Annotated in this window: 50 protein-coding genes (1 of these 50 running past the window's edge); 36 read left to right on the top strand and 14 right to left on the bottom strand. The window is 49.6% G+C overall.

Translation table 11 applies throughout. The features are described from left to right. The first annotated feature begins 415 nt into the window (after positions 1 to 415). A complete protein-coding gene (locus AR688_RS20050) occupies positions 416 to 2,515 on the top strand; it encodes an eCIS core domain-containing protein (protein ID WP_156420355.1) in 2,100 nt (699 codons plus the stop codon). A 118-nt stretch (positions 2,516 to 2,633) separates the two neighbouring features. Here the strand turns inward: AR688_RS20050 and asnS are convergent, their stop codons facing one another. Then, entirely contained in the window at positions 2,634 to 4,034 is a 1,401-nt protein-coding gene (asnS, locus tag AR688_RS18755; RefSeq protein WP_068237803.1) for an asparagine--tRNA ligase, read from the bottom strand. 101 nt (positions 4,035 to 4,135) lie between these two features. Between asnS and AR688_RS18760 the strand changes: the two genes are divergently transcribed. Further along, a complete protein-coding gene (locus AR688_RS18760; protein ID WP_068237806.1) occupies positions 4,136 to 4,510 on the top strand; it encodes a hypothetical protein in 375 nt (124 codons plus the stop codon). 82 nt (positions 4,511 to 4,592) lie between these two features. Here the strand turns inward: AR688_RS18760 and bioA are convergent, their stop codons facing one another. Beyond that, positions 4,593 to 5,864, bottom strand: a complete 1,272-nt coding sequence (bioA, locus tag AR688_RS18765; RefSeq protein WP_068237809.1) for an adenosylmethionine--8-amino-7-oxononanoate transaminase — start codon at positions 5,862 to 5,864, stop codon at positions 4,593 to 4,595. A 106-nt stretch (positions 5,865 to 5,970) separates the two neighbouring features. On the opposite strand from bioA, the gene bioB reads away from it, so the two are divergent. Genes bioB through bioD form a run of 4 tightly spaced genes read left to right on the top strand, consistent with a single transcriptional unit; the run spans position 5,971 to position 9,659 of the window. Continuing rightward, on the top strand, positions 5,971 to 7,011 hold the full coding sequence (gene bioB / locus AR688_RS18770) for a biotin synthase BioB (RefSeq protein WP_068237811.1): 1,041 nt from the start codon (positions 5,971 to 5,973) through the stop codon (positions 7,009 to 7,011). Positions 7,012 to 7,013: 2 nt separating this feature from the next. Next, positions 7,014 to 8,165: an aminotransferase class I/II-fold pyridoxal phosphate-dependent enzyme gene (locus AR688_RS18775; protein ID WP_068237814.1), complete on the top strand. Its 1,152-nt coding sequence runs from the start codon at positions 7,014 to 7,016 to the stop codon at positions 8,163 to 8,165. After that, positions 8,162 to 8,983, top strand: a complete 822-nt coding sequence (locus tag AR688_RS18780) for a methyltransferase domain-containing protein (protein ID WP_068237817.1) — start codon at positions 8,162 to 8,164, stop codon at positions 8,981 to 8,983. Before AR688_RS18775 ends, AR688_RS18780 begins: the two co-directional genes overlap by 4 nt. Continuing rightward, the gene (gene bioD / locus AR688_RS18785; RefSeq protein ID WP_068237820.1) at positions 8,973 to 9,659 is read left to right on the top strand and encodes a dethiobiotin synthase; all 687 of its coding nucleotides are present in this window, start codon (positions 8,973 to 8,975) and stop codon (positions 9,657 to 9,659) included. Before AR688_RS18780 ends, bioD begins: the two co-directional genes overlap by 11 nt. A 257-nt stretch (positions 9,660 to 9,916) precedes the next feature. Here the strand turns inward: bioD and pepE are convergent, their stop codons facing one another. Then, positions 9,917 to 10,618 carry a dipeptidase PepE gene (gene pepE / locus AR688_RS18790; RefSeq protein ID WP_068237823.1) on the bottom strand — a complete coding sequence of 234 codons (702 nt, stop codon included), beginning with the start codon at positions 10,616 to 10,618 and terminating at the stop codon, positions 9,917 to 9,919. A gap of 143 nt (positions 10,619 to 10,761) precedes the next feature. On the opposite strand from pepE, the gene htpX reads away from it, so the two are divergent. Further along, entirely contained in the window at positions 10,762 to 11,625 is an 864-nt protein-coding gene (htpX, locus tag AR688_RS18795; RefSeq protein ID WP_068237826.1) for a protease HtpX, read from the top strand. Positions 11,626 to 11,691: 66 nt separating this feature from the next. On the opposite strand, the gene AR688_RS18800 is transcribed toward htpX, so the two are convergent. Next, on the bottom strand, positions 11,692 to 12,033 hold the full coding sequence (locus AR688_RS18800; protein ID WP_068237829.1) for a zinc ribbon domain-containing protein YjdM: 342 nt from the start codon (positions 12,031 to 12,033) through the stop codon (positions 11,692 to 11,694). 176 nt (positions 12,034 to 12,209) lie between these two features. Between AR688_RS18800 and AR688_RS18805 the strand changes: the two genes are divergently transcribed. From AR688_RS18805 to AR688_RS18815, 3 genes are all read left to right on the top strand, one after another. Next, positions 12,210 to 13,340: a pyridoxal-phosphate-dependent aminotransferase family protein gene (locus AR688_RS18805; RefSeq protein WP_068238087.1), complete on the top strand. Its 1,131-nt coding sequence runs from the start codon at positions 12,210 to 12,212 to the stop codon at positions 13,338 to 13,340. 118 nt (positions 13,341 to 13,458) lie between these two features. Then, the gene (locus AR688_RS18810; RefSeq protein WP_068238089.1) at positions 13,459 to 16,737 is read left to right on the top strand and encodes a S41 family peptidase; all 3,279 of its coding nucleotides are present in this window, start codon (positions 13,459 to 13,461) and stop codon (positions 16,735 to 16,737) included. Between the two features lie 138 nt (positions 16,738 to 16,875). After that, positions 16,876 to 17,124 (top strand): TIGR02647 family protein, encoded by a 249-nt coding sequence (locus AR688_RS18815; RefSeq protein ID WP_068237832.1) that lies wholly within the window; start codon positions 16,876 to 16,878, stop codon positions 17,122 to 17,124. On the opposite strand, the gene AR688_RS18820 is transcribed toward AR688_RS18815, so the two are convergent. From AR688_RS18820 to AR688_RS18835, 4 genes are all read right to left on the bottom strand, one after another. Beyond that, a complete protein-coding gene (locus tag AR688_RS18820) occupies positions 17,089 to 19,044 on the bottom strand; it encodes a transglutaminase family protein (protein WP_068237835.1) in 1,956 nt (651 codons plus the stop codon). The genes AR688_RS18815 and AR688_RS18820 overlap by 36 nt on opposite strands. Continuing rightward, positions 19,038 to 20,018, bottom strand: a complete 981-nt coding sequence (locus tag AR688_RS18825) for a DUF58 domain-containing protein (RefSeq protein WP_068237838.1) — start codon at positions 20,016 to 20,018, stop codon at positions 19,038 to 19,040. Before AR688_RS18825 ends, AR688_RS18820 begins: the two co-directional genes overlap by 7 nt. After that, positions 20,006 to 20,914 (bottom strand): AAA family ATPase, encoded by a 909-nt coding sequence (locus tag AR688_RS18830; protein ID WP_068237841.1) that lies wholly within the window; start codon positions 20,912 to 20,914, stop codon positions 20,006 to 20,008. Before AR688_RS18830 ends, AR688_RS18825 begins: the two co-directional genes overlap by 13 nt. A 124-nt stretch (positions 20,915 to 21,038) precedes the next feature. Then, positions 21,039 to 23,528: a S8 family serine peptidase gene (locus AR688_RS18835; protein ID WP_068237844.1), complete on the bottom strand. Its 2,490-nt coding sequence runs from the start codon at positions 23,526 to 23,528 to the stop codon at positions 21,039 to 21,041. 287 nt (positions 23,529 to 23,815) lie between these two features. Between AR688_RS18835 and AR688_RS18840 the strand changes: the two genes are divergently transcribed. The 5 genes from AR688_RS18840 to AR688_RS18860 all read left to right on the top strand — a co-directional run bounded on the left by AR688_RS18840 (position 23,816) and on the right by AR688_RS18860 (position 27,385). Beyond that, positions 23,816 to 24,217 (top strand): curlin subunit CsgB, encoded by a 402-nt coding sequence (locus AR688_RS18840; protein WP_068238093.1) that lies wholly within the window; start codon positions 23,816 to 23,818, stop codon positions 24,215 to 24,217. 85 nt (positions 24,218 to 24,302) lie between these two features. Next, complete coding sequence (locus AR688_RS18845; protein ID WP_068237846.1) at positions 24,303 to 25,781, top strand: hypothetical protein; 1,479 nt, start codon at positions 24,303 to 24,305, stop codon at positions 25,779 to 25,781. Positions 25,782 to 25,832: 51 nt separating this feature from the next. After that, complete coding sequence (locus AR688_RS18850) at positions 25,833 to 26,213, top strand: curli production assembly/transport protein CsgE (RefSeq protein WP_068237849.1); 381 nt, start codon at positions 25,833 to 25,835, stop codon at positions 26,211 to 26,213. Between the two features lie 11 nt (positions 26,214 to 26,224). Further along, on the top strand, positions 26,225 to 26,608 hold the full coding sequence (locus AR688_RS18855) for a curli assembly protein CsgF (protein WP_068237853.1): 384 nt from the start codon (positions 26,225 to 26,227) through the stop codon (positions 26,606 to 26,608). Next, positions 26,609 to 27,385, top strand: a complete 777-nt coding sequence (locus AR688_RS18860; protein ID WP_068237856.1) for a CsgG/HfaB family protein — start codon at positions 26,609 to 26,611, stop codon at positions 27,383 to 27,385. Here AR688_RS18860 and AR688_RS18865 read toward each other — a convergent pair. Beyond that, on the bottom strand, positions 27,358 to 28,035 hold the full coding sequence (locus tag AR688_RS18865) for a response regulator transcription factor (protein WP_068237859.1): 678 nt from the start codon (positions 28,033 to 28,035) through the stop codon (positions 27,358 to 27,360). The genes AR688_RS18860 and AR688_RS18865 overlap by 28 nt on opposite strands. Before the next feature lie 135 nt (positions 28,036 to 28,170). Here AR688_RS18865 and AR688_RS18870 point away from each other — a divergent pair, with 135 nt between their 5' ends. From AR688_RS18870 to AR688_RS18880, 3 genes are all read left to right on the top strand, one after another. Further along, the gene (locus AR688_RS18870) at positions 28,171 to 28,635 is read left to right on the top strand and encodes a low molecular weight protein-tyrosine-phosphatase (protein ID WP_068237862.1); all 465 of its coding nucleotides are present in this window, start codon (positions 28,171 to 28,173) and stop codon (positions 28,633 to 28,635) included. Positions 28,636 to 28,793: 158 nt separating this feature from the next. Continuing rightward, positions 28,794 to 30,143, top strand: coding sequence for a class II 3-deoxy-7-phosphoheptulonate synthase (locus AR688_RS18875; RefSeq protein ID WP_068237865.1), 1,350 nt, complete (start codon positions 28,794 to 28,796; stop codon positions 30,141 to 30,143). Positions 30,144 to 30,165: 22 nt separating this feature from the next. After that, on the top strand, positions 30,166 to 31,245 hold the full coding sequence (locus tag AR688_RS18880) for a 2-dehydropantoate 2-reductase (protein ID WP_068237868.1): 1,080 nt from the start codon (positions 30,166 to 30,168) through the stop codon (positions 31,243 to 31,245). On the opposite strand, the gene ppsR is transcribed toward AR688_RS18880, so the two are convergent. Next, on the bottom strand, positions 31,242 to 32,051 hold the full coding sequence (ppsR, locus tag AR688_RS18885; protein WP_068237871.1) for a posphoenolpyruvate synthetase regulatory kinase/phosphorylase PpsR: 810 nt from the start codon (positions 32,049 to 32,051) through the stop codon (positions 31,242 to 31,244). The genes AR688_RS18880 and ppsR overlap by 4 nt on opposite strands. Before the next feature lie 137 nt (positions 32,052 to 32,188). Here ppsR and ppsA point away from each other — a divergent pair, with 137 nt between their 5' ends. The 8 genes from ppsA (at position 32,189) to AR688_RS18920 (ending at position 40,213) form a co-directional block, all read left to right on the top strand. Then, entirely contained in the window at positions 32,189 to 34,579 is a 2,391-nt protein-coding gene (ppsA, locus tag AR688_RS18890; protein WP_068237874.1) for a phosphoenolpyruvate synthase, read from the top strand. Positions 34,580 to 34,732: 153 nt separating this feature from the next. Beyond that, on the top strand, positions 34,733 to 35,419 hold the full coding sequence (locus tag AR688_RS18895) for a glutathione S-transferase (protein WP_068237877.1): 687 nt from the start codon (positions 34,733 to 34,735) through the stop codon (positions 35,417 to 35,419). A gap of 82 nt (positions 35,420 to 35,501) precedes the next feature. Then, entirely contained in the window at positions 35,502 to 37,022 is a 1,521-nt protein-coding gene (locus tag AR688_RS18900; RefSeq protein ID WP_068237880.1) for an alanine/glycine:cation symporter family protein, read from the top strand. A gap of 170 nt (positions 37,023 to 37,192) precedes the next feature. Then, complete coding sequence (locus AR688_RS18905) at positions 37,193 to 37,540, top strand: BON domain-containing protein (protein ID WP_068237883.1); 348 nt, start codon at positions 37,193 to 37,195, stop codon at positions 37,538 to 37,540. A 137-nt stretch (positions 37,541 to 37,677) separates the two neighbouring features. Next, the gene (locus tag AR688_RS20560) at positions 37,678 to 38,055 is read left to right on the top strand and encodes a response regulator transcription factor (RefSeq protein WP_231732182.1); all 378 of its coding nucleotides are present in this window, start codon (positions 37,678 to 37,680) and stop codon (positions 38,053 to 38,055) included. A 9-nt stretch (positions 38,056 to 38,064) separates the two neighbouring features. Next, positions 38,065 to 38,379: a winged helix-turn-helix domain-containing protein gene (locus tag AR688_RS20565; RefSeq protein WP_231732184.1), complete on the top strand. Its 315-nt coding sequence runs from the start codon at positions 38,065 to 38,067 to the stop codon at positions 38,377 to 38,379. Continuing rightward, positions 38,376 to 39,419: a sensor histidine kinase gene (locus AR688_RS18915; RefSeq protein WP_068237886.1), complete on the top strand. Its 1,044-nt coding sequence runs from the start codon at positions 38,376 to 38,378 to the stop codon at positions 39,417 to 39,419. The genes AR688_RS20565 and AR688_RS18915 overlap by 4 nt, the downstream gene beginning before the upstream one ends. Before the next feature lie 65 nt (positions 39,420 to 39,484). Next, positions 39,485 to 40,213 carry a carbonic anhydrase gene (locus AR688_RS18920; RefSeq protein ID WP_068237889.1) on the top strand — a complete coding sequence of 243 codons (729 nt, stop codon included), beginning with the start codon at positions 39,485 to 39,487 and terminating at the stop codon, positions 40,211 to 40,213. 102 nt (positions 40,214 to 40,315) lie between these two features. On the opposite strand, the gene AR688_RS18925 is transcribed toward AR688_RS18920, so the two are convergent. Next, entirely contained in the window at positions 40,316 to 42,163 is a 1,848-nt protein-coding gene (locus AR688_RS18925; RefSeq protein WP_068237893.1) for an ABC transporter ATP-binding protein, read from the bottom strand. A 296-nt stretch (positions 42,164 to 42,459) separates the two neighbouring features. On the opposite strand from AR688_RS18925, the gene ribA reads away from it, so the two are divergent. The 3 genes from ribA (at position 42,460) to ydiJ (ending at position 46,721) form a co-directional block, all read left to right on the top strand. Beyond that, positions 42,460 to 43,041: a GTP cyclohydrolase II gene (gene ribA, locus AR688_RS18930; RefSeq protein WP_068237896.1), complete on the top strand. Its 582-nt coding sequence runs from the start codon at positions 42,460 to 42,462 to the stop codon at positions 43,039 to 43,041. Positions 43,042 to 43,134: 93 nt separating this feature from the next. After that, entirely contained in the window at positions 43,135 to 43,602 is a 468-nt protein-coding gene (locus AR688_RS18935; RefSeq protein ID WP_068237899.1) for a DUF1456 family protein, read from the top strand. An 80-nt stretch (positions 43,603 to 43,682) separates the two neighbouring features. Further along, the gene (gene ydiJ, locus AR688_RS18940; RefSeq protein WP_068237902.1) at positions 43,683 to 46,721 is read left to right on the top strand and encodes a D-2-hydroxyglutarate dehydrogenase YdiJ; all 3,039 of its coding nucleotides are present in this window, start codon (positions 43,683 to 43,685) and stop codon (positions 46,719 to 46,721) included. A gap of 77 nt (positions 46,722 to 46,798) precedes the next feature. Here ydiJ and AR688_RS18945 read toward each other — a convergent pair whose 3' ends face one another. Further along, positions 46,799 to 49,360, bottom strand: a complete 2,562-nt coding sequence (locus AR688_RS18945; protein WP_068237904.1) for a TonB-dependent receptor plug domain-containing protein — start codon at positions 49,358 to 49,360, stop codon at positions 46,799 to 46,801. A 219-nt stretch (positions 49,361 to 49,579) separates the two neighbouring features. On the opposite strand from AR688_RS18945, the gene AR688_RS18950 reads away from it, so the two are divergent. Continuing rightward, complete coding sequence (locus AR688_RS18950; RefSeq protein WP_068238095.1) at positions 49,580 to 50,146, top strand: GNAT family N-acetyltransferase; 567 nt, start codon at positions 49,580 to 49,582, stop codon at positions 50,144 to 50,146. A 14-nt stretch (positions 50,147 to 50,160) separates the two neighbouring features. Beyond that, positions 50,161 to 51,495: an NAD(P)/FAD-dependent oxidoreductase gene (locus tag AR688_RS18955; protein ID WP_068237907.1), complete on the top strand. Its 1,335-nt coding sequence runs from the start codon at positions 50,161 to 50,163 to the stop codon at positions 51,493 to 51,495. Positions 51,496 to 51,527: 32 nt separating this feature from the next. Here the strand turns inward: AR688_RS18955 and AR688_RS18960 are convergent, their stop codons facing one another. After that, a complete protein-coding gene (locus AR688_RS18960; protein ID WP_068237911.1) occupies positions 51,528 to 53,903 on the bottom strand; it encodes a TonB-dependent receptor in 2,376 nt (791 codons plus the stop codon). Positions 53,904 to 54,122: 219 nt separating this feature from the next. Between AR688_RS18960 and AR688_RS18965 the strand changes: the two genes are divergently transcribed. From AR688_RS18965 to AR688_RS18985, 5 genes are all read left to right on the top strand, one after another. Next, positions 54,123 to 54,719 (top strand): LysE family translocator, encoded by a 597-nt coding sequence (locus AR688_RS18965; protein WP_068238098.1) that lies wholly within the window; start codon positions 54,123 to 54,125, stop codon positions 54,717 to 54,719. Between the two features lie 45 nt (positions 54,720 to 54,764). Continuing rightward, entirely contained in the window at positions 54,765 to 55,295 is a 531-nt protein-coding gene (locus tag AR688_RS18970) for a YaeQ family protein (RefSeq protein WP_068237914.1), read from the top strand. 93 nt (positions 55,296 to 55,388) lie between these two features. Next, positions 55,389 to 56,303 (top strand): oxygen-dependent tRNA uridine(34) hydroxylase TrhO, encoded by a 915-nt coding sequence (gene trhO, locus AR688_RS18975; RefSeq protein WP_068237917.1) that lies wholly within the window; start codon positions 55,389 to 55,391, stop codon positions 56,301 to 56,303. A 166-nt stretch (positions 56,304 to 56,469) separates the two neighbouring features. Beyond that, entirely contained in the window at positions 56,470 to 57,018 is a 549-nt protein-coding gene (locus AR688_RS18980) for a cytochrome b (protein WP_068237920.1), read from the top strand. A 14-nt stretch (positions 57,019 to 57,032) separates the two neighbouring features. Continuing rightward, the gene (locus AR688_RS18985) at positions 57,033 to 57,602 is read left to right on the top strand and encodes a YceI family protein (RefSeq protein ID WP_068237923.1); all 570 of its coding nucleotides are present in this window, start codon (positions 57,033 to 57,035) and stop codon (positions 57,600 to 57,602) included. A 20-nt stretch (positions 57,603 to 57,622) separates the two neighbouring features. Here the strand turns inward: AR688_RS18985 and AR688_RS18990 are convergent, their stop codons facing one another. Further along, on the bottom strand, positions 57,623 to 57,671 hold the final stretch of the coding sequence (locus tag AR688_RS18990) for a tetratricopeptide repeat protein (RefSeq protein ID WP_068237926.1). Its footprint extends 1,016 nt past the window's final position; the window shows 49 of its 1,065 coding nt (coding positions 1,017-1,065); the start codon falls outside the window, past its right edge — the gene reads right to left on this strand; it ends in the stop codon at positions 57,623 to 57,625.

A 57,671-nucleotide genomic window follows, 5' to 3' on the forward strand; every position in this document is an offset into this window, starting at 1 on the left:
CACCGGTAACGTATGACACTAAACGCTCAAAGCCTAAACCAAAGCCGGCGTGTGGTACTGTGTGGACTTCCCCTAAACTCATGCTCAAGAGTGCCTGCTGCCCTTGCTGGCAGCATGGGCAGCAGGCATTCATCGGTTAACTTGTTGCTACGGGCTACCCAATCTTTATTTGAGCGTCAGCCATGATGATCCAGTTATAAGCACTATAAGACGGCTAAGGCTGACCTGTGGAGCCTCAGGACTGTCACCAATGTAAGCCATTTCAAAGAAGTCCATTGTGCGTATCTGACCTTTTAAAAGTTATGCTATTGTTAATCATGCTGACCTTCCGGAAGTCAGCACCTCGTGGGGGAGTCATTATGTCTATGCGCGCACTCACACTCGATTTTCAAGCGATGGACAAAGAATTTCGAAAATGAATACTCATGCTGTCATAACTCAACAAAATAAGACCCAATCTGCTGCAAATGTAGCTTTTCAAAAGCAAAGCAGTGGTGAGTTTACTTGTCAGTTTGTGGACAATCGACCTGAAGCCTTTGCACAACGAAAACTGCAAGAGATAGCAAATGACAATCCACAAGCTAAGCAAACGGCTCACTTACAGGCGATGGCGAACAATCATTCTGTTCAACCACAGCAGCACATGCAAAAACAAGAAACCAACACGGGTTTGCCTGATAATCTAAGAACAGGCATGGAAAACCTATCTGGAATGTCTTTGGATGATGTAAAAGTCCATCATAACTCACCCAAACCTGCTCAACTGCAAGCGCACGCTTATGCACAGGGATTGGATATTCATTTAGGGCTTGGGCAGGAAAAACACCTCCCTCATGAAGCTTGGCATGTGGTGCAACAGAAGCAGGGACGGGTGAAGTCCACAGGAGCGAGTGCAGCCCACGGTGCAAACCAAGGGGTGTCGATTAATGACGACCCCGCTTTAGAGCGTGAAGCCGACTTAATGGGCGAGAAAGCAGCCCCCAAAAAGAGCCCTAACAGATTTCCTGTCCTCCAGGGGAAATCTGTCGCAAATGAAGGCGGATTAAACTCGCTATCATTACGCACTCAGGACAGCGTTCTTCAGGGCAAATTCGTAAAGAAACAGGGTGAGTATTACACCGTTGATGAATTAATGGGTAGTGCTACGATCACCAATATTCCAAATAAGATCTTCGTTCAATACATTTACGATCTTGCCTCAGATGAAAATGAATACGAAGCCCCTAAAGCTAAATATTTCAATTTAGATCGAATTGTGAAGTTCGCCAAAGAGAAATTTAGCAACGACTTTCATTTTGGAAAAACCGGATATGATTTAGCTGGATATGCCGAGTTTCTAAATAAAACGGAAAAGCATAACATGAACTGGTCCATGTTCATCGATGGGCAAATCGAGAAAGCAAGAGCCCGGATAGACCTACTAAAAAACCAAGTCAGGATGGATCCGGTCCATCTGGAAAAATTCAACTACGTCGCTACAACCGCGCGGCACAAAACCTTGCTGCCGGCCTACGAATTGGACAATTCCGCGGAATTCGCTGATCGGATGCATGGCGAGAAGGTCAATCCGAAGGAAAGCGTACTGCAGCAGCCGAAAGTCATTCAAGACCTAGTGCATTCGGTTTGGGCAGAGGTGGTATGGCTCGAAAAGAAATATCTCGGCAGGGACACGGCCTCGATGACGCCGATTCCGTTAATACCCGTCTGGGGGGGCACTACATCGAATGGTGCGGGTACGTTCGTATCGGGCGCCTATCAGCCCAACACAACATACCAGAAAGGGTCGACGCCCGAGGGGATCAGCACACCCTACGAACAGATCCACACCGACCGCGGCGTGGATTGGTCTGGCAACACAAAGTTCTACATTAAGGGACATCTTCTGAATGACCATATAGGCGGACCTGGTCAGCTTTATAATCTGGTACCGATCGGAGGACACAATACCGAAGAACCGGCCACACATTCCAACTGGTTGCATCTGTTTACGGTCGAGGCTGCGGCCAAGTCGAATATAGAAAAGATGCAAAAGGAGAGGTACCGCGATCCGTTCATCGGCCAAATCGTCAAGGTCGAGTATTACGTGGCAGCACTTCCGCCGTCAAGCCGGGAGGGAACCCAAAACTTGCGCTTCGTCGGTGACAATTGGCCGAGCTGGATCAGTTCTTACAAATCCGAAGTCACTAATAAGGAACCAACGGTTTTAGACCTGCTGACGTTCCTTCACACCAAATCAGATAATTTCAACATCATTCTGGATGCCGTCCGCGCCGTGGAACTGGAGACGGACTTGAATTATAGAAACACCAATGCAGGGGACATCTCACAAAAACTGCTGCGGAATGCCTATTTATGGTCGCTTGAGGACGCCCTGATCCCGACTGGCCTGAAATGGCATTTGGTCATAAGGAGCAGAGCGGACGTTGATGACACAAAATTGTTGACGGATTCCAATACCGGCACGGTTCCATCCAACAAACCTTCCCGGCTCAATATCCGATATTTAGGGGATTGAGCTCGTTAGTGCATCGAATAGCGTATGCAAGTCAAAATGTGTGAGCTAAAATAGACCACGTGACAATAAAAAAGGCGCTGTTTAAAGCGCCTTTTTTTGCATGTTGTGCATTGAGTTATTAAAACTCAGCGTTGCCCGGTGTACGCGGGAAGGCGATAACGTCGCGCACGTTACCTACACCGGTAACGTATGACACTAAACGCTCAAAGCCTAAACCAAAGCCGGCGTGTGGCACTGTGCCGTAACGGCGCAGGTCGCGGTACCAGCTGTAGTCTTCTTTATCCAGACCCATTTCAGCCAAACGCTTATCAAACTCCTCCAGGCGCTCTTCACGCTGGCTGCCACCGATAATTTCACCGATACCGGGCGCCAATACGTCCATTGCCGCTACTGTTTTGCCGTCGGCATTTAAGCGCATATAAAAGGCTTTAATGTCTTTCGGGTAGTTTTGCATAATGATCGGTGCGCCGATGTGCTCTTCAGCCAGATAGCGCTCGTGCTCAGATTGCAAATCGACACCCCATTCCACAGGGTATTCGAATTTCTTACCGCAGGTTTTTAAGATTTCGATAGCGTCGGTGTAATCCATCCGCACAAACGACGAATCAACTAACTGTTGTAAACGGGTTACGGCGGTTGGGTCGATACGCTCGGCAAAAAATGCCATATCATCGGCGCGCTCGGTAAGCACGGCTTTACACACGTACTTCAGCATATCTTCTGCCAGCTGGGCGATGTCTTTTAATTCAGCAAAGGCTACTTCTGGTTCAATCATCCAAAACTCCGCTAAATGGCGGCTGGTGTTGGAGTTCTCGGCACGGAAAGTAGGGCCAAAGGTGTAAATTTTTGACATGGCACAGGCATAGGTTTCGCCGTTTAACTGGCCGGATACGGTTAAGAAGGTTTCTTTACCGAAGAAATCTTTGCTGTAATCAATATTGCCTTTGTCAGTACGTGGCAGGTTTTCCAGATCCAGCGTACTGATGCGGAACATCTCACCGGCGCCTTCAGCGTCTGAGCCGGTAATAATAGGCGTGCTGATCCAGTAATAGCCTTGCTCATGGAAAAAGCGGTGTACCGCCTGGGCTAAACAATGCCGCACACGGGTAACGGCACCCATAATATTGGTACGGGCGCGCAGGTGGGCGTGTTCACGCAGGTATTCCATGCTGTGGCGTTTCGGTGCCATTGGATAAGTGTCCGGGTTTTCTACCCAGCCTAATACTTCAACCGCAGTGGCTTGCAGTTCAAATGCCTGGCCCTGGCCTTCAGAACGTGCCACAGTGCCGGTAACGGCTACAGAGCATGACGTTGTCAGGCGTTTTACTTCAGCTTCATAATTGGCTAAGTCTGCAGGGGCTACGGCCTGTACCGCATCAAAACAGCTGCCATCATGAATAGCTAAAAAGGAAATACCTGCTTTTGAATCGCGGCGGGTGCGGATCCAGCCTTTAACGGTGATAGACTCACCAACGGCATAGCGACCAGCTAAAACATCTTTAATAACGGCGTGCTTCATGCAACAAACTCCAGAGGGTGTAAACTTAGCAAACTGCGTAAAGCCTGTAATGATACTGAGCCAAACGCACAACACAAGTAAAAGTTATCAGGACTTTAAAATTGATTACAGAGCAGGAAAAGCCAGAAAAATATGAGCGGCGCCAGGGGCCGGATATACTGTGCCGGGCTTTTGGCTGGCTGGCAATAATAGGTTGGCTATTGTTTATTGCCGGTTTGGTGGTAGCACATTATGCCAGCCCGGAGCTGGATACCGGGCTGGTGCGCTATTGGGGCATTGAGATCCGTAGCGACTGGCACCCCAGGTTAACTGTTTATCTGCAGTATCTGCTGTGGGCGGTGGCTTTTTTCAGCGGTTTGAGTTTAATCCTTAACCGGCTGCGTTTGCGCCGCCGTGGCGATCACCTGCATTTTAATATCATTATATTGCTGCTTAGCAGCATTGGCTTGCTGCTGTACCTCTATTGGCAGGTCTAAGCTTTGAGTTGTGAGTTTTAAGTTGTGAGTTTTAAGGTATTAGTTTTGAGGTATAAGTTTTAAGGTATAAGTATTGGCTGCTTTATACTCCGGTTACCTTGCGCATGGCTGAGGTAAGTTTGCCCAGCTGCTTGCTGCTGATAATAAACGGCGGCATTACGTAAATCAGGTTATTAAACGGCCGGATCCATACGCCTAACTCAACAAACTGCTGCTGCAGTGCACCCACATCGACCTTGTTATGCATTTCCAACACACCTATAGCCCCCAGCACGCGCACATCTTTTACTAACGGCGATTGGCGGCAAGCGGCCAGTTCCTGCTGTAATTGTGCTTCAATCGCAGCTACCTGCTGTTGCCAGTCGCCTTGTGCAATCAGCGCTAAGCTGGCATTGGCGACAGCACAGGCCAGCGGGTTGGCCATAAAAGTAGGGCCGTGCATTAAACCACCAGCCTGGCTTAAGCTGATACCGCGCGCCACTTCATCAGTGCACAGTGTGGCCGCCAGCGTGATATAACCACCGCTGAGTGCCTTACCCACACACATAATATCTGGCTGAATATCAGCATGTTCACAGGCAAACAACTTGCCGCTGCGGCCAAAGCCGGTGGCAATTTCATCGGCAATTAACAGCACTTTATATTTGTCACATAAGGCTCTGGCGTGGCGCAAAAACTCCGGATGATAAAAGCGCATACCGCCATAACCCTGCACTATAGGTTCTAAAATCAGCGCGGCAATTTCGCTGTGGTTTTCTGCCAGCAGTTGCTGCAGCGGGGTAATATCGCTTTGTAAAAAGTCGCCATCAAACCGGCTTTGCGGTGCCGGTAAAAAATAATGCTGTGGTAGCAAGGCAGCGAACATATCGTGCATACCATCGACCGGATCGCATACCGCCATGGCGGCAAAAGTATCGCCATGATAACCCTTACGCAGGCTGATTAACTTTTGTTTTTGCGGTGTCTCACTGGCCAGCCAGTACTGCAATGCCATTTTAATCGCCACTTCTACCGCGATAGAGCCGCTGTCGGCCAAAAATACCTTGGTTAAATTTTGCGGCACCATACTCAACAGTTGCTTACATAGCTCAACTGCCGGCTGGTGGGTAATACCGCCAAACATTACATGCGCCATTTTGCCCAATTGCGCGGTAACCGCAGCGTTAAGGGCGGGGTGGTTATAACCATGCACCGCCGACCACCAGGATGCTGTGCCATCAATTAAGCGTTGACCATTTTCCAGCACCAGCTCACAGCCTTGTGCAGCCACCACCGGATACACCGGTAACGGGTTTTGCATGGAGGTGTAGGGGTGCCAGATATGCGTGCGATCAAAAGCTAAATCGATGCTCATTATTTAACCTGCAGTAAAGTTTTAATTCTGGTCAGCGTTGACAACGCCAAGGTGGCGGTTAGACTAGCCGAAAACACCTTTAACCTCAATTTAAACAGGGATTTTTATGCAGGCTGTTGTCCGCCACGACTGGACCCTCGCGCAGGTCAATGCACTTTATGCGCTGCCGTTTAACGACTTATTGTTTCAGGCGCAAACCGTGCACCGCCAGCACTTTAAACCGAATGAAGTGCAGGTAAGTACCTTGTTGTCGATTAAAACCGGGGCCTGTGCGGAAGATTGCAAATATTGCCCGCAAAGTGGCCACTACAATACCGGGCTGGAGCGCGAGCGCCTGCTGGAAGTAGAAAAGGTATTAACCCAGGCCAAAGCTGCCAAAGACAAAGGCGCCAGCCGCTTTTGTATGGGGGCCGCCTGGACCAACCCGAAACAGCGCGATATGCCGTATATTATTGAAATGGTGCAGGGTGTTAAAGCCATGGGGCTGGAAACCTGTATGACACTGGGCATGTTAACCGGTGAACAGGCGCAAACCCTGGCCGGGGCCGGGCTGGATTACTACAACCACAACCTGGATACCTCGCCGGAATTTTACGGCGAAATTATTACCACCCGCACTTATCAGGACCGTTTAGACACGCTAAGCCATGTGCGTGATGCCGGTATGAAAGTATGCTGCGGCGGTATTTTGGGCATGGGCGAGAGCGCCAACGACCGCTCAGCACTGTTAATGCAACTGGCTAATTTGCCGGAGCACCCACAAAGCGTGCCGATCAATATGTTGGTAAAGGTAGCCGGTACGCCACTGGAAAACGTTGACGATTTAGATGCTTTTGAGTTTATCCGCACCATAGCAGTAGCTCGCATTATGTTGCCGCAAAGCCATGTACGGTTATCGGCCGGCCGCTCACGCATGAACGAGCAAATGCAGGCGTTGTGTTTCTTCGCCGGGGCTAACTCTATTTTTTACGGCGATAAACTGCTGACTACCGACAACCCGGAAGCCGATGCCGACATGCTGTTGTTTGCCAAGCTGGGTATTCAGCCGGAGCAGCGCCATGATGTGTCTGACGAAGCGCATGAGCTGGCACTGGCCGATGCGATAAAAGAGCAGGTTAACCCTCCGCTGTTTCACGCGGCGCAGTAAAGATGCCACAGGCTAAGCTGGCGCAGTTAAGCCAGGCGCTTGAACTGCGCAGAGCACAACAACTGCTGCGCGCACCGGTAACACTTGAACGCTACGACGGCCGCTTGCTGGTTATTGCCGGCAAAAGTTACCTTAATTTTTCCGGCAATGACTATCTGGGTCTGGCAACCGCACCGCCGGTGTTGCAGGCGTATGCCGATGGCGCGGCACAGTTTGGCGCAGGCAGCAGCGGCTCGCCACTGGTTACCGGCCAGCATGCGGTGCATCAGCAGCTGAGCGACAGCTTAGCTGATTGGCTGGGCGTAGAGCGGGTATTGCTGTTCTCCTCCGGTTTTGCCGCCAACCAGGCCATGCTGCTGACACTCAGCAGTAAAGCCGACACCCTGGTACTGGATAAACTTAGCCACGCTTCATTAATTGATGCCGCACTGCACAGTGATGCCAGCTTAAAGCGCTTTGCCCACAACGATGTTGCTGCCTTGCAAAACCTGCTTAGCCAGGTAAGCCAGCCGATGGTGGTAACAGAGGGCGTATTCAGTATGGATGGCGACAGCCCCGACTTAACTGCCATGTTGGCGCTGTGCCGCAATTATGACGCACCGCTGCTGCTGGATGATGCCCACGGTTTGGGGGTGTTGGGGCCACAGGGCAGAGGCACTGCTGCGGCGCAGGGCATTAAGCAAAGTGAGCTGTTTTGTGCTATGGCCAACTTTGGTAAGGCATTGGGTACCAGCGGCGCTTTTATTGGCGGCAGTAAAATCGTGATCGATTATATCGAGCAGTTTGGCCGGCATTATATTTACAGCACGGCTTTGCCGCCGCCACTGTGTGCTGCCGTACTAAAAAGCATTGAGCTGTGCCGTGCCGATAACTGGCGGCGCGACAAACTACACAGCAACATCGCCTTGTTTCGCACTTTGGCAGAGGATCTGCCACTGCTTAATTCGCACAGCGCCATTCAGGGAGTGGTGCTGGGTAGCAGCGAGCGTGCTTTGGCTGTCAGTGAGCAATTAAAACAACAGGGTATATGGCTTAGTGCCATCCGCCCGCCAACCGTACCGCAGGGCAGTGCCCGTTTACGTATTACGCTAAGTGCGTCGCATACGGCAGAAGATATTACACTGTTGCTGCAAAAATTAAGGCAGGTGCTATGACAGCAGTTAGCGCTGCAACCGCAGAGAGTTTTATCCGCCAGGTGGCACAGAGTTTTGGTAAGGCCTGTGACAGTTATTTACCGGCAGCGCGGCTGCAGCAACAGGTGGCACTGGATGCGCTGTCTCTGTTGCCGGCCGATAAGCAAGGCCATTTGCTCGATTTGGGCTGTGGCCCGGGCTGGATCCACCCGCGCTTTGCCAGCTATTGCAGTCATTTTACCGCAGCCGATTTAAGCGCCGGTATGCTGGCTAAAGCCGCAAGCCAACGGTTGCCCGCGCATTTAGCTACACCCTTAGCTACAAACTATGTGCAAGCCGATGCGCAGCAGTTGCCACTGGCAGCGCGCAGCGTTGATAAGCTGTTTTCCAGCTTAATGCTGCAGTGGTGCGCCAAACCGGCGGCGGTATTTGCTGAAATAGACCGCGTACTCGCGCCCGGTGGCCGGGTGGTATTGACGACGTTGGTTGATGGCACTCTGGCAGAGCTGAAGCAGGCATTTGCCAGCCTGGATCAACAGCAGCATGTAAACCGCTTTTTGCCTGCTGCCGAGGTAATCGCTGCCGCAGAACCGGTTAGCAGCATTCGCTGGCAGTTTGAACAACGTTGTTACCCGCTGTTTTATCCGGACGTTATCAGCCTGGCGCGCGAGCTAAAAGCGCTGGGTGCCAATCAGGTTGCCGGCCGACAAAGCCGCGGTTTAACCGGTAAGGGCTATTGGCAACAGCTGGCTGCTGCTTATGATCTTAACCGCACCGCCCTGGGTTTACCGGCCAGTTATCAGGTATTGATTATTACCGGCTATAAAAATGCCAATTAATAGCTGCTTTATTACCGCTACTGATACCGACGCCGGCAAGACCTATGTCAGCAGCCTGCTGTTGCAGGGCTTTAAAGCGTTGGGTACAGCCGCGCTTGGCGTAAAGCCAATAGCGGCGGGGGCTGACGGCCAAGGTCGCAATGGTGACGCGTTACTGTTGCAGCAACATTCTGGTATCGCGTTACCTTATAAGGTGATCAATCCAATCTGTTATCAGGCGCCGGTGGCACCGCATCTGGCTGCCGCTAACGAGCAACGGCCGGTTGACGAAGTTCAGTTAGATACTGCCTTGGCACAATGGCAGCAATTACCGGTACAGCAATTATTAATTGAAGGCGCTGGCGGTTGGTTATTGCCGATAAGCAATCAGCGTTATCTGGCCGACTGGGTAGCCGATAAGCAGTTACCGGTGATCTTGATAGTAGGGATGAAACTGGGTTGTTTAAACCATGCCATGCTAACGGTGCGTGAAATTGAGCGCAGTGGCTGCAAGCTATTGGGCTGGGTAGCGAATTGTATTGACCCGGATATGGCGCTACTGGAGCAAAATATTGCTGATTTACGCCAGCGTATCACTGTGCCTTGTTTGGGGGTTGTACCTTTTGCGCCGGACCAGGCGCAGTATCAGCAGTTGGCGCAAGAGCTGGCTGGCAAGGTGTTAAAAATTCAAGGTTAAAACATGGCTGCCGAGCCTCAGAGGTTAGAATACCCGATCAGTCGACACAGAGTGTCTGAGCGGACGCGCAAGCGGTAGCGAGTTGCTGTGGCGAGCTTATCGGGTGTTGTAACCGGCGCCGGTGACAGTTAACTCAGGACATTAGGTTTGCCCTAAACCAACCGTTGAAGGCATGGATGCCTGAATCGAGCCTACAAGGACGTATTTACGGCGTGTTGGTGTGGGCAAACCGGTTGTCCGTGTCCAATACCGCTGCGTTATCCCAACATATCAGCTAAATCGCTGTTTTCTGCCAGTGGCGTTTTATTACCGCCGACAAACAGATAACCGCCGCCTGTACCGAGCAAGGTCAGGCTGTTGCCACTGCGTTTTAGTGCCGTACCTTCGGGCAGGGCAATAATCGGTGTAGCCGGATGCAGCTGCATAAACTCTGCTAAGCGCATATCGCGGGTTTCACCGTGAAAACCTTCCGGTTTATAGTCGGTGTAATGCGGGTTTAATTGCAGTGGTAACAGGTTTAGCGCATTAAACGAAGCCGGTTCAATAATCGGCATATCGTTAGTGGTGCGAATAGTTTCGCCAGCGATATTTGAGCCGGCACTCCAGCCGATATAGGGTACATCCTCGGTTACGCGTTCCCGGATTAATTGCACTATATCCTGTTGATATAGCTGATAAAGCAGATGAAAGGTGTTGCCGCCGCCAACAGCAATAGCCTGGGCTTGCGTCACAGCCTGGCGGGCGTCGGCAAACTGATGAATACTGCGCACCTTAATGCCCAAAGGGGCCAGTGCCTGCTGCACTGTGGCCTGGTAGTCGTCATAGTTAATGCTGACGCCGGCGTAAGGAATAAACAGCAGTTCATCCACACCCTGTAAATGCGACGTGAGCCACGCCATATAAGGCGCCAGATAAGCGCTGTTATGCGCGCGTGAACTGCTCAGTAGTAATAATTGCATGGCTAACTCCTTCATGTTGCTGCCATTGTAGTCAAAAGCACTACGGCAGACACCTTTTCTTACAAATAATCCGCTGAGATTAAATTGAAAACGGCCTCTAAGCCCATATAGTACAGTGCAGTAAACCAATTGAGGAATGCAGTATGAAGCGTATCGTTTTATTTTTAGCCACTAACCTGGCGGTTATTTTGGTGCTGAGCGTAGTGCTCAATATCGTATTCAGTTTCCTTGGTGTTGATCGCAGCAGCATTGGCGGCTTATTAGTATTCGCCGCTGTATTTGGTTTTGGCGGCTCTTTTATCTCTCTGGCCATTTCAAAATGGATGGCAAAACGTTCTACCGGCGCAGTGGTAATTGAGCAGCCACGCAATGCCACTGAACAATGGTTAATGACCACCGTAGCACGCCAGGCCAAAGCCGCCGGTATTGGTATGCCGGAAGTGGCCGTGTACGACTCGCCGGAAATGAATGCCTTTGCTACCGGCATGAACCGTAACAACGCCTTAGTTGCATTAAGCACCGGTTTGCTGCGCAATATGCGCGAAGATGAAGTGGAAGCGGTGCTGGCGCACGAAGTGTCGCACATTGCTAACGGCGATATGGTGACGCTAACGCTTATTCAGGGCGTGGTAAACACCTTTGTTATTTTCCTTGCCCGTTTGGTTGCCGGTATGCTGAACAATAACGGCAATAATAATCAGGGTGGTGGTTTAGCTTATTTTGCCACTGTTATCGTGCTGGAAATGGTATTTGGTGTACTGGCCAGTATTATCGTGATGTGGTTCTCGCGTCAACGCGAATACCGTGCCGATGCCGGTGCGGCCAAGCTGGAAGGCGGACCGAATAAAATGATCGCTGCACTAGAGCGGTTAAAGCATAACCATGAAAGCCGGCTGGAAGGCAGTATGATGGCCTTTGGTATTGCCGGTGGTGCGGCGAAATCTGAGCTATTTTTAAGCCACCCGCCGCTGGAGAAACGTATTGCGGCACTGCGCGGACGTTTTTAATCTGTAGCAGGTAAAAACAAAACGGGGCTCAATGCCCCGTTTTTGTTATGCTGGTCTTGCACTTTTTTAGTCTTGTACCTTACGCACAAATTCTGACTTTAAGCTCATGGCGCCAAAGCCATCAATTTTGCAGTCGATATCATGATCGCCATCCACCAAACGGATGTTTTTCACCTTGGTGCCAATTTTTACCACTGACGATGAACCTTTTACTTTTAAATCTTTAATCACCGTTACGCTATCGCCATCTTGCAGCACATTGCCGGCGCTATCGCGAATTTGTTTGCTGTCTGTGATGTCGACCGCATTGGCCGACCATTCATGGCCGCACTGCGGACAAATTAACAGGGCGCCATCTTCATAGGTGTAAGCAGACTGGCATGTAGGGCAGGCGGGTAAGGTACTCATAGCAGGGTTCCTGAAACGGCGCTTAAGCGCAAAAACGCGCATTATACCTCAGGCCGGCGCGGCGGTGGCACTATTAATCCTTTGAATAGCGGCAATAGCCGAACCACGCTGGCATTGGACAGTGGTTTTGCTATGGTAAGCAAAAATAACTGTACGGAGTTACTATGCAACAGGCTATGTTAGCGGCACCGAAAATAGACGCTTTTTTACCCCCACGCCGAATTTTAATGGGGCCGGGGCCATCTGATGTGCACCCTCAGGTGTTGGCAGCCCAGGCCCGGCCAACAGTTGGCCATTTAGACCCGCTGTTTATCGGCATGATGGATGAGTTAAAACAGCTGCTGCAGTATGCCTTTCAAACCAAAAACGACATGACACTGGCAGTATCAGCGCCCGGCAGTGCCGGTATGGAAACCTGCTTTGTTAATCTGTTAGAGCCCGGTGATACGGTAATCGTGTGCCGAAACGGCGTATTTGGCGAGCGCATGCGCCAGAATGTCGAACGCTGCGGTGCTACCGCTATTACGGTAGACAATGCCTGGGGCGAGCCGGTAGATCCGGCGGCAGTGGAAGCGGCATTAAAAGCTAACCCGCAGGCGAAGTATCTGGCCTTTGTGCATGCTGAAACCTCAACCGGCGCCTTGTCGGATGCGAAAACCCTGTGTGCGCTGGCACAGCAATACGACTGTTTATCTATTGTTGATGCGGTGACTTCATTAGGCGGCGTTGAGCTGCGGGTAGATGACTGGGGCATAGATGCCATTTATTCCGGCAGTCAGAAGTGTTTATCCTGTGTGCCCGGTTTATCGCCGGTGTCATTTTCCGCCAAAGCAGTGGCTCGGATTAAAGCGCGCACGCGGCCGGTTCAAAGCTGGTTTTTAGATCAAAGCCTGGTAATGAGCTACTGGAGCGGCGGTGCCAAGCGCAGCTATCACCACACGGCCCCGGTTAACGCCCTGTATGCCTTGCATGAATCGCTGCGCTTGCTGGCCGCTGAAGGGCTTGAGCAAAGCTGGCAGCGTCACAAACAAATGCATGAGCTGTTAAAACAAGGTTTAACCAATTTGGGGCTGAAGTTTGTGGTAGCCGAGCCATACCGCTTACCGCAGCTGAACAGTGTGTATATTCCGCAGGGCGTGGATGATGCTGCTGTGCGCAAACAGTTACTGGCGCAATACAACCTGGAAATAGGCGCCGGCCTGGGCGATTTGGCGGGGAAAGCCTGGCGCATTGGCCTGATGGGTTATGCCGCCAGACGTGAGAATATCGCGCTGTGTATCAAAGCGTTAGAGGATGTTCTGCGGTAGTTTATTGGCTAATCATGCCTTGTGGGTGTTTGGTCGTTTTTGTTTGGCGCGTTTTGCCGCTTCTGCTAAGTTGAAGCACAACAGCAACATAACTACACCAAATAGCTACGGGGCCACAATGAAACTACGTTACACCTTATTAAGCCTGGCTTTGCCAGGTTTATTGTCTTTGCCTGCATTGGCAGTACAGGGTTATTACCGCTCACCGGTTTTGCAGCAGGAGCAACTGGTGTTTACCGCTGAAGGCGACTTATGGCAGGGCTCGCTAAACAGCGAACAAGCCCGACGTATTACCAGCCATGCTGCAGAAGAAAGCCAGCCGCTGTTATCGCCAGATGGTAGCCAGTTGGCCTTTGTTGCCGATTATGACGGCGCGACAGAGATTTACCTGATGCCGTTAGCCGGTGGCGTAGCCAAACGTATCAGCTATGAAAACAGCCGGGTGCGTATTCAGCAATGGCTAGCCGATGGCCGTATTTTATATGCCACCGACAGCGCGGCCGGCCCGGCCAATTACTGGCTGCTGAAAACGGTTGATCCGCTAAGTTTAGTCACTGAAACCTTACCGCTGGCTGATGCCTCCGGCGGCACGATCGATGAACAGGGCGGTACCGTGTTTTTTACCCGCTTTGGTTTGCAGCTTACCGGCGACAATAGCAAGGTATACCGCGGTGGTGCCATGGGTGAGCTATGGCGCTGGACCTTGGGCAGTAAAGATGAAGCCGTACTGCTAAGCAAAGGCCACAACGGTAGTATCAGCCAGCCGCTGTTTTATCAGGGCCGGGTGTACTTTGTCAGTGATGCCGACGGTAACAGTAATATCTGGTCGGTTGCCGCTTCAGGCGGTGATTTTAAGCAGCACAGTTTTCATCAGGACTGGCGCATTGGCCGGATCAGTGTGTCAGACGGGCGCATTGTGTATCAGCTGGGTGCCGATTTACAGCTGCTACAACTGACCGATGGTCAAAGCCGTACTTTAGCGCTTGAGATACAGTCTGATTTAGTGCAACAGCGCGAACGCATTATCAGCAAACCATTGCAGTATTTTAATTCGGCTATTTATCAGGCGCAGCACGATAACAGCGATAAAGTGGTGGTAACTGCCCGCAGCCAGATAGCGGTTGCTATGCCTGGTAAACAACGGCTGGTGCAAATCAGTACACCGGCCGGCAGCCGTTCACGCGCGGCGGTGCTGTCTAAAGATGGTAAATGGGTCTATGCCATTAACGATCATAGTGGTGAAAATGAAATTTGGCGCTTCGCTGCCGACGGTTCAGCTAACGCGCAGCAATTAACCAAAGATGGCAGCGGCCATCGCTGGCAGTTGACGTTATCGCCCGATGGCGACTATCTGGCGCACGATGATAAAAACGGCGATCTGTGGCTGTTGCAGCTAAGCAGTGGCCGTAACAGCAAGGTATACAGCGGCGGTGTAGGCCTGGCCGGTTATGACGATATTAATTGGTCGGCAGACAGCAAGTTGCTGGCTTTTACGCTTAATTCCTCCAGACAAAGCCGCCCGCAGGTTGTGTTGTACAGCCTGGCTGAACAAAAAAGTGCGGTGCTGACCTCCGATAAATATACTTCATTTTCACCGGCATTCAGCCCCGATGGTCTCTGGCTGTATTTTGTCTCGGATCGGCAATTTACTGCTACTCCGGGTCACCCCTGGGGTGATCGCAACCTGGGGCCGATGTTTGACCGGCGCAGCCAGCTGTTTGCTGTTAGCTTGAAGCAGCAAGCCTGCTTTGCGTTTCGGCCGGTGCAAGAGCTGGAAAACTGTGACGACAACGCGGCTAAAGCCAGCCTGAGCGGTAAAAGAGCCTCTTTGGTGGACTGGGACGGTCTGAATACCCGCTTGTGGCAGGTACCGGTAGCGGCCGGTAATTATCAGCAACTGGCCGTCGCGGACAAACGGCTGTACCTGCTGGATCGCAACAGTGGCCAGGATAGCAAACCGGTATTAAAGCAGATTAAGTTCAGTCAAACAGAAGCTAAAGCTGAGGTGTTTGCCAGCGATATTGCTGATTATCAGTTAGCGGCTAATGGCAAAAAGCTGTTTATGCGTAAGCACAGCAGCGAGGGCGCCGGCACTATGTATGTGGTAGACGCCGGCGATAAAGCGCCTGCTGATCTGGCCAAAACCCGGCTTAATATTGACAGTTGGCAGCTGAGTATTAACCCGGCAGATGAATGGCAGCAAATGTTTGCCGACGGCTGGCGCATGCATCGTGACTTTTTATTTGATAAAGGCATGCGCGGTCTGGATTGGAACGCCAGTAAAGCGAAATACCAGCCGCTGCTGGCCAGAGTTACAGACCGGCATGAACTGGATGATATTTTTGCCCAGATGATGGGCGAGCTTAATGCGTTGCACTCGCAGGTGCGCGGTGGTGAATATCGTGCTGATGAAACAGCAGCGAAAGCCGCCAGCCTGGGGGCAGAATTTAACGCTGCTAAAGAGGGCCTGGTGATTAGCCATATCTACCGCAGCGATAGCGAATTACCGGCGCACGCCGCGCCACTGGCTAAACCCGGTGTTAATGCCAGGGTAGGTGATACCCTAATGGCTATTAACGGCCTGGCGGTAACAGATTTACCGGGCCTGACGCAGGCACTGCGTAATCAGGCCGGTAAGCAGGTGTTGTTAACTTTGCAGCGGGGCAAACAGCAATGGCAAACAGTGGTAGAGCCGGTTAGCAGTAGCCATGACAGCATGTTGCGGTATCAGGATTGGGTAACGGCTAATCAGCAGCAGGTTGCTGGCGCGACCGATAACCAACTGGGTTATTTACATTTGTATGCGATGGGCGCTAATGATATTGCCAACTTTGCCCGCGAGTTTTATGCCCACTATGATAAACCCGGTTTAATTATTGATGTAAGGCGCAACCGTGGCGGTAATATTGATAGCTGGATCATTGAAAAACTGCTGCGCCGGGCCTGGGCATTCTGGCAGCCGACCCAGGGCGATGCCTACACCAATATGCAGCAGGCGTTTCGTGGCCACCTGGTGGTGTTAACTGACCAACTGACCTACTCAGATGGTGAAACCTTCTCCGCCGGGGTTAAAGCGCTGGGGTTGGGGCCATTAATTGGTAAGCGTACTGCTGGTGCCGGTGTCTGGTTATCCGGTCGTAACCGGCTGGCGGATAACGGCATGGCGCGGGTGGCAGAAACCGCTCAGTTCGCCATGGATGGACGCTGGATTATTGAAGGCTATGGCGTAACACCGGATCAGGAAGTGGATAACTTACCTTATGCCCGCTTTAACGGCCGGGACGCGCAATTAGAGCAGGCTATAGCCTATCTGCAGCAAAGACTGCAGAGCCAACCTGTGGTACCACTGAAAGCGCAACCTATGGCAACGCCGCTGGCGGCTGATATATTGCCTTAGGGCGTTTCGCTTGCATTCAGCTTTGTATAAGCCCGGTGAGATTACCGGGCTTTTTTTACTGCGGTATTTCACATCAGCGCTTTGCTTTTAGGCCAAGGGCAGCTATGGTGAGTAAAACAACAGAGCAGGAACGCACCTATGCCAATATCACCACAACTTAATGCTGAAATTCGCGTGTTAACCTTGTTTAATCTGGACAGTGCCATGGAGGGAATTAAAGTTCACAAATCGGCCGATACCGATACGCTGGCGGCAATAAAACGGCTGTACGACAAAGGGCTGGTCACGCAGGAAGATGGCGGTTATCTGACCGATCTTGGCATTCATTGTGCCGAACATCTGCAAACGGCTTTACGCATTCTTAATGGCGCGCCGCAACCGGCCTAACTCTGCTTTATGGCACTTAAGTAGTTGTTTCAGCTGATTAAGTGCCTCAGTGTCCTCTTTATATAATGCTTGCTCGTACAATTCAGTTAACTGTTTAAGGTAGATATCGTGTGCCGGGTAGCGCTTAGCGCATTGCAGTAAAAATGCCGAAACAGGTAGCGATGGCGGTTTCGCTGCCAGCATTTTACCCAGATAGCGATACAGCTGTTTTGTTGCCTCTGGCGTGTTGTCAGTGCGGTTTTGCCTTACACGGAAATACAGAAGTAGTAACATAACAAGGACAAACAATGCTGCTACTGAATAACCAATAACAGGCAGGTGGCGGTATAGGTTGCGCCACAGCTGGCGCTGGCTGGTATCGTCAAACCCCAGTACCCATACCGACCAGTAATAGTCGAGGTGCATCAGTTGTTGCCGCACATTTTGCAGCAAAGCCAGCTGGCGCCAGCCCGGATCCAGTAATGCCCGCTGATCTTCCGGTAAGGCTGAATCCAGGCTATTTAAAATACGCTCTGGTGCTACCGCAGCGGTTGGATCGAATGGCTGCCAGACGCCGTTATGCAGATATTCTACCCAGGCGTGTGCTTCACGCTGCCGTACCGCCAGATAACCTTGCTGCGGGTGCCAGTTACCGCCCTGATAGCCACCAACCACCCGCGCAGCAATACCGGCGTGGCGTAAAATAACGGCGCTGGCCGACGCATAATGGCTGCAAAAGCCGATACGGCTGTCAAACAAAAAGGCGTCAATACTGTTTCTGCCAAGCGGCGGCGGGGTAAGGCTGTAATAAAACGCCTGCTGGCGAAAATGCTCAGCCAAAGCCTGCACCAGCTCATGGCTTTGTGGATACTGCTGTTTTAGCTGATAGGCAAATTGCTGTGTCTGCGGGTTACCTGGCGCGGTGCGCAAATTAAGCTGTTGTTCCTGCTCAGATACCAAGACGACGGGCGTAAGGCTGCTGCTTACCTGATAACTTAAGCGCTGGCTCACTGGCTTATTACTGCTTAACAGCCCACTTGGGCTGATAAAAACGTTACTGCTGCTGGTAACCGGTGTAGCTAAAGCAAATAAGCCGGTTTGCTGGCTGGCCTCAGCAATAATGCGGTAACTCAGGCTGCTATCTGCAGTAGTGTCTGCCGCGCGCTGACGGCTGGCATTTTTCCGCAGTGCATTTACCTGCCAGCGCCTGCCATCAAAATCTTCGTATAGCCTGGCGCGCCAGTACAGCTGCTGCCGTGGTGGTAGGGCACCGTCAAATTCTACCCGAAATGCCAGGCTGTCATCCTGTACCAGTTGCTCTATGCTGCCCGGATCCAGAGTGTCGCTAAGGCCGGTACTGGCAATATTAGCATTAGGGATCTGCCAGAATGGCGGCAGGCGCGGGAACAGTAAAAACATTGCCAGCCATAATGGCAGAATAATCAGTATGCTGCGGCCAGTCTGCAACCAGTTTACCTGGCTGACAGAGGGCGAAAATAGCCGGTAATGGCTGTACAGGTTAACGGCAAATACCAGCAAAATAAATACGGCTATCAACATGTCCTGATGCAGAATAAAGCAGCAGGCAATCAGGAAGTAATGCACCCACACCAGTTGACGGGCTTCATACAAATGCTGCAACGCCAGCAAGCGTGCAGTGGCTGCCAGCAGCAAAATTTGCAGCATAAAGTGCAATACACCGGCTTGTTGAAGCTGCAAAAAGAATGTTATGGCGATAATGCCCGCCAGCAGATTCACCAGTTTGAGGCTAATCGCCGCTTTGGCTTTAAATACACTGAGCAACCGGTACAGTAGCAGCAAAGCAAATATGGCAATCACCCAGCCAGCAAACGCTTGCTGCAGTAGCAGCAACAATGAAAACTGAATGGCAGCCCAGCTCAGCAGTAAATTTTTTTGTTTTAGCTTCTGTTGTGTCAGCACAGCGCCAGCTCCTGCAGGCAACGTTGTAAATGCTGCGGGCCCTTTGCCTGAGGCAGTGTGAGTGCCGGCAGTTTAAGCCCGTAACTGCTGCCCGATTGCTCCAGTTGCAATAGTTGCTGGCAGGCATAACGCAATGCCCGCTCTAAGGCATCACCCGATAACTGCGGCACAACTACCCAGCTGGGCTCTGCCTGAGCAGAAAAATGTTGTTGCCGGACAACCGGATTCGCCGGGTCGCGGGCCAGGCGTTTCCACACCATATGCCGCACACTATCGCCGGCACGGTAGGGGGATAGTGTTTCTCCTGCATCAGTTTTCGCTTGCTGGCTGGCATCGTTAGATAAGCTGTTAAGCACAGATTTATCTGCATCGGGAGTGGGATAGACCCAATAGTGCTGCGCCAGTGCGACATAGCTCCAGGCGCGCCATAAACCAAACGGATACTGGCTGGTTATCTTTATACGTGGCAGGGCGTATTTACCGCGCTTGGTGCCGTTAAGGTTTAGTGTTGCGGTTGTCGCGGGCTGGCTTAACAATACTGTTTCGTTTTGCCTTGCGTCAGTGTTTTTTGTGTTATCGGGCTGCACAAAATTCATGTTCAGCATCAGGTGTTTTTTATCGTTGCTAAGGTTCACTACTGCTGTTATTACTTCACCGGCAAAGCCCTCTGCCGCTTGTTTACATTGCAGTGTTAAGCCACTGATATTCTGGTAAGCCAGCACAATATTGACCAAAAACACACTCAGCAATAAATAGCACAACAATAAGATCAGATTATTTTGATAGTTAGTGCCCAATAAATATAACAGCGTAATCAAGAGCACAAACCACCAGCCATAGCGGGTTGGCAGAATAAAAATCAGCTTTTGTACCAGCCTAACCTTGTCAGCCGCCGGTTGGCGCTTATTCAGATAACGGCTGAGCAGTTGCCAGTATCGCTGATATAGCCGCTGTTTTAACGTCAGATTGGGCATGGCGTCTGTAATAACAACAACTGGCTTAACCGGCTTTCCTGGGCATCCGACGAGGGCGCCAGCCGGTGTTCAGCCACATAAGGAAACACCTGCTGTACATCTGCAGCGGTAACATAGTCGCGCTGGTTAATAAGGGCGAACGCTTTGGCTGCCCGCAAAATAGCTTTTGACGCCCGGGGGGAAAGTGGCAGCATATCGCTGCGATGGCGGCTGCTGTTAACCAGTGCCAATAAATAATCTATCAGGGCGTCTGATGCCGTCACTTTGGGCACTTGCTGCTGTAAGACACGCAGTTGCTCGGTATTCAGTTGCTCGGTTAGCAACTCCAGCCGCGAAGTACTGCTGTCGCGTTGTAATAACTGATGTTCAGCCTGATGATCAGGAAAGCCCAGCGACAAGCGGAACATAAAGCGGTCCAGCTGTGACTCTGGCAGTGCTGAAGTACCGGCATGAAATAACGGGTTTTGTGTGGCAATAACAAAAAACGGCGTGGGCAGGGCGCGGGTTTCACCATCTACTGACACTTGTTTTTCTTCCATCGCTTCAAGCAATGCGCTTTGTGTTTTCGGGCTGGCGCGGTTTATCTCGTCTGCCAGTAATACCTGGCTGAATACCGGACCGGCCTGAAAGCGAAATTGTTGTGACCGGGTATCGTAAATATTCATACCAACCAAATCACCGGGCAGTAAATCGCTGGTAAATTGTACCCGGCGGTAACTCAAGCCAAGGCTGTTTGCCAGGGCATGCGCCAGCGTGGTTTTTCCCATACCGGGTAAATCTTCCAGCAACAAGTGGCCCTCTGCCAGCAGGCAGCATAGTGCCAGCCGGATCTGGCTGCTTTTTCCCAGAATCACCTGATTAAGGCTTTGCTCTACGTTATGCAACTGAGTTAACACCGTGGCTCCTTACTGCTGTGAGCGGAAATAACATTATGCCGTTGGTTCATACTACCTCTGCGGTGCAGAACTGCAAATAAAAAAGGCGGCCGAAGCCGCCTGTAGAACACTCTGAGCTTTACTATCAGAAGTTAACAGTTAAATCTGCCGAACAAGCGTCTGTGCCTGCCAGACAAATCTTGTACGTTACCGTGGCGGCCTGTGAGTTAAAACGATCACGGTAGCTGCCGCTATTATCAATGGTGTCTACCAACTGACCATCGCGGAACAGATCTACCTCACCGGATGCACCTGTCCAGCGCAGATCAACAATGGTTGAACCGGTGCGGGTGCGCACAGAGCGTTGCAGGGTAAGTGCAATGATGCTGTCGGTTACGGTGACTGTTTTCTCTGCGGTGTTGCTCAGGCCGGTGCTATCAGTGGTGGTTAAGCTAACACTGTAACTGCCGCTGCTGGCATAGGTATGGCTTGGGCTGGCAGTATCGGCCTGATTGCCGTCACCAAAATCCCAGCTCCAGCTGCTGATATCGTTATCGGCATCGGTGGAAAGATCGGTAAAGTTAACGGTTAAGCCTGAAGCAACGAAGCTGAAATCAGCTACCGGTGCCACAGGGCCGGGTGGGGTATCATCGTCAGACAAGGCGCTCAGTGTCAGTGTCCAGCTATTGAGGGTGCCGGTATCCAGGCCAGCGTTATCAGACACAACCAGTGTCCAGTCGCCCTGCATGCTTTCGCCGTTAAAGCTGTCGACTTGCCAGCTTTGTACCAAATCATCTTCGCTACCACCGGTACGGTTATGCAGAGTATGTTCTGAACCCTCAGGTGAGCGCAGTTTAACTAGTAAATCACCACGCCAGGTATGGGTAATGTTTACACCGACATCAGCACCAAATACAACGCCGGTTTGCGGTACATTGATAACACTTTCTATACCGGCAGCATCATTATCCGGAATAGCCACAGCAGTGTTGTTGCTAAAAGCGTAATCCTGCAAGCCTTGCGGTAATATATTCAGGCTGGCATTGACCGATTTCACCAGCTCACCGGTCGCGCTGTCAACGCCGGTAACGGTGAACTGATAGCTGCCCCAGTCGGTATCAGCCGAAGTTGCAACGTCCAGCGTCACAGTATCACCTGGTTGTGCCGTGCTGGCAGATAAGCTGACGCCATCCAATGCAGGTTCTACATCTACAGTCAGGGCTACTTCGCCTGTCCATTCCGCGATATTGCCAACGTCCAGCGTGTACTGCGCGGCATCACCGGCGGTAATTTGCTGAGTACGCGGGCTGATAGACAGTTTAAATGACGGAGTAGGATCGGCTTCAACCATCGCGCTGGACAGATTCAGCCGTTTGCCGGATACGGTTTTACCGTCTAACGCTGGCAGGCTGTCGCCTGAATCCATCAAAATAGTTTTCATTTCAAGCGGTGTGATTTCAGGGTTAACTGACCACAACAATGCTGCTGCGCCTGCCACGTGAGGCGATGCCATAGAAGTACCTGAGTAGCTGGCGTAGCCGCCACCAGGAACGGTAGATAATATGGCCGAACCAGGAGCGCCAAGATCCACCGAAGTGGCACCATAGTTAGAGGCGCCATTGGTAAAGATAGATAGCTCGTCATTTCTGTCGGTAGATGCAACAGATACAATAACATCCAGATCATAAGCCGCCGGGTACATTGGCGTGCTGTCAGCATCAGCGCCGTCATTGCCTGCTGCGGCAATAAACAGAATACCAGCATCGCCACCCGATTGAATTGCTGCCCTTAAGGTTTCAGAAAAAGCACCGCCACCCCAGGAGTTGTTGGTTGCTTTAATATCAACACCGTGGTTCAGTTTTAAATCAGTAAAATAGTCGATACATTCGATGGCACCTGCGGTGCTACCACCTAAAGGCCCCAAAAACTGACAAGGTAATAAGGTTACACTCCAGTTTACGCCGGTAATGCCAACGCCATTATTTCCTGATGCACCGATAGTACCTGCTACATGAGTACCATGGCTGTCGCTGTCCATAGGATCTTGCTCAGCATTTAACGTTGAATAACCATAGGTGCTGCCTGGCAGATTACCCGGGTTTACCCAGCGGTTGTCTAAAAGATCCGGGTGGGTGTAATCCATACCGCTGTCGATTACACCAATAATAATGTCATGGCTGCCGGTAGAGATATCCCAGGCATCAACCGCTTTAATATCGGCACCTGCAGTACCGCCGTTTTGACCTGTGTTTTGCAGGCCCCATAAATCACCGAAGCTGGGGTCATTTGGCACTGCCAAGGCGTGTAACGGATAATCCGGTTCAGCTACTTCAATGGCCGGGTTTGATGCCAGTTTTTTGATCAGATGATCACGGTCAACTCCTTTGGGCACCTGAACTTTAACAATACGACCATCTGCAACATAGCGCATTTTCATATCGCGGCCCTGTGCATCCAACTGACGCAAGCTGGCGCCATGTTGTTGAATTACAGTTTCACGCTCTTGTTTGGATACGCCATGTTTAAACATCACCAATACAGCATTTTCTGCTGAATTTACCGTTGTGTCAGCCAGTGCATTTGCTGATAACAAGGCTGCTGCTACAGCCAATGCGATCATTTTTTTATTAGTCATAACTGTCCCCAGATTAATTAATTGTGAAAAATATGCTTATTTTTAGCACCAACTAGGAATAGCACGCAATGCAACAACTATTAAACAATTTATACAAAAATAAGCCAAATTAACTAGGTTAATAGGTGGGGTAGTTGTAAATGATATTTCATATATATCTGTTTATTAATGGCTATTTTGTTTTTGATTGTATTTTAAATGTTTTTAAAAATAGCTCTTTATTCCTATTGCGCCTTTTTCGTGGTGCTTTAGCCTAACTTTCGTCGTAACGATTTGAGGTGGATATTTTGCATAGTGTTAACAAAAAGCTGGCGTTAGTGAGTTTGTTGCTGATAAGCGGCACCGTGCATGCAGATATCTCGTTGCAAATGACGTCTCTGCTGGAGCGACGGGCACTGGCAAGCGGGGTTGATATCACGCAATTGGGGGATTTGAATGTGGCTGATGTTACTCAGTCTGGCCAGGCTCATTATGCCGTGCTGTTGCAACAAGGCGTGCTAAATCAAATTTTGTTGCAGCAAACCGGTTATGGCCATCAGGCTGAACTGATGCAAACCGGCAACAATAATATTGCCAACATCATCCAAAGTGGTGAAAGCAATCTGATCCGGGTAGAGCAGTGGGGCAACAGAGAGTTGTCCATTGAGCAAAGCGGTGTGGGAGAGCGTATTTCTATCGTCCAGTACTGACAACGCTGCACTGTTGCAGTAACACTACCCAATTATAAAGTGAAAAAAATAAATTAATAAACAACAATGAGTTAGGGAGAATCAGATGAAAGGTCTAATTTCACGTAAACATATACTTGGTCTTACGGTTGCGCTGGCAATGTCAGCACCGGCGATGGCTGTCAGCAATGAAGTTATTATTAACCAGACATCGGCAGCAGCGGTTGAAGGCAACCTGGCTGAAGTGACACAAAGCGGCGAAATCAGCCTTGCTGTTATTGACCAAAACGGCAGCATAAATACTGCCAGTGCTACCCAGGATGGCGTTTGGCTGGAGGCTTATCACTTTGTCAGCGGCAATGATAACCAAACCCGTACCGAACAGTTAACTGACTGGCATATCGCTTATATAGACATTATTGGTGACGAAAATACCGTAAGCATGACGCAAGACGGCTTTTACAATGTCGCTGAAGCGGTTATTACCGGCAATATCAATGATGCCGCCGTTTTACAGCTTGGCGAGTTAAATGAAACCTTTATCAACATTACCGGTAACGGCAACCTGGTTGAAACAAGCCAGGAAGGTAATGCAAACTGGGCCAATGCCGGTTTCAGTGGTGATGACAACAGCTTGTTCAGTGTGCAGGTTGGCGATAACAACGAAGCCGGTATGTTTAATCTGGCCGGTAACCGCAATACTTTTGAAGCTGAGCAAACCGGTAATGCTAACGTTGGCGGTATTGTGGGTGTAAGCGGCGACAACAATAGCACTTTCGTGCAGCAGCAAGGCGACGGTAATGTTTTTATCCTGTCTAATCTGACGGGCGATGATAACCTGATTGATGTTTATCAGGATGGTAATGCCAACCAGTTTCTGCTTGACCCGTTACAGGGCGAACAAAATCTGGTGCTAATTGATCAGCGTGGAGATGGCAACCTTATTGAAGCACCGCTTGGCTTAGTAGGTAACGACAACCAAATTGATATCTGGCAAGACGGTAATCTTAACACCGCTTTATTTGCTACTGATGGCGATGGCCATAACGTAGAAGTTATTCAGCGCGGTGACGGTAACACCACTGAACTGGTGCTGGTAGGTAGTGATAACAGCGCCACCATTTACAGCCGGGGCGACGATAATATTGCCGCTGCAGGCTTAGGTGGTGCTGGTAATAGTGCAGATATACAGCAATTAGGTGATACAAATTTTGCTGTGGTTGACGTGCTGGGTGATGACAACGATTTTTATATTGATCAGTCAGGTTCTGCCAATGAGTTGCTGATAACCAGCGATGTAGCTGTTAATGGTAACAGCGTAAACGTAGAGCAAAGCGGCGATATTAATCTGGTTGACGTGTTAATTGCCGGTAATGCTAACACCCTGGATATATTGCAATCAGGCACTGGCAACTGGGTAGCCGGTGATAACGGTTATTTTGCCTTAGGTGGTAACGACGGCCTGGTGTCTATTACCCAGAACGGCAATGACAACCTGGTGCTGGGTAGCCAGTCAGGCCAGGGCAACCTGATGAGCGTCACGCAAAATGGCGATTTCAATACCGCCATCGTAGTACAAAACTAAGGCGTTGGCTCAGGCGGCCTGGCTGTCTGAGCCCGCTTTATTAAGCCTGCTATGAAATTACTTTTTATTCTGTTGCTGGCCTGCGGCCTGAGTTTGCCGCTGGCTGCTGCTGATATTGAGCTGGAAGGACTGGTGCTTGATCGCACCATTTCGCGTTTTGGCAAAGACTTTACCTATTACTATGCCGGTTACTGGCGCGATATGCCGGGAACTGATGGTATTACGGTGGTGGTTTACGAACAGGTATACCCGCAAGCCGGCACGTTCTTGTGGGTAGAAATGAACCAGAGCCGGGTATATCAGACCTATTTCGGCCGGCGCTACAATGACGTCAAGCAAATGGCTGAACAAGCCATTCTTTTAAGTATTAACGAGTTAGCCAATATACAAACTGCGCGTATGCTGGGTGACCCACAGAGTAATGAGCTGTGAAAGGATTAAAAATGAAGTGGATATTTCTGCCGTTATTCATGCTAAGTGCCGGTATTCAGGCAACTGAACTGGTATATACACCGATAAACCCCAGTTTTGGCGGTAACCCATTAAATGGTAATTTTTTACTGCAAAAAGCCCAAAGCCAAAATGCCCATACTGCCGCTAATCCGGGCCAGTCTTTTGTTGATAAGTTTCGTGACGCCTTAGAGCGTAATATTATTAACTCGCTTACCCGGCGCATAGCCGACGGCGAGCTGGTCGAAGGTGTATATAACACCGGCGAGTTTTTGGTTGAAGTTGTCACTGACCCTGATGGCAGTGTAATCGTTAATATTACTAACCTTGATAGCGGTGAAGTAACCATTATTACTATTCCGGTAATTGGAGGATAAATGAAAGCAGTATTTTTCCTTACCGTTGCCTTGCTGAGTGGCTGTTCGTTATTACCCAAACCGGCAATTAATATCTCTGCTGCCAGCATTGACGCACCAAGTGCCTTGATGCAGGAGTTACAGCAAGGTAACAGACCCAGGCTGGCTATTCCGGTATCGGTATATACCTTTCGTGATCAAACCGGGCAATATAAGCCTCAGGCAAATGTTTCCAGTTTCTCAACGGCCGTCACACAGGGCGCAACCTCGATACTGACTCAAACCTTACTGGACAGTGGCTGGTTTGCACCGCTTGAGCGTGAAGGGCTGCAAAACCTGCTGACAGAGCGCAAAATTCATGGCTCGAATAAAAAAGCGGCTGAACTGCCGCCGCTAAAAGAAGCCCGCTTGCTGTTTGAGGGCGGTATTATCAGTTATGAAACCAACCTGACAACCGGCGGTATTGGCGCGGAATACTTTGGTGTTGGTGCTTCTGAGCTATATCGGGAAGATCAGGTCACTATTTATCTACGCGCGGTGGATGTGCATACCGGCCAGGTGTTGTTGTCTGTTGCCAGCAATAAAAAGGTATTTTCGCAGGAGCTGCGGGCCGGGCTGTTTCGTTATGTCTCATTAAATCGTTTATTGGAAGCTGAAGGCGGTTACTCAACCAACGAGCCGGTGCAGTACTGTGTGAAGCAGGCTATTGAAACCGCCGTTGCTGAACTGATAAGCCAGGGCCAGCAACGAGGGTTTTGGCGGGCAGATACTCAGGCGGGCCTTACCAGCGAAGGGTGATCGTTCCTACCGGGCTGCTGCAGCCAGCGCAGCAGCTCTACCCGGTTTCTGGCCTGGGTTTTACGGAAAATAGATGACATATGGGCTTTTACTGTGTGAGCACTGATATTAAGGTTGTCGGCAATCTCTTTATTACGCGAGCCTTCTGCCACCAGTTGAATAATACGTTTTTCCTGCCTGGTTAACAGGCTACTGTCTGTGACATGGCGCAGCCCGGCATTGGTGTTTAGCTTTTGCAACAAGAGTTCATCCAGCAATTCGGACATCACCGGCCGGGCATAATATAACTGGCCGTCCATCATGGTTTTCAAGGCGGTTAGCACCCGATCTAACTGCTCGTCGCGGTATATGGCACCGCGAATGCCGTTTACTAAGGCCTGGGTGGGGTTAAGCAAGGCACGTTCAGCCTGAAAAAAGAATAAAGGCGCTTTTTGCAGCAAACATTGCAGTTCTACGGACATGCCTTTTTTATTTAAATCTATACCATGGTAAGGGCAGGCCAGTAAGGTGCCGGCTTTAAGTTGCGGCATTTGTAATACATCTGAACGACTTTGTTGTTGCACTTTAATGCCGACAGACTGTGCCAGCAGTGAAATATTATGTACAGTTTCCTGCTCCGTCAGCACGATAAGTTTGACAAACTTATCCATTTACTTCTCTCCGAAAAACAATCAAATTCTCCCGTCAGCAAACGTCATACTGAACCTGTGTTTAGTAATATGCAACCATTTAACGTTCAGTGCAAAGCGTGCTAGCATAGCAAAATTGACTTACAGGGAGTTGTTATGCCAAGGAAAATCTTGTTTGTTTGTCTGGGGAATGTCTGTCGTTCGCCCACGGCTCATGCGGTTATGCGCTATAAAGCGGCGCAATATGCCATGGCGGTTGAAATAGAATCGGCAGGTACCAGCGCATCCCATCGTGGTGAAGCGCCAGATCCGCGCAGCGTGCGTGAGGGGCTGGCGAAAGGTTATAAATTTAACGGCATAACATCCAGGCCGGTAAAAGAGCAGGATTTTGCCTATTACGACCTGATCCTGGCAATGGATAAGGATAATTTGCAGGAGTTAAGCCGTCGTTGCCCGCCAGAGCAGCAGCATAAGCTGCAGTTATTTTTGCAGTACCATCCAGAGTTTCCTGCCATAAATGAAGTACCTGATCCCTATTATGGCGGCAGCCGGGGCTTTGAGCTGGTACTGCAGCTGATTGAACAAGGCTGTGATGGTTTGGTGGAATTTCTGTCAGATTAACGCTTTGGCTTGGTGTAACTGAGCAAAACAGCAGCAGTTTTTCACCTGCAGATAAAATTGTCATAAATTATGCCATGTTCAGCATTGAATTTACGTCCAGAAGTCTATAACTTGCATGGCAATTCATCAGACTCATCATCAAATATAGGAAAATCATCGTGACCACCTGGACGCCTCAAAGCTGGCGCAGCTTACCGATCCAACAGCAACCAAGCTATAAAGATCAGGATTTGCTGCACCGTGTTGAACAGCAATTACATAAATATCCGCCACTGGTGTTTGCCCAGGAAACGCGGGATCTGTTTAGCCAGTTGGGCCAGGTTGCTGAAGGTCAGGGTTTTTTATTGCAAGGTGGCGATTGCGCCGAAAGCTTTAACGATTTTAACGCACCTAAAATTCGCGACACCTTTAAAGTATTGCTGCAAATGGCGGTAGTGTTGACGTTTGCCGGTGGTTTGCCGGTAGTAAAGGTCGCCCGTATGGCAGGGCAATATGCCAAGCCGCGCTCCAGCGATCTGGAAACGATTAATGGTGTGTCATTGCCAAGCTACCGCGGTGACATTGTTAACAGCTTTGAGTTTACTGAAGCGGCGAGGTTGCCAGACCCAAACCGGTTAACCACGGCTTATCATCACTCAGCCGCTACGCTGAATTTACTGCGCGCTTTTGCTCAGGGCGGTCTGGCCGATTTACATCAGGTTAGTAAGTGGAATATGGGCTTTGTTGAGTCTAACCCGCTAAAAGATCGCTATCAGGATGTCGCCCAGCGTATTCAGGAAGCGTTGCGCTTTATGGAGATTTGCGGAATTACCGGACAAAACTCGCCGTCTATCCGTGAAACCCAGTTGTATACATCGCATGAAGCCTTGTTGCTAAACTACGAAGAAGCGCTGACAAGGCGTGATTCATTAACCGGTGACTGGTATGACTGCTCGGCCCACATGGTGTGGATTGGCGAGCGTACGCGGCAGTTGGATCATGCGCATATTGAATTTTTCCGTGGCATTCACAACCCGGTTGGCGTAAAAGTGGGCCCGGGTATGCAACCGGACGATCTGATCCGCTTAATTGATGCGTTAAACCCGAACAATGTCGCCGGGCGCTTAACCCTGATCACCCGTATGGGCGCCGACAAACTGGCTGATAAATTACCTGCTTTAGTACGTAAAGTGCAGCAGGAAGGCCGTAAAGTAGTGTGGAGCTCAGATCCGATGCACGGCAATACGGTAAAAGCGAGTAACGACTACAAAACCCGTGACTTCGAAGCCATCTTACGCGAAATCCGCAATTTCTTTGCGGTGCACAAAGCAGAAGGCAGCCATGCCGGTGGTATTCACCTGGAAATGACCGGTGAGCATGTAACCGAATGTACCGGCGGTGCTTATGGTTTGAGTGAGCACGATTTGGGTAAACGCTACTTCACCCAGTGCGATCCGCGGTTAAATGCTGATCAGGTACTGGAATTAGCCTTCCTGATTGCCGATACTCTACGCACTGCGCGTAAATAATCACGCGCTCAAAGGAGCGTAAGTGTTATCAGGACAACAAGCTCAGGATGACGCTGGCCAGTATTCTACTGCTGGTCAGCGTTATTGTATCGGCATAGTGGGGGCAGGTAGTGTGGGCTGCTATCTTGGTGCTTACTTATGCCAGGACAGTGCGCTGGATGTTAAATTTTTCGGTCGCGAAACCATGGCACTGGAACTGGCCGCTAATGGTTTAAGCGCCACCTCCTGTGATCATCAGGCCTATTTTGCCCAGCCCGTTGCCTTTTATAGCTCACTTAACAGCCTCATTGAGTGCGATGTGGTGCTACTGACAGTAAAAGCCCCCGCATTAGTGCCGATGCTGACCCAGCTAAAACGTTTTTTACGCCCTGAAGTACCGGTGGTCGCAATGCAAAACGGTATTGGCATTGGTGAAATGCTAACTCAGGATTTGGCTAATCCGGTATTGCGCGCCATAGTGCCGTTTAACGTAGTAAAAAACCGCGCTGGTCAGTTTCATCGCGCCACCGCGGGTAACATTGTCTGGCAGCAAAGCCAGCATACAGCGGTAAATTATGTCATTAGCGTGTTTAATCATTTGCAGTTACCGGTGCAAACGACCACAGATATTACGGCTGCCGAATACGGTAAACTGTTGCTTAACCTCAACAATGCTCTAAATGCGATCAGTAATGTCCCGCTGAAACAGCAGCTGTTGGACACAGACTGCCGTTTGCTACTTGCAATGGCCATGCAGGAATGGTTGGCGATATGCAGTAAAGCAAAAATCCGGCCGGTACCGTACACCAGATTGCCTAACGCTATGCTGCCCTGGTTACTACGTTTGCCGACCATATTGTTCCGCCGCTTATTCCATCACATGGCCGCTAAGATGCTGGCGATGGATGAACAAGCGCACTCGTCAATGTGGGACGACATTCAGGCGAAAAAGCGCACAGAAATCATGTTTTTAAATGGCGCAGTGGTGCGGATGGGCCAACTTTATCAGCTACCCACTCCGGTGAATACCTTACTGGTTGAGCAAATAAAACGGCTGGAAAGCGGCGAAGCTGAGCCGCTTTCGATTAGTGAAATACTGCAGCAAGTGAAGTTAGAAAGTTAATATTTATGCCGTTTAAGCCCGGTTTTAGCGATAATTTTCGCTGAAATTTCCTCAATCGACAGGTGTGTTGAGTTTAAGAACGGGATTTGTTCGCGCTGGTATAAGTTTTCTACCTCGGCCAGCTCCAGCTGGCACTGACGCAGTGATGCATAGCGGCTATTGGCACGGCGTTGCTCGCGAATTTGGCTTAAGCGCTCGGCGGTGATGGTTAAACCAAACATCTTACTCTTATTACGTTTTAATACCTCTGGTAAACCTAGTTGCTCCATATCCTCCTCCACAAACGGATAATTTGCTGCTTTAATACCGTATTGCAGTGCCAGATACAGGCTGGTCGGGGTTTTGCCAGAGCGGCTTACGCCCACCAGAATAATATCGGCCTGATCAAAATTTTTCAGATTAGAACCATCATCATTGGCCAGGGCAAAATTAACCGCATCAATACGAAAATCATAACTTTGTTCATGGATGCTGTGAGTTCGGTGGGTTTTGGGCACCGGTGCCACGCCAAGCTCGCGCTGGATGGGCTCGACAAAGGTATTGAGGAAGTCATAACAGACGCCATTACTGCTGTTAATAATCTGCCGTAACCGGTCATCAACAAAGGTTTGAAAGATTAACGGCCGTTGTCCCGTTGTTTTATAACGATCGTTAATACGCTGTTTTACTTGCTCCGCCATATCGGCAGTTTCAACAAACGGGATGGTAACATGCTCAAATTGTGCAGGAAAAAGAGTAAGTAAGGCATGGCCAAACACTTCTGCGGTAATGGCGGTTCCATCTGAAATATAAAAGGCTGTACGCACCGAAAACTCCGTTTTGTTGTTATAAAATTACATTGAAATTAAGGTTTTAATTAGCCCTGACGCCAGTGTAAAATCGTCTGGCCCTGTAATGCTGGATGTAAGCTTACACGCCATACGACAAAAATTGGAGACGAACTGTGCAAGAATTTGTGATTTGGTATGAAAACCTGGGAATGCACGATGTAAACCGGGTGGGGGGCAAAAATGCCTCACTGGGTGAAATGATCAGTAATCTGGCAAACGCCGGGGTACAGGTACCGGGTGGCTTTGCTACCACAGCCTACGCTTTTAACCAATTTCTTGAACAAAGCGGCGTTAATGAGCGCATTTATCAGCTGCTCGACGGCCTGGATGTCGACGATGTAACCGCACTGGCTAAAGCCGGTGCCCAAATACGCCAATGGGTTATCGATACACCGTTTCAACCAGAGTTAGAGCAGGCCATTCGCCAGGCTTACCAACAACTGCACCCGGATGCTGCGCAGGATGTGTCTTTTGCCGTACGTTCATCAGCAACTGCCGAAGATATGCCTGATGCGTCTTTTGCCGGCCAGCAGGAAACCTTCTTAAACGTGCGCGGCTATGATGCCGTGATCATTGCTATTAAACATGTGTTTGCCTCGTTATTTAACGACCGCGCCATTTCTTACCGTGTGCATCAGGGCTATGACCACCGTGGTGTGGCGTTATCAGCTGGCGTACAGAAAATGGTGCGCTCCGATTTAGCTTCATCCGGCGTTATGTTCAGCATTGATACTGAGTCGGGCTTTGAAGAGGTGGTGTTTATTACTTCTTCTTACGGCTTAGGTGAAATGGTGGTGCAGGGCGCCGTTAACCCGGACGAATTCTATGTGCACAAACCCACACTGGCGGCTGGCCGCCCGGCAGTGGTAAAGCGCAATTTAGGCAGTAAAAAAGTCGAGATGATTTACTCCGGCGAGCAAGGCCACGGCAAGCAGGTTAAGGTGGTGGATATTGAACCACAGCGCAGCCGACAGTTCTCGTTAACCGATGCCGAAGTAGAAGAGCTGGCCAAACAAGCCGTGATTATTGCTAAGCACTATGGCCGCGCGATGGATATCGAGTGGGCAAAAGATGGTAACGACGGCAAGTTGTATATCGTGCAGGCGCGGCCGGAAACGGTAAAAAGCCGCGAAGACAGCAACAGTATGGAGCGCTTCCAACTATTGGCGAAAGCACCGGTGTTGGTCGAGGGCCGGGCTATTGGCCAACGTATTGGTGCCGGTACTGCGAAGGTGCTTAAAGGCATAGAGCAGATGGACCAAATTCAGCCGGGCGATGTGTTAGTAACTGACATGACCGATCCGGACTGGGAACCGATCATGAAGCGGACGTCGGCTATTGTTACCAATCGAGGTGGCCGTACCTGCCATGCTGCCATTATTGCCCGCGAGCTGGGTATTCCGGCAGTAGTGGGTTGTGGCGATGCTACGGCAAAAATTAAAACCGGCCAGCAAGTTACCGTGTCTTGTGCCGAAGGCGATACCGGCTTTATTTATGACGGTAAGCTGGAGTATAAAGTTGTCAGCAGCCGCGTTGATCAAATGCCAAAGCTGGATTTGAAAATAATGATGAATGTCGGCAATCCGGAGCGGGCATTCTCGTTTGCCAGGTTGCCGCATGCCGGTATTGGTCTGGCACGGCTGGAATTTATTATTAACCGCATGATTGGCGTGCACCCTAAGGCATTGCTGAATTTTGATGCGCAAACCCCGGAGCTTAAAGCGACCATCAGTGACATGATTGCCGGCTATGCTGACCCGGTCGAATTTTACATTGCCAAGCTGACCGAAGGCATCGCCACTTTAGCCTGTGCTTTTGCGCCGCAAAAAGTGATAGTGCGGATGTCGGATTTTAAATCGAATGAATACGCCAATTTAGTTGGTGGGCGCCAGTATGAGCCGCACGAAGAAAACCCGATGATCGGCTTTCGTGGCGCCTCGCGTTATATCTCTAAAGATTTCCGCGATTGCTTTGCCTTAGAAGTTGAGGCGTTAAAGCGGGTACGCAATGTGATGGGCTTTACCAATGTTGAGGTAATGATCCCGTTTGTGCGTACTTTGGGCGAAGCAAGCAGCGTAATCGATTTGCTGGCAGAGCACGGCTTAAAGCGCGGCGATAATGGCCTACGGGTTATTATGATGTGCGAGTTGCCATCGAACGCCTTGTTGGCAGAAGAGTTTTTAGAATACTTCGATGGCTTCTCAATTGGTTCGAACGACTTAACCCAGTTAACCCTGGGGCTGGACAGAGACAGCGGCCTGATAGCCCACTTGTTTGATGAGCGTAACCCGGCAATTTACAAATTGCTGGAAATGGCCATTAAAACCTGTAAAGCCAAAGGTAAATATATTGGTATTTGTGGCCAGGGGCCGTCGGATCATGAAGACTTCGCCGCCTGGTTAATGCAGCAGGGCATTGACAGCGTATCGCTGAACCCGGATACCGTGCTGGAAACCTGGCTGTATCTGGCCGAGAAGTATGGCTCACAACACGGTAAACAATAATTTGTTAGCCTTATGATGTTGCTGGAAAAGCCCCTTTACAGGGGCTTTTTTATACCAGCTGCACGGTATGGCATCACTTTGATACAAAAGCTGATTGTGATTTGTATCACTTCAGCACATAGTAAATAGCTTAACCCCACGAAGGAGCCAACAATGCGTGAACTCTATATTGCCAATAAAAATTATTCTTCCTGGTCATTGCGGCCCTGGGTGTTAATGCACCAGCTGAATATTCCGTTTATTGAACAATTGGTGCCTTTTAGCCAGCAGGGCAACTTTGAAAAATTCCGCACTTTTTCACCTTCGGGTAAAGTGCCATGTTTAGTACAAAAAGACATCGTGGTATGGGATTCACTGGCCATTGCCGAATATCTGTATGAAACTTACCCGGCAGTATGGCCAAAAGATGCAAAAGCCCGGGCATTCGCCCGCTGCGCGGCGGCAGAAATGCACTCTGGCTTTAGTACACTGCGTAATACTTGCGGCATGAGCTGTGGCCACCGGGTAAAGTTGCATCAGGTAACGCCGGCTCTTTTGCTAGATATTGACCGCTTAAGTGAATTATTTGAGCAGGGGATCCGGCATTTTGGCGGGCCATTTTTAGCCGGTAAAGCGTTTTGTGCTGCAGATGCGTTTTTTGCGCCGGTGGCATTTCGTATGCAAAGCTACGGTTTGCCGTTTAGTAAAGTCGCTACCAACTATCTACAACACTTGTTAGCGTTACCGGCAATGCAGGATTGGTATAAGCAGGCGTTAGCAGAGCCTTGGGTTGATCAGGCGCATGATGATGAAATCGCCGCTGCCGGGCAAATTATCGCAGATCAGCGGCAAACCAGCTAACGGCGTAGCAATTCTAGTTTTGCTGTGGCAAATTAAGCGGCGTATAACACAATTAGCTTAAAAATAATTATAAGGAAGGGAAATGGAAGGCTTTATTAGTGCGCTAAATGGCATTATCTGGAGCCCGGCGCTGATTTACTTGTGTCTCGGCGCTGGCTTATTTTACTCAATACTGACCCGGTTTGCGCAGGTTCGCCATTTTAAAGAAATGTGCAAACTGCTGCTGAACAATACTGAATCAGACAAAGGTATCTCGTCATTTCAGGCACTGGCAGTGTCGTTATCTGGCCGGGTTGGTGTGGGCAATATCGCTGGTGTGGCGGCAGCTATTGGCTTTGGTGGCCCCGGTGCCGTGTTCTGGATGTGGGTTGTCGCATTTTTAGGCGCCAGTACGGCCTATGTTGAATCCACGCTGGGGCAAATTTATAAAGTTGAAGAAAACGGCCAGTATCGCGGTGGCCCGGCTTACTATTTTGAGCGTTGCCTTGGTTGGCGCTGGTTGGGTATTTTGTTTGCTATTTCTGCCATTATTGGCTGTGGTATCTTCTTGCCGGGTGTGCAGGCCAATGCTGTAGGCAATGCTGTAACGCAGGTTTTCGGCGATGGCAATATGGTGGTTACCAGTTTTGGTGAAGTGGGTACCCATAAACTGATTGCGCTGGCAGTGATCCTTATCGTGCTGGCGTTTATTATTTTCGGCGGTATTAAGCGTATTGCCCACTTTACCCAGATCGTTGTGCCCTTTATGGCGCTTGGCTACATTGTGCTGGCACTGATCGTAGTATTTCTTAACCTGGATAAAGTGCCAGACGTGTTTAGCATGATATTCACCGATGCCTTTACTGCGCAGGCTGGTTTTGGTGCTGCCATTGGCTGGGGGGTAAAACGGGGTATTTACTCGAATGAAGCTGGCCAGGGCACAGGCCCGCATGCAGCAGCTGCGGCTGAAGTTGACCATCCATCACAGCAAGGTTTAGTGCAGGCGTTTTCTGTGTATGTTGATACCCTGTTTGTTTGCACCGCCACAGCGTTAATGATTTTAATTACGCAGCAGTACAATATTCAAACTGAGAACTTTAATGCCGCCACTGGTGTTGGCACTATGATCCTGCAGAACGTTGATGCGGCCACCGAAGTAGCTTCACCAGCCTTTACGCAAATGGCGTTGTTAAGTGTGTTTGGTCAGTTTGGCCAGGTATTTGCCGGCCTGGCTATTTTCTTCTTCGCTTTTACCACCATTTTGGCGTACTACTACATTACTGAAACTAACGTGGCTTATTTAAACCGGGTGTTTAATAACAAACTGCCCAATATCGTATTTAAGCTGTTATTGATGTTTATGGTGGCCTACGGCACGGTAAACAGCGCTGGTTATATCTGGAATATCGGAGATATAGGCGTAGGCTTAATGGCCTGGGTTAACGTGGTCGGTATTCTGGTAATATTTTTTATGTATAAGCCGACTATGCGTTGCCTGCGCGATTTTGAAGAGCAGAAAAAGGCTGGCGGCCCCATTAGCTTTGATCCGGTAAAACTGGGCATCAAAAACGCGACGTTCTGGGAAAAGCGGTTGGCTAATAAACAGCAGCAAGAGCAGAAATAAGTTAACCGAATCGGTAAAACCTAATTGCAGCCCGGCCTAAGTGCCGGGCTTTTTTATCTGCCGGATTAGCAAGCGGCATACTCGCTATGTCTGCTAGCGCACAGATACCGGCCTGTTGTTACGCCATTATGGTCTTGACTCTGCACTTTTGCAGCGTGAAGGAGCTAATGATGCAAGTAATAAAACGTACCTTTGTTACCGCTGGTATAGTGCTGGCAGGCAGCTTGCTGCTTAGTAGCTGTGAGCGCGGCAATGTTAATGCTCAAACCGGTGCGCCGGATCTTAGCGTAACAACCGAAGACGGCAGTGGTGACGATGTTAATATCAGCACTGCGGTTAATACTGCCCTGATGGCAGATCCACAGTTGCAGCATTTAGATATCCAGATAGAAACCCGCAAAGGTGATGTCAAGCTTTGGGGCCAGGTTGAAACTCAGGCGCAGCGCGAGCAAGCGGAGATGATTACCGCGGCAACCTCAGGTGTGCATTCGGTGAATAATCAGCTGGAAGTGAAATAATAACCTGCATCAAACCGGTTTTAGCCAGCCTTAAAGCTAAAACCGGCGGATCGCCTTAGCCGCTTTGTTAAAAAGCTGCCTTAGGATACACTTTCTGTTACCTATAAGCGGCCATCGCGGCCCGGTGAACAGATTTGATGCATTTATTAATTATTGAAGACAATGCCGATATTATCGCTAATTTGTACAGCTACCTGGAACCCTTGGGTTATAAGCTGGATGTAGCACGAAGTGGTAAGGCGGGTGTATTAGCTGCGACGACATCTGCGCACGACGCTATAGTGCTGGATCTGTCGCTACCGGCTATGGATGGTATCGAAGTATGCCGTCAGTTACGCCAACAATATCAACTGACAACACCAATCCTGATGCTAACTGCGCGCGACACCGAGCAAGACAAAGTAACAGGCTTTGCGGTTGGCGCTGATGACTACCTGGTAAAGCCATACTCTCTGGCTGAGCTGGACGCTCGGCTAAAAGCACTGGTGCGCCGGGCACGCAATGAGCATGTGTAATCGGTTCTGGTGTTCGGTGAGCTGCAACTTGATGCCGGTATTGGCCGTATTAGCCGCGCCGGGCAAACATTAGATCTGACACCCACCGGATACCGTATCCTCAGCGCGCTGATGCGTGTAGCGCCAAAACTGATAACACGTGAGGCATTAGAGCGTCAGGTGTGGGGTGATGAACCGCCCGATAGCGATGCGCTGCGTACCCACATTCATACGTTACGGCGGGTACTGGACAAACCATTTTCTTACCCGGTGTTATTAACTCTGCCTGGCACCGGCTATCGTCTGATGCTTTGCAATGAAGAGCGTAATGAAGGGCCGCAATGAAACCCAGACTCTCGCTCAAACACCATCTCACTTTAACCTATATTCTGCTGGCCGTTGTGGTTGCCGGGGCTTTTAGCCTGGTTAGCTATATTTCGATAAAGATTATTGAAGATCAGATTGTCGATGCTCCGGGAGGGCTGGAAGAAACTGAACTGGTAATTTTACTCTCTTTGGCAGTGGGATTTGTTGTCAGTGTGATATTAGCTGCAGGGCTGGGTGTTTGGAGTGTGCGTCGTGTTATTGCACCGGTTGCGGCGCTGGCCGACGCGGTTAACCGCAATGCTGCGGCAACTGAGTTGCCATCACGTTTTGCCCAGGATGAAATAGGTGTACTGGCACGGGCTTTTGCCAAAAGGACCAACGAGTTGCAACAGTTTTTACAGCGCGAACAAATGTTTACTGCCGATGTTAGCCATGAGTTACGTACACCGCTAACGGTAATATTAGGCGCGGCTGAGGTGTTGACGGTGCAATTGCCAGCGCAGTCGGCACAATACGCCAGCGCAGAGCGTATCCGGCGGGTGGCGGCTGAAACTGCAAAGCGCATCAGTGCTTTACTGCTGCTGGCCAGGGCTGAAGGCAGCGAAGCACCCGATACAGCGCTAAATGCTGTTATTGAGGCAGAGCTGGAACAGTGTCAGCCGCTGCTGTACGGAAAAACGGTGCAATGCAAACTGCAATGGCAGGCGCCGGTATTGGCCAAAGTACACCCTGAACTGGCTGCAATTGTTATCGGCAACCTGCTGCGCAATGCGTGTCGCCATACTGAGCAGGGTTATATTCTGGTTCAGCTTAGCGCCGGACAATTGATAGTAGAGGATAGCGGTGTAGGCATTTCTGCTGCAGTTCACGCGCGGCTGTTTGAACGCTTTGTGCATGGTGACGATAACCCGGCGCATGAAGGCATGGGGCTGGGGTTATCTATTGTTAAACGCGTGGTTGAACATATTGGTTGGGACATCCAACTTGAAGCTCCCGCCACAGGTGGTACCCGCTTTGTGCTGAATTTTCCGCCGCAGGCTACAACCTTACCCTCTTAACGCAATCTTAACGCTGGCTGGTTTATGTTGTTGCTCTGGTTTATCAGCTTGTTAAGAGGAAACACATGAAACGCACTTTACTTGCAATGGGTATCTTGTTGTCGTCAGGTATTGCCTACGCAGTTGAGGGCGCCGCCTGGGACTATAGCGGCGACACCGGACCTGAGCAATGGGTAAAACTTAGCCCGGAGTACAGTAGCTGCTCGGGTAGTCATCAATCACCAATCAACCTTAGCAGTTTCGTTGATGGTAAGCTGGAGCCGATTAAATTTAACTATACCAGTGGCAGTGCAAGCATTATTAATAACGGCCATACCGTACAGGTAAACATGTTACCGGGTAACACTATTACTGTTGATGGTAGCGAGTTTGAATTAAAGCAATTCCATTTTCATGTACCCAGTGAAAACCTGATTAATGGCGAATCTTTTCCGATGGAAGGCCATTTAGTCCATGCCGACAAAGCAGGGCATTTAGCCGTTGTTGCCGTTATGTTTACCCAAGGTGCCACTAACAATATGCTGGGCAAAGCCTGGGCACAGATGCCGCAACTGGGTGAAACTCTGCCAATGCCGGCAGATATTTCGGCGCTGGATATTTTGCCGGAGAATCATGCTTACTACCGTTTTGAGGGCTCATTGACCACACCTCCTTGCTCGGAAGGGGTGCGCTGGCTGGTAATGAAACAACCGGTTTACGCCTCAGAAGAGCAGATCAGGCAATTTTTGCATGTAATGCATCATCACAATAATCGGCCGGTGCAGCCTGTTAATGACAGGGTAGTGTTGCAGTAACATGGTGGTAAAAACGCTGCCCAGCGTCTATTAAGCGTAAACGCCGACTAAGTGTCGGCGTTTTTCTAAATTGGGGTAGAATGGCTGATTTAACGCTTTGCTTTATTCGACTCCAATAAAGCCACCGGTTTGATGCGCCCATAGCTGAGCATAAATACCGCCGCTGGCAATCAGCTCGCTGTGGCTGCCTTGCTCGACGATATTGCCCTGATCCAGCACAATAAGCCGGTCCATCTGCGCGATGGTAGATAAACGGTGAGCTATAGCAATAACGGTTTTACCATCCATCAGCGTATTTAAACTGGCCTGAATCGCGGCTTCTACTTCTGAATCCAGTGCAGAGGTCGCTTCATCCAGAATTAAAATTGGCGCGTTTTTCAACAGTACACGAGCGATAGCGATACGTTGGCGCTGACCGCCTGATAATTTAACGCCACGCTCACCCACCTGGGCATCAAAACCACTGTTGCCTTTAGGATCGGTTAGATCACGGATAAAATCACTGGCTTCAGCTTGCTCTGCTGCTAACTGTAATTCAGCTTCGCTGGCATCTGGTTTGCCATAAGCAATATTTTCACGTACTGAGCGGTGCAGCAGGGAAGTGTCCTGCGTTACCATGGCAATATGCTGACGCAGGCTTTCCTGGCTTACCTGACTGATGTCCTGGCCGTCGATGAGGATCTTACCGCTCTCGATATCATAAAAACGCAGCAACAGGTTTACCAGCGTGGATTTACCAGCGCCGGAGCGGCCAACTAAACCGACCTTTTCGCCCGGTTTTATGCTCAGGTTCAGTTGTTGTAGTATCGCGGTTTTACCGTCTTCGGTTGGGGTTTTACCGTAATTAAAACTAACCTGCTGAAATTCAATCTGGCCCTGTGGCACCGTTAGCTTAGCGGCATTTTCGGCATCTTTTACTTCAATCGGTCGCGATAAGGTGGCGATACCATCGGCAACAGTACCGATATTTTCAAACAGGGCGCTAACTTCCCACATAATCCACTGTGCCATACCGTTTAAACGCAGCGCCAGGCTGATCGCTATGGCAATAGCGCCCACCGTAATAGCACTGCCAGCCCATAAATACAGCGACAATGCCGCCACACTAAATACCAACAGGTAGTTAAGGGTTTGTACCGACACACTTAACCCGGTGGCAAGGCGCATTTGCTGGTAAACCGGCTGCAGAAAGACATCCATGCTGTTTTTGGCATAGCCTTCTTCGCGGTTAGTATGAGAAAACAACTTAATGGTGGCAATATTGGTGTAGCTGTCAACAATACGGCCGGTCATTTCTGAGCGGGCATCCGCCTGAGCAGTGGACACGCGCTTTAAGCGTGGAACAAAATAAAACTGCAGTGCGATGTAAAACACCAGCCAAATCAGCATTGGGGCTATTAAACGTATATCGGCATCAGCAACAAAAAACAGCATCGCGCTGAAGTAGACCAGCACATACACCATCACATCCAGCAGCTTCATTACCGTTTCCCGCACCGACAGCGCCGTTTGCATAACCTTGGTTGCAATACGGCCGGCAAAGTCATTCTGATAAAAACTGACACTCTGGCGCAATAAATAACGGTGGGCCAGCCAGCGGATCGACATCGGGTAATTACCCAATAAAGTTTGATGCACTATCGCCGAGTGAATAAAAGTCATTAACGGCAGCAACACCAGGGTTACCAGCGCCATCCAAATCAGCGTAGCGCGCTCGTCAGTAAAAAAGTTTTCCGGATCATTAGCTACCAGCCAGTCAACTAACTGGCCCATAAAGCTAAACAGCGACACTTCCAGCACGGCTAAAATGGCTGAAGATAAAGACATAAATAACAACGATGTTTCCATGCCCTTGGTATAGTGACGACAAAAAGCCAGTAAGCCACGTGGCGGTTGGCCTGGCTCAGCTGCTGGAAAGGGTTTGGTAAGGCGTTCAAAAAAGCGTAGCATGAAGAATAACCGGTAGTAAAAACAGCGGCTATTGTAACCTGTTTAATAAAAATTGCATGGCTGCTGCGGCAATTCACCGGTTTTTAACGGTGTTAGTCGTAGACACATTTCGCCGTATTGTTTTGTGATGTTATCACAACTTATCTGCTTATTTGACAGCGAACGCTGCTATAATACCGGCTTTGGGTCTCCTTGAATTAACGGCACTATGGCCCAATTAAGGCCCAATGAAAGCTTGCGCTTTAGCCAATAAAGCTTGTGCTGTATTAAGTGCGGCCGTTATCTGAGAAGTCATGATGAAACTAAAACTTGTAACCTCAACACTGTTACCCACCCCTTTTGCTGAATTCCGCCTGCATGGTTTTGAAGCACCTAACGGTAAAGAGCATGTCGCATTAACGCTGGGCGATGTCACAACAGACGAGCCTGTACTGGCGCGGGTGCATTCAGAGTGTTTAACCGGTGATGCCTTGTTTAGCCTGCGCTGCGATTGTGGCCCACAGTTAGAAGCGGCGATGCGTAAAATTGCTGATTTAGGCCGCGGTTGCATTTTGTATTTACGCCAGGAAGGCAGGGGAATTGGCCTGATTAATAAAATTCGCGCTTATGCTGAGCAGGACAAAGGCCTGGATACGGTAGAAGCGAATGAAATTCTGGGTTTCTTACCCGATATGCGTGAATACGATATAGCAGCACAAATGTTTGAACAACTGGGTATTCAGCAAATACGCCTGCTTACCAATAATCCGCGTAAGCTTAAAGCGTTAACCGATGCCGGTGTTAACGTATTAGAAAGAGTACAGCACCGGGTGAAAACCTCGGCGCACAGCCACCGTTATCTGGCCACCAAAGCCAGTAAGTTGGGGCATTTGCCTTAACCCGCAGTGCCATTGCAGCAAAATACGGATTTAACGGCGGTTGTGGTATTATAGCCGCCGTTTTTCATCAGACTTTTGCTACAGGATATTATCTTGACCAACAACGACGTACTGCGCAGCCTGCGTTACACGCTAAATGCACCTAACCACGGCATGATTGCCATTTTTGCTTTAACCAATGTCACGGTGACGAAAGAGCAGGTGATGGCCTGGCTGGAATCTGACGAAAGTGAAGATTTTGCCTTAATTAGCGATGTGTTGCTGGCCGGGTTTCTTAATGGCGTAATTATCCAGCGTCGCGGTGCCAAAGACGGTGTTATTCCAGAGCCGGAAACTAAGCTCAATTACAATATTATTTTGCGTAAACTCAAAATTGCCTTTGATTTAAAAGACGATGACATTCTGGCTCTATTAGAAGGTGCAGAGTTCCGTTTAAGCAAGCATGAACTCAGTGCATTTTTCCGCCGGCCGGATCATAAACATTACCGTGCCTGCCAGGAGCAGGTTCTGCGTTATTTCTTACGCGGCTTGCAGCAGAAAATACGTCCGGCAGTCAGTTAGTTTTTACCGCGCAATTGCAGTTAAATCTGCTATCAAGTTAATGTTATACTGCAGGCACTTATTGCCGAGTGTCTGCAGTTATGATCCCAAAGCTTAATCCCGAACTCGCGCTGGATGCCAGCATTGCTGCTTTTAGCAAAGCCTTAGTTGCCGCTGGCTTTAACGGCGATATCGAAACCAGTTATGGCAGCCGTTTAGCGGTTGCTACTGATAACAGCGTGTATCAGGCGCTACCTCAGGCCGTGTTGCTACCCAAAAGCACCGACGATCTGGTTATTCTTACGTCATTAGCGCAAACGTCCAGTTTCTCGCATATTAAATTCAGCCCGCGCGGCGGTGGTACCGGCACTAACGGCCAGGCACTTACTGAACACGTGGTGGTAGATTTATCGCGCCATATGCGCAACATTCTGGAAATTAACCTCGAACAGCGCTGGGTGCGGGTGCAGGCCGGGGTAATTAAAGATCAGCTGAATGCGTTTTTAAAACCTTACGGCTTTTTCTTTGCGCCGGATTTATCCACCTCAAATCGCGCCACTATCGGCGGAATGGTAAATACCGATGCCTCGGGGCAAGGCTCATTAGTTTACGGTAAAACCAGTGACCATGTGTTAGCGTTAAAAACAGTGCTGATAGATGGCAATATATTAAATACCCATAAAATGGCGACTTTTGAAGCTGAGCACCGCGCCCAGATGCCAAACAGCATTGGCCGTATTTACCAGCAGGTGCTCGATAGCTGTCGCAATTTCCGGCCACAAATTTTAGAAAAATTTCCACGTTTAAACCGTTTTTTAACCGGTTACGATTTAGAGCATGTGTTTAATGACGATTTAACCGAGTTTGATTTATCACGCATTATTACCGGCTCTGAAGGCTCACTTGGTTTTGTAACAGAGGCCAAACTGAATATTACGCCGATTGCCAAATACAAATGTCTGGTTAATGTTAAATACGACAGTTTTGAAAGTGCGCTGCGTAACGCCCCGTTTCTGGTGGCGGCTGAAGCGACATCAGTTGAAACCGTTGACAGCAAAGTGCTGAATTTAGCCCGCGCCGATATTATCTGGCATCAGGTAAAAGACTTAATCACCGACGTGCCCGCCATTGAAATGCAGGGCCTGAACATGGTGGAGTATAACAGCGAACAGCAAAGCGAAATTGAACAGAAAATTGCCACACTAACGGCACGGCTGGACGGCGCAATAGCAGATAAAGCCGATGGCATTATTGGCTACCAGCTTACCTATGATAATGCCGCTATTGGCAATATTTACGCCATGCGCAAAAAGGCAGTAGGGCTGCTGGGTAATGCTAAAGGCCGGCAAAAGCCCATTCCTTTTACCGAAGACACTGCCGTGCCACCGGAGAATCTGGCCGATTTTATTATGGAGTTTCGCGCACTGCTCGACAGCCACGGCCTGCAATATGGCATGTTTGGCCATGTTGATGCCGGTGTATTGCATGTGCGCCCGGCGCTGGATTTATGCGACTCGCAGCAGGAGCAATTGCTGCGCACTATTTCCGATCAGGTGGTGGCATTAACGGCCAAATACGGCGGCCTGATGTGGGGCGAGCATGGTAAAGGCTATCGCAGTGAATACGGCCCGGCATTTTTTGGTGATGAGCTGTTTAACGAGCTGCGCAAGATTAAAGCAGCTTTTGATCCACGCAACAGAGTAAACCCCGGTAAAATTTGTACGCCGTTTAACAGTGCTGACAGCTTAGTGTCGGTAGATGGTGTAAAGCGGGCTTACTTTGACCGGCAAATTCCGGTAGCAGTGAAAGACAGCTTCGACAGCAGCTTAAACTGCAATGGTAATGGCCTGTGTTTTAATTACGAAGAAAACTCGCCGATGTGTCCGTCGAGCAAAGTCACCAAAGACAGGCGCCACAGCCCTAAAGGCCGGGCCGGATTAATGCGTGAATGGTTACGCCTAACCGAATTGCAAGGCCTGGATGTACTGACGCAAGAGCAGCAGTTGCTAGATAAATCAGCCGGTATCAATGGTTTATGGCAGCGTATAAAAAATACGCTGGCAAAGCGTCAGGGCGAAGAAGATTTCTCGCATGAAGTGATGGACGCTATGGAAGGTTGTCTGGCCTGCAAAGCCTGTGCCGGCCAGTGTCCGATAAAAGTCGATGTGCCGTCGTTTCGCGCGCGGTTTTTACAGCTGTACCACAGCCGTTATTTACGCCCGGCGAAAGATTATATCGTTGGTAATATTGAGCGCACAGCACCGTTATTAGCCAAGGCGCCCAAGCTGGTTAACTTTGTGCTAAAGCGCAGCATTACCGCCACGCTGCTTGAAAAGACAGTAGGTTATGTTGATACACCGCTATTATCGGTGCCAACGTTGGCGCAGCAGATTGGTGAGCAGTATCGTTTCGATTTAGTTAGTTTGCAGCAGCTGCCAACAGAGCTAAAAGCGCGCACGGTATTGCTGGTGCAAGACCCTTTTACCAGCTTTTATGAAGCAGAGCTGGTAGCTGATGCGTTAAATTTACTGCAAAAGCTTGGTTTTAACCCGGTGTTGCTGCCATTTTTACCCAATGGTAAGCCGCAGCATGTAAAAGGCTTTTTACGCGATTTTGCCAAAACTGCGGCCACAGCAGCACAGTTTTTAAATCAGTTGCAACAGCTTGGCTTACCGATGCTGGGGCTGGATGCGTCATTAGTACTGGTATACCGCGATGAGTACAACAAAGCACTGGCCGATAAGCGCGGTGATTTTAACGTGCAATTACTGCATGAATGGCTGGTACAACAAAGCTTACCAAAAGTAAGTAAAACCGCTGAGTTTGCTTTACTGGCGCATTGCACGGAAAAAACTGCCTTACCGGCCACTGAAAAAGCCTGGCAGCAAATATTTAGCAGCACAGGGCTAAGCTTAAAACCGGTGAGCGTGGGTTGCTGCGGCATGGCAGGTACTTACGGCCATGAAGCGCAAAATCTGAATAACAGCAAAGCACTGTTTGATATGAGCTGGCGTGCACCGGTTGAGCAATTTGGTACAGAGCAGATATTGGTTACCGGTTTTTCCTGTCGCAGCCAGGTAAAACGGCTGGTAGGGGATAAGCCAAAACACCCGCTGCAGGCCTTGCTGGCAGCGATGTAGCCTTGATAGCCATAAAAAAATCCGCCGGTCAGGGCGGATTTTTTGTGTTAACAGCTATTTGGTTTAACCACAAAGGATCAGAACTTATAAGTGCCTTTTAAGTACCAGTAACCGCCGTTAATTCCCATCGGTGAGGTTTCATAATACTTGCCACCCAGTTCGGCTTTCCAGGCGTCTGGCAATTCTTCCGGATCATTATCCAGTAAGTTTTGCGCACCGGCAGAGACAATAAAACTATCGTTGATGTAGTAACTGACTTCAGCATCCAGTGTTACTTTCCAGCTCGCGTTAGTTGTACGGCTTGGGTCATCCGCATGTACGCCCTGGTAAGTACCGTAATAGTTGGTACGCAGGAACATTGACCAGTCATCCCAGCTTTGCGTCCAGGTAAAGGTAGCTCTGTGTTTAGGCAGATCCTCTTCCAACCGTGATACACGGAATGCGCCGGTAATATTGGTAAAGCGGGTAACTTCGGTATCATTCCAGTTATAGGCCAGGGCAAAACTGCTGCGGCCACCGTACAGATCCATAGCGTAGTTAGCCACAATATCAATACCTTGGGTACGGGTGTCAAAATCGTTTGTCAGGTACGTAATACTGGTTAATGAATCAATACCACGCACACCGGCGGCTTTTAGCTCGGCGATATCCTCAGGCGTAACCGGAATAGCATCAGACTGGCTGATACGATCTTCTACCTCAATACGATAGTAATCGGCAGTAACAAAAAAGTCGTAGCCGGTGTAAACCAGACCAAAGGCGTAACTGGTCGATTCTTCCGGTTGTAGCTCTGTGGCACCTTTTAGCTGTGCTACCGGGTTAGTGGGGGGTAAAACACCGATATCTACCAATACGCCCTGGTTAGCTTCAGTACGCACATTGCTTACGTTAGCCTGACCAACAGTCGGGGCACGAAAGCCGGTACTGGTTGAGGCCCGTAATGCCCAATCGTCAGTTAGACGATACTGACCGGTCAGTTTATAGTTAGTGGTGGTGCCAAAAGAGTCATAGTCTTCAAACCGCAGTGCCACCGCACCTAACAGTTTTTCGGTAAACTCGGCTTCAACATCAACGTACGCTGCATAGTTACGTCGGGTAGAGATACCGGCAGTTTGTGGCTGAAAACCGGGGAAACCGTTAGAGCCGTTACTCAGGCCCTGGTCGACATAAGGGCCAATTTCCCAGGATGCCTGTTCACCGGCGACAATTTCAAAGCTTTCTTCTGTCCACTGAGTACCAAAAGCAACGGTTAAGTCTTCATATAAACCAGCAGGGACAAACTTTACAAAGTCAGCGCTGAAGGTTTTTTCCAGCTGAATATATCTGCCAGCTTCAAAATCAGTAGGGGTTTCCGGGCCTAAAGACGCGTTGACCGAGTTAAATAACTGAAATGTTGACTCACTGCGGCCAACAACACCACTGAAATCGTACATGATGCCACTGGCAAAACCGTTTTTAAATTCACCTTTAGTACCCACGGCTAATGAGGTGTCGGTAATGTTGCCACCAAAGTTAGGGGTAAAACCGCCCGGGAACATAGAGAAGAATGTAAAGCAGTTGTCGGGCAGAGCATTAACAGCAGAGGTAATTTGTGCATGATCTAAACCAGAAATAGGCACGTTTGCACAGCCTCCGGCGCCGCTGGTATCTACCACCTGCAGTGTTTCGCCGCCATCATTTGAGAATACCTGTGGCCGGTTATGTGGGTTACGATAATAGAAGCCACCGCGCACATCACGTTCAGAGTAGTTACCAAACATGTAGGCTTCGCCACCGTTGCCTAAATCAAGCCCTGCATTGGCAAACAGCGTAATATCGTCGTTAATTTCAGGTGCTCCCCACACCTGTACCGGGTTCGCTACAAAGGTATTGCCCGCATCTATCAACCCCTGAGCATCGCCACGTTGTACACTGCGGCTGGTAGCATCAACATTTTTGTACTGCATACTGACGTTGACAAAGCCGTCTTTGGTTAGCGGCATGCCCACGTTGGCAGCCACTTCAGTTGAGGTGCCATCACCGGCATAATACTCGCCGCGTTTAACCTCAATAGTGCCGCCCTCTGCTGCGTCTTTCAGTACGAAGTTAATAACACCGGCAATAGCGTCCGAGCCGTACTGGGCTGCTGCACCATCACGCAATACCTCTACCTGCTTCATGGCAATGCCTGGGATAACGGATAAATCAGGCCCCTGAGCGCCGTCGTTTATACCGCCGCCCAGAAATGAAATAACCGAAGATCGATGCCGGCGTTTACCATTTAGCAGCACCAGCGTACTGTCAGACGATAACCCCCGCAGGTTGATAGGCCGGATCAGCGATGCTGCATCGCTGATAGGCTGGGCATGTACGTTTAAAGACGGCACTGTGGTGCTGATCAGGTTCAGCATGTCCGAGTTGCCGTTTTTATTCAGTTCTTCACCGCCAATAATATCTACCGGCACCGGCGAGTCACCGATAGAACGCGGCGCCGAACGGCTGCCGACAACGGCAATTTTTTCAATCGATTTTTCTGCGGCGCCAGTGGATGGCGTGTCCTGTGCCAGCGCTGCGGTTGAGGTGATACCAAAAGAAAGTGATGCTGCCAGTGCAAATTTAACTGCGCGGGCAACCGGATGATAGTCGTTATGGTTTTTCATAGTCTTTTCCTGGATTATTTTTCTATCTACCAGACGCTTATGTTGTTTTTGTTGCGTCCTATTAACCTTATTGGATAATTTGCCGGTTGTCTATCGCAGATTTATGGTATTTCGTCGCTCTAATCGGTAATTGCATTCGTTTGCAGGAATAAAAATAGATTGCAGCTAACCGGTTGCCTGATTTATAAACTGCACTACCTTTTTTGTTTGGACAGCAACGTGCAGATCAGCGAACTTACCCCGGCTTTTTTTCCCGCAGTTGTCAGCCTGGCCAATGCTATTCATGGCGATAATTATCTTAACCACGCCAGTCTGGTTGCAATGCATCTGCAAGGGATAGTAAAGGGCATTAACGCCAGCTTTGTTGCGATTGATGAGCAACAGCAGCTAATTGGTTACCGCTTAAGCTTTGCTGCCGGGCAGTGGCAACCCGATCGCTGGTGCACAGAAGCACTATGGCCAGTGCCGTGCGCCGATATGGCATACTTTAAATCTGTCGGGGTAAGTGCTGGGCAACGGGGTAAAGGCGTTGCGTCCTCACTGTTACAGGCCTCAGTTGCAGCTTTAAAGCAACAGGGCGCCAAAGCCGGGCTGGCGCATATCTGGCGTGAAAGCCCGGGTAATGCCGCACAGCGTTATTTTAGCTATGCCGGGGCCGTTTTAGTAAAAGTTCACCCACAGCGCTGGCGACATTTGTCTGAAACCGCAGGTTACTATTGCCCAATATGCGGGGCATTGTGCAACTGTAGTGCAGCAGAAATGGTATTAACCTTTAGTGCCGGCTAGTTTAGGAGTGCGCTATGTATGATCCGCTGGTTGAGCATGATATTGGGCAGGGGGCGGTTTATCCGTCTTCTTACTGGGCGGCACAAGTACAAAACAGCGGCAGCACTGCAGCAATTACAGCGGATCAAAGTACTGACGTTGTGGTAATTGGTGCCGGTTATACCGGCCTGAGCTGCGCCTATCAGCTGGCAAAGCGTTTTAACCGCGAAGTTACCGTATTAGAAGCGCATCAGGCCGGCTGGGGCTGTAGCGGGCGCAACGCCGGTTTTGTGCTGCGTGGCACCGGGCGGTTGGGCCTGGCACAGTTAACACAGCGCTTCGGTTTAGATACTGCGCTACTGTTTCATCAGGAATACGGTGCCGCTGTGGCTCAGGTAAGGCATATGATTGCTGATGGCAATATCGCTTGCGATGTCCAGCCTGAAGGCTATTTAAAAGTGGCGCACAAAGCCTCTTTGGGTGCCGATTTACCGGCACAGGCAGATTTTTTACAGCGCCATTTTGGCTATCCGGCTGTTTATTTATCACCGGCGCAGCTAAAAAGTGACTATATGCACAATATACAAGCTTATGGTGCGATTAAATTTCCCGATTGCTTTGGCGTAAATCCGCTGGCTTTGGCACAGGGCTATGCTGCTATGGCGCAGCGTAGCGGGGTGCAATTATATACAGCCTCACCGGTGTTACGCTGGCAACGCTCGGGTAATGGTTTTGTGGTGCATACCCCTCAAGCCCGTTTGCACTGTAAGCAACTGGTGCTGGCGACAAATGGTTACACCCCAAGAGGGCTGTATTCTCCATTAAACCGCGCTTGTTTGCCGGTATTAAGCAGCATTATTGTAACTGAGCCATTAACGCCAACACAGCTGCTGCAAAGTGGTTTACACCATACCCAGCTAATAATGGATACACGCGCGCTGAAGTACTATTACCGTAAACTGCCGGACAACCGTATTTTATTTGGCGGACGCAGTGCAGTGTATGGCCGTGATGCTGAAAAAGCAGTATATCCGGCACGCTTGCTAAGCGCACTGAAAAGCTGTTTTCCAATGTTGGCGGATGTGCGCTGTGACTATCACTGGAGCGGTTGGGTGGCGGTGTCGTATGACGATTTACCGCGGGTATGTCAGGCGGAAGATAATTTGTTTTACGCTGCCGGTTATTGCGGCAGTGGTGTGTCGTTCAGCACCCTGGCCGGTGTCCGGCTGGCAGAATTAGCCACCGGTGTTGCTGTACCGCCGTTGCCGATCTATCAAAGCCGGCTGGCACCGTTCCCGTTACCGGCGTTCAGACGCCTTGGTCAGCAGGCTTATTATCAGTGGGGCCGCGTTAAAGATCGTTTTCTGTAATAAAAAGCCCGGCTAAGCCGGGCGCAATGTAATCAGAAGGTAGCCCGCAGGCCCAGTGTTATAGCCCGACCCGGCAGCGGCGCATCGGCTTTGATAAAGGAGCTGTGCACAAAGCCCAGCTCGTTAGTCAGGTTAGTCGCGCGTACAAAAGCCGTCATATCCAACTGCGACAGGCTGAAATCGTAATTCAGGCTGGCATCAAGCAGGGTATAGGCTTTGGTTGGCGTTTCATTGGCGGCCACCTTGTTCTGCTTAGCATAACGCGTTACGCCAATATCAGCACTCCAGCTGATGCCTGTATACTGATAGCCTAAACCGGTTTTATATGGTGGAATACGTGGCAGGTAATCGCCGCCGTCCAGTTTAGCGCGCACTGCATCAAAAAACACATTTAGTGATTGGGCATGATCTAACTGATAACGGGCCTCAAATTCGGCACCATATAAAGTGGCATCCTGTTGTTGATACTGATACAGGCCAAAGCTGTCGTGGCTGTGATCTTCCTCAGCAGCATCTTCTTCACCCGTGTCGTGATCATGGCCCGCTTCCAGATCTTCCATTGTCAGGCCGGTATCTGCCAGGTACAGATAGTTATGTACCTTGTTATAGAAAAAGTTATAGGTAAAACTCAGATCACCTTTAAAACTGCGAAAGGTGATATCGATATTATTTGCCGTCTCTCTTTTTGCTTTATGTTCCGATAATTCCAGTTCGCCATCGTGTAGCTGGTACATCAGGCCAAGCTCATAGCTGCTGGTAGCGATGTGGGCTCCGTTAGAATACAGCTCGGCTGCGCTTGGCGCGCGCTCTGAGCGGCTAACCGCCAGTGCCCAGGAAAAACCCGGTACAAATTCCCAAACCACACCGGCCGATGCACTGACAGCGGCAAATCTGTCAGAAATACCATTGATTAAGGCACCATCATGGCCCAGCGCCAGTGTGCCGGCGTCATGTTTTGTCCGTTCGATACGGCCACCCAACTGAGCGGACACATTACCGAACTGCTTTTCTTCCAACAGAAATAAGGCGTGCGTTAATGTCTTGCTGTCTGGCGTAAAAGCTTCTTCGCCAAAGGCTTGGTAATCAGAGTGCTGTAAATGATAACCCACCAGTCCGTGCCAGCCGCCAATTGCCTCATGTTCCAGCGTAATACGGCTTTCCAGAGCTTTATTTTTAAAGGTGGTGCCAATGCTACCAGCTTCAATTTCCTGATGCTGATAATCGGTGTAGGCAGTATTAAACGCCAGCGTTTCAATACCGCTAAAGGGGGTATACCATTCGCCAGCCAGGCTAACGCGGTTTTGCTTTAATTTAGCAAAAACACTTTCGTCAGCATGCATATGCTCATCTTCATGTTCATCATCATGTTCTTCTTCGTGCTCATCTGCGTGATGATGGCCTGGGATGCCATAGTCAGACTCTAACCGGCCAATGCTGATGCCAAATAAGCCCCGATCGCCAATGTAGCTGACACCACCATTAACGGCTTTGCTTTGGATCCAGGAGTTTTCCAGGGTTTTACTGCTTTCGCCTTCATCGTTGCTAAAACGTGGTACATCATAGTCTGAGCCATCACGGTTAAAGCCATCAAAATGCCAGGCGATATTATCGCTACTGCCTTCGTGGTTCAGCGCAGCGGTTTTTTCATCTGATACATCAACATAGCGGGTTTCCAGTTTGGTTTCGCTGCTGCTGCGTAACTGGCGCGGAATACGGTTATCTACCACATTAATAACACCGCCAATAGCACCACTGCCATACAACAACGTAGCGGGGCCACGCAGCACTTCTATTTGTTGTGCGGTAATTGCATCGGCGGTAATAGCATGGTCCGGCCCGACACGGGATACATCAGCCGTGTCTAAACCATTATTTAAAATACGTACACGCGGGCCGTCCAAACCGCGGATCACCGGGCTTGATGCCACAGGGCCATAGTAATTTGCGTGCACGCCGGGTTCATACTTCAGCGTTTCACCAATGGTAGGCTCGGTGCGACGGCTTAGCTCTTCACCGGTTAATACCGATACCGGTGTAGCCATTTCCAGGTTGTATTTATGAATACCAGAAGCGGCTACCACAATACGTTCTACACCGCCCGGCGCTAAGTTGATATTCAGTTGTGGTTGCGCCGGCGTTATAGTAACAAAGCTGTCACCATAACCGGCGGCAGAGATATGCAGTTCAGCATTGGCCGGCGCCTGTATACTAAACCGGCCTTGCTCATCGGCATACACATACTGCTGGCGGCCATGAATATGCACCCGGGCGTTTTTCAGCGGCAGGCCCTCGGTATCGGTTACAACGCCGGTATAGCGTTGTGATGGCTCTTGTGCTGCAACATTAAATGCCAGGCTGACAAATACCGCTAGCAGGCTGTAACGTCGCAAAGCAGGGGAACGGCGCATCTTGTATTCTCTCAATAAATTAGCGTGATATTGTAACATTTTACAGATTTATTATGTGCCAGCAAGCGCTGTACTGTCTGAAACGACTAAGCTGCAACGCTGAGCGATTAAACGCTGGTACAACAGTGGCAGAAGTTATTAGAATAATGGCTTTTTGCAGCAGAGGTTTACGTGACAGGTTTTTGGCCAGAATTTTTATTAATTGCGCTAGTGCACCTGATGGCCGTAGCAAGCCCGGGGCCTGATTTTGCCATAGTGCTGCGTTATGCAGTACGCTTTGGTCGCCAACAAGCGATTGCTGCCAGCATTGGCATTGGTGCTGCAATACTACTGCATGTTACCTGGTCACTGGTGGGCATTGCCGTACTTATTCAAACTACGCCCTGGCTGTTTAAAGTGCTGAGCTTTGCCGCAGCGGGTTATTTGTTTTATATCGGTGTAATGGCACTAAGAAGCCAGGCGCCGTCGCATCCTGAACAGGCGATAGCCGGCAGCAGCGCTGATAAAGTGCCGTCGGCGCGTAAAGCCTTTATTACCGGTTTTATTACCAATGGTTTAAACCCTAAAGCAACCTTGTTCTTTTTATCGTTGTTTGCGGTCATTATTTCGCCGCTTACGCCACTTTCTTACAAAATTATCTACGGTGTGTATATGTCCATCGCCACTGCAGCCTGGTTCTGTATGCTCTCTGTGGTGTTAACCCATACTAAAGTAAGAGGTTTTTTACTACTAAAGGGCTACTGGTTTGACCGCTTAATGGGTTTGTTATTGTTGGCACTGGCTATGCATTTGGTAGTGACCAGTATTAACAGCTAAACTCTGCATACGCCAGGCAGAGTCTGGTTTAGTGGGGTTGCTATCATGCAAATGGCCAGCAAGGTAATAAAGCTGGATCTGCAATACAGTTGCGAAGCCAGCCATGCTTATCAGCAACAACGGCATTATGTCTCGCCCTGGCAGGGCGAGAGCGCTGAGCATTTTGCCAAACGTTTGCTGGCTTATCTTAGCTTGTACGAGCAACAACCCAGTTTTGCTAAAGATGACTCAGGCGGTAAAGCGCCTGACTTGTATATTCAGGATCAACAACAGCATTTTCAGCTCTGGTGCCAACTGGAGTTGGTCGCCGAAAAACGCCTGCTGCGCGCCTCGCACCTGGCGGATCAACTGTTGCTGGTATTAGACGAACAGGAAACGACGAAAGCACAGCATAACGATTTGCTGCCTAATCAGCGTATTTTTTCCGTTAGCTCGGCACAGCTGGCGGAGTTTTGCCTGATGTTGAAAAGCCATATGAAACTCAGCGTTTGGCGTGAAGATCCGCTGTTATCCATCACCGACGGTGAGCATCTGTTACAACTTAATCTTACTGCCTTGCTGGAAAAACCACATTAATGTTGTGGCCTTGCCTTAATTACTGTGAACGCTATAATACGCGCGGTTTTTAATTGCTACGGATTTACGATCCGACACTGCAAGAGGTGAGATATGTATGTAGTTGCTGCTTTATATAAGTTTGTCCGTTTACCTGATTACGTTACGCTGCGCGATGCGTTGTACGACTACATGGTCGCCAATAAAGTTAAAGGCACTTTGTTGCTGGCCGAAGAGGGTATTAACGGCACCATTTGTGGCGAGCGTGCTGGTGTGGATGCGGTTAAAGCCTGGCTGGATGCCGATGGCCGCTTTACTGGCATGAGCTATAAAGAATCGCTGTCTGATGAATTGGCGTTTTACCGCACTAAAGTAAAGCTGAAAAAAGAAATTGTCACCATGGGCGTGGAGGGTATAAACCCGGCGCACATTGTCGGCACTTATGTTAAAGGTGACGACTGGAACACACTTATCAGCGATCCTGATACCATCCTGATCGATACCCGCAATGATTACGAAGTGGCGATCGGCACCTTTAAACATGCAGTCAACCCTAACACCACAACCTTTCGTGAATTTCCGCAGTGGGCTGCTGATAATTTGGATAAAACCAAACATAAAAAAGTTGCCATGTTTTGTACCGGTGGCATTCGCTGTGAAAAATCCACTGCTTTTTTAAAAGAGCAGGGCTTTGACGAGGTGTATCACCTCGATGGCGGTATTTTAAAGTATTTAGAGGAAATGCCGCAAGAAAACAGCCTGTGGCAAGGCGAATGCTTTGTATTTGATCAGCGCGTTGCGGTAAAACACGGCCTGGAGCAGGGCAGCTATGATCAGTGCTATGCCTGCCGCATGCCGCTGTCCCAAGCTGAAATGGCATCCGAGCACTATGTTAAAGGTTTAAGCTGCCCGCATTGCCATGATAAAACAACAGACGAGCAAAAAGCCGCTTTTGCCGAGCGCCAGCGCCAGGTAGAGCTGGCCAAACAGCGCGGCGATAAACATATTCGTGATGGTAAATTTGAGTAAATATTGCCGTTAGCTATGATCTGAAGCCAGCTTAATGCTGGCTTTTTTGCGCCGTTATAAAAATGACATCGGCAAACCTTTCTAATAAATAGAATCATTTTGGATGAATATTGCAATTTTACTTTAATGAAATTGCTATATTATCAAGAAATTATAGGAGCTCAGTATGCTGAAAAATAGTTCATCCCATTATGGTTTAATCAGTGTCGTACTACACTGGCTAGTAGCATTAACAGTATTTGGCTTGTTTGGCGTGGGTTTTTGGATGGTAGATCTGAGCTATTACAGCGAATGGTATCGAACTGCGCCATACTGGCATAAAAGTGTTGGTATCTTACTGGCCATAGCAATGTTACTGCGTGTGTTATGGCGTTATCTCAGCCCACCGCCACCAGCGTTGGCCTCGCATAAAGGCTGGGAGAAACGTACATCGGCCGTAGTACAGCTTTGTTTGTATTTAGGTATTTTTATATTGGTGTTAAGTGGCTATCTGATCTCGACTGAGGATGGCCGGCCAATAGCGGTATTTACCTGGTTTGATGTACCTGCGCTGGGGGCGCTGTTTGCCAACCAGGCGGATATAGCAGGCTTGGTGCATGAATATGTCGCCTACAGTTTAATAACCTTGGCTGTACTACATGGCCTGGCGGCGTTAAAGCATCATTTTATTGATAAAGACAATACGCTAAAACGCATGTTTGGGCGTAAACCTTAACTTTGGAGATCACCATGAAAAAACTATTACTGGCTGCCTCAATGGCCGCAATGATGACAATACCGGCGCAAGCAGCTGATTATGTAATTGATACAGAGGGCGCTCATGCCTTTGTACAGTTTAAAATAAGCCACCTGGGTTACAGCTGGCTGTATGGCCGCTTTAATACGTTTTCCGGTGATTTCAGCTACGATGCTAACAAACTGGAAGCCTCTAAAATTCAGCTGACTATTGATACTAACAGTGTGGACTCTAACCATGCTGAGCGTGATAAGCACTTACGCAGCGGTGATTTTTTGAATGTTAGTAAGCACCCTAAAGCCACTTTCGTCAGCACTAAAGTTGTACCAAAAGCTGGTGAAAGTTTTGATTTACACGGTAACCTTACCTTAAACGGTGTTACTAAAGAGGTTGTTATTGCTGCTGAAAAACTGGGCGAGGGTAAAGATCCGTGGGGCGGTTACCGTGCAGGCTTTGCCGGTACTACTACCCTGACATTAAAAGACTTTGCTATTAATACTGATTTAGGCCCGGCATCTGCCACAGTGCAGCTGGACTTAACGGTAGAAGGTATTCGTAAGTAAGATATAAAGACAGGAGATCATCAGATCTCCTGTTTTGTTTCTGACTGATCCTGTCCGTTATCTTGTTTG

This window comes from Rheinheimera sp. EpRS3 (genome assembly GCF_001513785.1).
Taxonomy (GTDB): Bacteria; Pseudomonadota; Gammaproteobacteria; order Enterobacterales; family Alteromonadaceae; genus Alishewanella.

What these genes read in the sequence shown, in the direction of transcription:
- AR688_RS18925 (WP_068237893.1), bottom strand. Translation starts at nt 42,163, where the DNA reads ATGCTACGCTTTTTTGAACGCCTTACCAAACCCTTTCCAGCAGCTGAG.
- AR688_RS18970 (WP_068237914.1), top strand. Translation starts at nt 54,765, where the DNA reads ATGCAAATGGCCAGCAAGGTAATAAAGCTGGATCTGCAATACAGTTGC.
- bioB (WP_068237811.1), top strand. Translation starts at nt 5,971, where the DNA reads ATGCAGGCTGTTGTCCGCCACGACTGGACCCTCGCGCAGGTCAATGCA.
- AR688_RS18775 (WP_068237814.1), top strand. Translation starts at nt 7,014, where the DNA reads ATGCCACAGGCTAAGCTGGCGCAGTTAAGCCAGGCGCTTGAACTGCGC.
- AR688_RS18985 (WP_068237923.1), top strand. Translation starts at nt 57,033, where the DNA reads ATGAAAAAACTATTACTGGCTGCCTCAATGGCCGCAATGATGACAATA.
- AR688_RS18865 (WP_068237859.1), bottom strand. Translation starts at nt 28,035, where the DNA reads ATGGATAAGTTTGTCAAACTTATCGTGCTGACGGAGCAGGAAACTGTA.
- AR688_RS18850 (WP_068237849.1), top strand. Translation starts at nt 25,833, where the DNA reads ATGAAATTACTTTTTATTCTGTTGCTGGCCTGCGGCCTGAGTTTGCCG.
- bioA (WP_068237809.1), bottom strand. Translation starts at nt 5,864, where the DNA reads ATGAGCATCGATTTAGCTTTTGATCGCACGCATATCTGGCACCCCTAC.
- AR688_RS18900 (WP_068237880.1), top strand. Translation starts at nt 35,502, where the DNA reads ATGGAAGGCTTTATTAGTGCGCTAAATGGCATTATCTGGAGCCCGGCG.
- pepE (WP_068237823.1), bottom strand. Translation starts at nt 10,618, where the DNA reads ATGCAATTATTACTACTGAGCAGTTCACGCGCGCATAACAGCGCTTAT.
- AR688_RS18905 (WP_068237883.1), top strand. Translation starts at nt 37,193, where the DNA reads ATGCAAGTAATAAAACGTACCTTTGTTACCGCTGGTATAGTGCTGGCA.
- ribA (WP_068237896.1), top strand. Translation starts at nt 42,460, where the DNA reads ATGAAACTAAAACTTGTAACCTCAACACTGTTACCCACCCCTTTTGCT.
- asnS (WP_068237803.1), bottom strand. Translation starts at nt 4,034, where the DNA reads ATGAAGCACGCCGTTATTAAAGATGTTTTAGCTGGTCGCTATGCCGTT.
- AR688_RS18855 (WP_068237853.1), top strand. Translation starts at nt 26,225, where the DNA reads ATGAAGTGGATATTTCTGCCGTTATTCATGCTAAGTGCCGGTATTCAG.
- AR688_RS18960 (WP_068237911.1), bottom strand. Translation starts at nt 53,903, where the DNA reads ATGCGCCGTTCCCCTGCTTTGCGACGTTACAGCCTGCTAGCGGTATTT.
- AR688_RS18955 (WP_068237907.1), top strand. Translation starts at nt 50,161, where the DNA reads ATGTATGATCCGCTGGTTGAGCATGATATTGGGCAGGGGGCGGTTTAT.
- AR688_RS18920 (WP_068237889.1), top strand. Translation starts at nt 39,485, where the DNA reads ATGAAACGCACTTTACTTGCAATGGGTATCTTGTTGTCGTCAGGTATT.
- AR688_RS18815 (WP_068237832.1), top strand. Translation starts at nt 16,876, where the DNA reads ATGCCAATATCACCACAACTTAATGCTGAAATTCGCGTGTTAACCTTG.
- AR688_RS18915 (WP_068237886.1), top strand. Translation starts at nt 38,376, where the DNA reads ATGAAACCCAGACTCTCGCTCAAACACCATCTCACTTTAACCTATATT.
- AR688_RS20050 (WP_156420355.1), top strand. Translation starts at nt 416, where the DNA reads ATGAATACTCATGCTGTCATAACTCAACAAAATAAGACCCAATCTGCT.
- AR688_RS18860 (WP_068237856.1), top strand. Translation starts at nt 26,609, where the DNA reads ATGAAAGCAGTATTTTTCCTTACCGTTGCCTTGCTGAGTGGCTGTTCG.
- trhO (WP_068237917.1), top strand. Translation starts at nt 55,389, where the DNA reads ATGTATGTAGTTGCTGCTTTATATAAGTTTGTCCGTTTACCTGATTAC.
- htpX (WP_068237826.1), top strand. Translation starts at nt 10,762, where the DNA reads ATGAAGCGTATCGTTTTATTTTTAGCCACTAACCTGGCGGTTATTTTG.
- bioD (WP_068237820.1), top strand. Translation starts at nt 8,973, where the DNA reads ATGCCAATTAATAGCTGCTTTATTACCGCTACTGATACCGACGCCGGC.
- AR688_RS18805 (WP_068238087.1), top strand. Translation starts at nt 12,210, where the DNA reads ATGTTAGCGGCACCGAAAATAGACGCTTTTTTACCCCCACGCCGAATT.
- AR688_RS18980 (WP_068237920.1), top strand. Translation starts at nt 56,470, where the DNA reads ATGCTGAAAAATAGTTCATCCCATTATGGTTTAATCAGTGTCGTACTA.
- AR688_RS18800 (WP_068237829.1), bottom strand. Translation starts at nt 12,033, where the DNA reads ATGAGTACCTTACCCGCCTGCCCTACATGCCAGTCTGCTTACACCTAT.
- AR688_RS18825 (WP_068237838.1), bottom strand. Translation starts at nt 20,018, where the DNA reads ATGCCCAATCTGACGTTAAAACAGCGGCTATATCAGCGATACTGGCAA.
- AR688_RS18810 (WP_068238089.1), top strand. Translation starts at nt 13,459, where the DNA reads ATGAAACTACGTTACACCTTATTAAGCCTGGCTTTGCCAGGTTTATTG.
- AR688_RS18870 (WP_068237862.1), top strand. Translation starts at nt 28,171, where the DNA reads ATGCCAAGGAAAATCTTGTTTGTTTGTCTGGGGAATGTCTGTCGTTCG.
- ydiJ (WP_068237902.1), top strand. Translation starts at nt 43,683, where the DNA reads ATGATCCCAAAGCTTAATCCCGAACTCGCGCTGGATGCCAGCATTGCT.
- AR688_RS18945 (WP_068237904.1), bottom strand. Translation starts at nt 49,360, where the DNA reads ATGAAAAACCATAACGACTATCATCCGGTTGCCCGCGCAGTTAAATTT.
- AR688_RS20560 (WP_231732182.1), top strand. Translation starts at nt 37,678, where the DNA reads ATGCATTTATTAATTATTGAAGACAATGCCGATATTATCGCTAATTTG.
- AR688_RS18835 (WP_068237844.1), bottom strand. Translation starts at nt 23,528, where the DNA reads ATGACTAATAAAAAAATGATCGCATTGGCTGTAGCAGCAGCCTTGTTA.
- AR688_RS18895 (WP_068237877.1), top strand. Translation starts at nt 34,733, where the DNA reads ATGCGTGAACTCTATATTGCCAATAAAAATTATTCTTCCTGGTCATTG.
- AR688_RS18965 (WP_068238098.1), top strand. Translation starts at nt 54,123, where the DNA reads ATGGCCGTAGCAAGCCCGGGGCCTGATTTTGCCATAGTGCTGCGTTAT.
- AR688_RS18845 (WP_068237846.1), top strand. Translation starts at nt 24,303, where the DNA reads ATGAAAGGTCTAATTTCACGTAAACATATACTTGGTCTTACGGTTGCG.
- AR688_RS18780 (WP_068237817.1), top strand. Translation starts at nt 8,162, where the DNA reads ATGACAGCAGTTAGCGCTGCAACCGCAGAGAGTTTTATCCGCCAGGTG.